Genomic DNA, 57,671 nt, shown 5'->3' on the forward strand with positions numbered 1-57,671 from the left:
GATCCCTGGCCGGCATGACGCCGAAACGCTACTGAGAAAACTGGACGCAAGAAAACCAATTAGCTATCGCATAGACGCTGGACTGCTAACGGGGGTCCAACCAGTGGAACTCAACGTCCCCCTCCGGCGGGTCCTTTCCGAGAGTACGGCTACCACGGCGTCGCCAGCGTTTACCTTCGCCGCGTCCCTGTATGAGGACATCCAGGACCTTCCCCCCGCTCGCTATAAGTTGTTCGCGGCCACGTTCCCCACACCAGTGGATGGCGGGTCCTGAGTACCGGAGAGTATTCCCCGTGACCGTGGAGTAGGCCGGGTGCCTTCCGAGCGGATGCAATGGCCCGGCCTGACGTGCCGCTAGCGGCGGTGCCCGATATCTCTGCGGTATTGCCCGTCACGGATGCGTTGTCGCATGTATCAACCTGCATGCCAACAGCAGCCTCGCAATTGGCTCTGTTGTCTGAGAGCACTTCGGCCGGAGTGCGGGAGGCTGATTTCTGATCCAGTTACCGATGTTCGCCTCGCGCCGCATGCTTTTCGCAAGGCGCATCAGTCATCTTCGATACGTACGGTGACCATTGCTGCTGAAGGGCCGGTGAGGCATGAAGCTTCTCAGAAAGACCGCCATCTTTATCAAACGCTTCCTTCAGAGGGTGAGGAACAACATCGAAATACTCGAAGGCCCCGACGAGTTCACCTACTGACCAGTTCATCGACGGTTTGCTAGCAGGAGTCGCTCTAGAACCGGCGGCCAGCGGCCGGGGAACGGCTCCGGGAGTACGAGCGGCAGCCCCTTGCTTCCGCAAGACCGGTACCATTAGGGGTCAGTCTTTTGAAAAACAGGGGAGCCTTTCGCTTGAGTACGTTGAATTACTACGACGACGACGATGCCCCTTCCCATCCTGTGCAGAAGAATCATGTCGTCCGAAATGTCCTGCTGATCCTGCTCGCGTTTGCAGTGATTGCGGCGGGAATCGTAGCGGTCTACACACTTAGTCTGGCGACTTCGTTCAACACCAAGACAGCCACAATCGAGTCCGCGTTCCCGGAAGAGGCCACTCGACCGACGCGAGCCCCTGCTGCTGAGGGCGCAATGAATATCCTGCTGATGGGCAGTGATGCTCGTGCGACGGATGCTGGCGTTGGTGGCGTGCCCACGAGCGCAGACGGTTCCCGATCCGACACGATGATGCTCATTCACATCCCCAACGACCGGGAAAGCATTTACGTCATGTCGATCATGCGTGACACGTGGACCGAGATCCCCGGTCAGGGCGAGCACAAGATCAACGCGGCGATGTCCCTAGGTGGAGTTCCCCTCGTTGTGCAGACGGTGGAAAGCCTGTTCAACGCGCCGATCGACCACGTCGTGATCGTGGATTTTGAGGGGTTCAAAGGCCTCACGGATGCCCTGGACGGGGTCACGGTCAACAACCCAATGGCCTTCCAGTCCCGCGGTTCACAGGGCGAGTTTTTTGAGCAGGGAAACATCACTCTGGACGGTGAATCTGCGCTGAAGTTCGTGCGGGAGCGGTACGCCTTCGATGACGGAGACTATCAGCGCGTCCGTAATCAGCAGCTTTTCATCAGGGCTGTGATGTCCGAGTTTTTGAGTACCGGCACGCTCACCGATCCTGGAAAAATCAGCCGCGTAGTCAACGAAATTTCACCGTATCTCAGTGTCGATGAAAAATTCGACGCGGGTACGGTCGCCGGGTTGGGGCTCAGTTTGCAAAACATCCGGCCTGACGACGTGGAGTTCTTCACTTTGCCGAACCTCGGGATCGGAACATCGGCCGATGGTCAATCCATCGTTGTCAAAGACGAGGCGGCGATAGCTGAGATAGCGAACGCTCTGGATGAAGGTTCGCTGGGGGAGTATCTCGAATCTGTAGACCTTGCTGAAGCCGGAGCCTAACGGAGGAGCGATGAGACACACCCTCGCGGCGGTAGCCGGCACACTTCTGCTCCTCGCGTCATTGTCCTCGCCGGCAATGGCACTCGAGGGCGAGCCGGTCCCCACTTTCCCGCTCGTGACTGTCCCTTCCCAACAGCCCACGCCTACGCCGACGACGACGCCGGCGTCACCGCCTGAGGAACCAGCACCAGCACCAGCACCGGCGCCCGCCCAGCAACAGCCCGCCCAGCAACAGCCCGCGCCGCAACAGCCCGTCCAGCAGCTTGGCCCTGCCGTCGATCCCGCGACCGGGTTTGTTATAGACCCTGCAACCGGGTACCTGGTGGAACCCCAGACCGCACTCTTGATAGAACCCGGAACCGGCAATCTGATCGACCCCGCCACCTACCTGTACACGAATTTCCGTTTGGACTTCGCGACCGGGGAAGTCGTCGAGATCGAACCAACGGCGGAGAAGCCCACGGCGGAGCCGTCCTCCGAAGAACCCCAGCCGTCACCAACCGTGACAACAACCAGCCCTAGCCCTAGCCCTTCCGAAACTCCACCTCCAACCGCCACCAGCGCATCACCTAGCCCCGCTGCAGTCGATGCGGAGGCGACGGCGGAGGCGGAAGAGGTCCCGATCGGAGAGCACCCTCTCACCCGAGCGCTCGTCATCGCGCTGCTTATTGGGTTGGGCGTGCTCTACTACGCCCAGCTCCGAAGTGGCAGTCGTACCTAATCGCGCCCTGCCACGATATAACGATTGGGTAGAAAATTCGGTTCGATGAGGCACTCATTTCCTCCGCCGAAGCTGCAATCGTTAGACTGTCAAGCACTTGAACGAAATTAGATGTATCAATCAGTCCAAATTAGGGGGTAGTTCTTGCGCGTTTTGCTGCTGACTCACTCCTACTCGCCCGAGCACAGCCCACCGCAGCGACGTTGGACGCAGTTCGTTCGAACCCTCCGATCCGCGGGGTGGGCTGTCGACGTCATCGCTCCAGTAGCGCATGCACCCCACGGACGTCGGACGCTCCCGAAGCGCGTCGCCGGACGCGCGTTCAGGACCGATCGGGGCGAGTACGGGGAGAGCGTTCGTCGTGTTCCCTACATCTGGCACCGCACCACTCGTCTTGGCCGGCTGACCAACCACCTTTTTTCAGCCGGGCTGAGTATTCCTGCAGCAGCGCTCGGCCCGAGACCCGACGTCGTCATCGTGACAGTTCCAAGCCTGCCTATTCTCGGCACAGGGTACATAGTGTCTCGTATGCTTAAGCGACCGCTGGTGGTCGATATGCGGGATGCATGGCCAGACATCGCCCGCGACGCCCGGCTTATCAAAGGCAGTGCGAAGAGCCTCGCCGAGCGGGCGATCATCGCGATCCAGGACCGAGCGGATCTGGTGGTAACTGTGACTTACGGCTTCGCTCGGACTCTTCGCGAGCGGGGACTGAAGAATGTGGCGACAGTCAGTAACGGTGTCGATATCGAGCACTTGGAGAAGTTGGAACCGGTTCCGCTCGAGAAGAACCGGCTCGACGTGCTGTACCTGGGCAATCACGGCGAGAGCCAGCGGCTCGAGGTTCCCATCCGCGCAGCAGCACTGGTGGGCGAGCACAAGATGACGCTCACAATGGTGGGCCACGGCGTAATGCGCAATGAACTCAAGGAGTTGGCCGCGACCATTGACGCTCCAGTGCAATTCCATGATCCCGCGTACGGCCGCGACGTCATGGAGTACTACCGCGGAGCAGACAGCTGCATCGTCGCTCTACGCGACGACTGGAAGTCCTTCGAGACGACGGTGCCTTCGAAGACGTACGAGGTTCTCTCCGTCGGACGCCACATCACCGGGATGGTTCGCGGCGAGGCAAAGAAAATTCTGGAAGATGCGGAAGCCGGCCATGTAGTGCCTGCGGATCCGGAGGCGTTGGCGGACCTGTGGAGGGTTCTCGCGGATGATCGTGCGCAACTGCGTGTTAACGGGGGCGGACGTTTGTGGGTTCAGCACAATGCCGATGTCTACACGCTGGGGCAGTCCTATTTGAGTTTATTGGCTGAAGTGGTGGGCGGCGGTCCGCACCGTTGAACATCCTGCGCAACGCCCAGCTTGCGGCTGCAACTGCTGCACAGCATCTAAGAGATGATCCCGTCCTGCTTACGCTTCAAATGGCACGGCTCATGCCCGCTCAGCTGATGCGTCGTGTTGGACATGCTTTGTGTCTGTTTTCGCGGCCGGTTCCCAAAGCGATTGGAGCCCATCTGCTAGGAATGTCTGACGTTCGAAACCATGTCATCGATATGGCTTTGGCGTCGAGGGTGTCGCAGGGGACAGCGGCTAGGCTGGCGGATGTTGCTCTGGCCGCCAACGACGCGGTCAGGGCGGATCGCCTACTAGAAAAAGCTGGATCAGCAGCGGCTACACGCGCGCGGCGCCGCTGGTACGACGGGGACATGACCGGCGCAATTGCGGAACTGACTGCCGCTGGCCTGCTCCGTCAGGCAAGGCGCCTACAGGGCGAGCTCCAAGTTTTCCAGGGTTGGACACCCACCTTGAATCCGGTTCCAGGATACAAGCCGCAGCACAGGACGGTTCTACATGTCCTCACCAACTCCCTGCCACACACAGGGAGCGGGTATGCGCAACGTTCACACTCAATTTTGGAGGCGCAGTCGCAGCTCGGCTGGACTGTACATGCCGTTACTCGCTTGGGATACCCTGTCCAGGTCGGCAAGCTTGTGAGCAAGAACGAGGACGAAGTCGGTGGAGTCACTTACCACCGCCTACTGCCAGCGAGGCTTCCAGCCGGCTTCGATGAACGTCTGCAAGCGCAAGCTGAGACAGTCCTCCAGCTTGCGCAAAAGCTTCGACCAGCGGTGCTGCACACTACAACGCCCTTCGTGAACGGCATCGTCACCCGGGCAGTAGCGGAGGCGCTCGGCATCCCGTGGGTCTACGAGGTGCGAGGGCAGCTCGTTGACACTTGGGCTTCCACGCGTAGCGAAACGGCTAAATCGAGCCAACGATATAAACTCTTCACTGAATGTGAGGCGGCTGTGACCCAGAGTACGGCCCTAGTGGTTACATTGGGCGAGGCCATGAAGCAGCAAATCCTTAAAACGGGCGGTGTTCGCCGTGATGTCCTCATTTGCCCAAACGCAGTTGGAGGGAACTTTCTCGAAGAACCGATGGATGCGTCGGCTGCTCGGGAGCTCCTTGGACTACGGCGAGATGGAGTCTGTGTAGGATCAGTCAGCAGTCTGGTGGCTTATGAAGGACTCGACGTTCTCATTCGCGCCGTTGCAGTGTTGGCGGTCGACCACCCTCACTTGCACTGCTTGATTGTCGGTGATGGAGTTGCAGCGCCGGCATTGCGCCAGCTTGCCCGCGAGCTGCGGGTCGACTCCCGCGTAATCTTCACTGGCCGGGTTCCGCGCGAGCAGGCTCACCTGTACCACCAGGCGTTGGATGTATTCGTGGTGCCAAGGAACAGTCTTGAGGTAACACGAACCGTAACACCACTTAAGCCTGTGGAGGCGATGGCCGCGGCCCGACCGGTTGTAGCCAGCAACCTTCCCGCGCTACACGAGATAGTTGAGGACTCAGTGACAGGAAAGCTGGTCGAAGCGGAAAACGTTGATGCACTGGCGGTAGCCCTCAGCGACTTAACCGAAGACAACGGCCGCCGGCTTACTTCCGCAGCGATCGCCATGGGTACAGCGGGGCGCAAGCGTGTGCTCATGGAGCGCACATGGGCTCGAAATGCTCGGGCCATAGTCGACGCGTATGGCAACCTGACCTTGGTTCACTGATGGCAAAAACAAACTCGCCCGCATCACTGCCTGAACCGATAGGTGTCCGCTCTTTGCCCATTGACACGCGGGGTTTGGTCCGGGTGGGAGCCAGGCCGGGATTCATCGATTATCTGGTCCAGCTGTGGGAACGCCGGGACTTCATCGGCTACGACGCCAAAGCGAAAGTCCAAGCTGGAAGCCGTAAAGATCGCCTGGGCAGCTTCTGGCTGATCCTGAATCCTGTACTCAATGGATTAACTTACTTCCTCATTTTCGGCTTGCTCCTCCAAACCAGTAGAGGCATAGAAAACTTCATTGGGTACTTGGTCATTGGCGTCTTCCTATATCAGATTTCGGCTCGTTCAATCTCCAATGGTGCCCGGTCACTGCAATCGAATCAGTCCATCATTCGGGCGTTCACTTTTCCACGCGCAGCCCTTCCCATCGCGGCCAACGCGCGGGAGGTCTTAGCTGCGGTCCCCGTGGTGATTACGATGCTGGTGGTCATACTCCTCCTACCGCCAACTGAGGAAATTACTTGGCTTTGGGCTCTCCTGCTGCCTGCGCTCGGACTTCAGTTCTTGATGAACCTTGGCTTGAGTCTCATCTTGGCCCGGATAGTGTCCCAAGTGAATGACGTCGCGCACCTGCTTTCCTTCGGCCTTAGACTCTGGATGTACGGCTCGGCCGTCTTCTTCTCGTATGACAGATTCATTGGCAACGATGTCCTGCTCGCTCTGGTCAAGCTCAACCCACTATTCAACGTGCTGGATATCGCGAGGAATTGCCTGCTCTATGCGCAATTGCCCGCATGGCAGTCTTGGGCGATTCTGGCCGCCTGGTCCCTGACGTTCCTGGCCATTGGTATCGCCTACTTCTGGCAAGGTGAGGAGTCCTATAGTGCAGAATGATCATTCCCTGAACCTTTTGAAGGCAAGGCCAACTGTGGTCATTGATCGGGTAAGTATGCAGTACCAGGTCGCTTCGACACATGCAGAAACAGCTACCACATCGAACCGGCTGTCGCGGCTGCGTCGGGGCGCCTCGACCATCACCGTGCATGCCCTCAACGAGATGTCGCTCGTTGTGAGTCATGGGGAATCAGTGGGAATCATCGGTCGAAATGGTTCCGGCAAGAGCACCCTCACTCGGCTCATTAGTGGTCGCACCCGACCTACCTCCGGCAGCATCTTCGCCTCTGATACGCCAATAATGTTAGGAGTCAATGCTGCCCTCTTGCCAGATTTAGCGGGTGATCAGAATGTCATTCTGGGATGTCTTGCGATGGGAATGGACCGTAGGACAATTGCGGAGAAGTTCGACGACATAGTGGAGGTCTCCGGATTGGGTGACTCCATATATCTTCCGATGAAGTCTTATTCCTCGGGCATGGCATCCCGTTTACGCTTTGCTATAGCAACTTCTGTTGATCCGGAGATACTCCTCATCGACGAGGCACTCAACACCGGCGACGCTCAATTTCGTGAGCGCAGCCGTTCGAGAATAAGTCAGTTACGGGATCACGCGGGCACGGTCTTCCTCGTCAGCCACAGTCTGGGCACCATCACTGAGATGTGCACCCGTGTGATTTGGCTCGATGGTGGTGACCTTCTGATGGACGGTGATGTTGAGACGGTGACCAGCACGTACTCGCGTTTCACCTCGTTCTTGTCGAACGGCGACCACGCGAGTGCTCAGGAACTACGCTACAAATCCCGCGAAAGTCTAATCGCCACCCAAGTACTGGAAAGAACGACAGGGAGGCGAAGCGCGTGAGATCGGGAGACCATATCCCAACGCGAGCGCAGCTCCGAGGGGGATCAAGTGAATGTGATTAACGAAGTCGTCGTTATAGGACTCGGATACATCGGGCTACCCACAGCGGCGATCCTGGCGACTAACGGACTGAATGTGACTGGTGTCGACATCCGCGAGGATATCGTCGCGGCGGTGAATCGCGGTGAGGTTCCGTTCGTCGAACCCGATCTAAGCGTCCACGTCGCTGGCGCAGTGAGCCAGGGACGTCTGTGCGCGTCCACAACAACGCCGAAAGCTCAGGCGTATATCGTCGCTGTCCCTACTCCCTTTCTTGAGGACAAGAATGCCGACCTACGCCACATTGAGGCGGCAGCACGCGCCATCGCGCCTCAGCTCTCAGGTGGCGAGCTGGTCATCCTAGAATCGACCTCACCACCTGGAGCTACCCAACACTTGGGGGACTTTTTGATCGAGCTCCGACCGGATCTCTCCCTCGACGGTGAAGGCGGCAGACCAGCCATACTGCTTGCACACTGTCCGGAGAGAGTATTGCCCGGACGCGTGATGATCGAGCTGGTGACGAATGATCGAATCGTGGGTGGCATCACGCAAGAAGCGGCCGTAGTCGCAAAACAGTTATACGAAGTGTTCTGCCATGGCACCATTCACCTGACCGATGCAAAAACGGCTGAGATGGCGAAACTGGTCGAAAATTCCTACAGAGATGTTAATATCGCCTTCGCGAATGAGCTGTCACTAATCTGCGACAAGTTGAGCATTGACGTGTGGGAATTAATTTCACTGGCTAATCACCACCCGCGCGTCAACATACTCAAGCCGGGTCCAGGAGTGGGTGGGCATTGCATTGCCGTCGACCCCTGGTTCATAGTATCCGCTGCTCCTGACGAATCGCGGCTCATTCGTACGGCTCGAGTGGTCAATGACCACAAACCTGAATATGTCTTGCAACAGACATGTGCAGCTGTCGCAGCGAGCGGCGCGACTTCCATTGCAGCGCTTGGGCTCACTTTCAAAGCGAATATCGATGATATTCGTGAATCACCGGCAGTTGCGATTGTTCGCGAGCTGGCAAGTCGGCTTCCCGATGTCACCATCGACGTCGTGGAACCTCATATCAAGCAGCTTCCGCCGATTCTTAGGACGGAGAATATCCACCTGACATCGCTGGAATCAGCGTTGAGTGGCTCGTCAGTCCTTGTCCTCTTGGTGGACCACGATGATTTCCTCGAGATCCCTGCCGAGTTGCTGACGGGTGTGCACGTCATCGATACGCGCGGATCCTTGCGTACAGTACTGTCGCGATCGCCGGCCTTCATCACCGGAGCATAAGGGCTGTGGCAGCGCTTCGAGGCTGACACTTACGGCGCAATGCGAAGTAGGAGAAGCATGAAAGATCCTCGCAAGGTCAGACTGGGAAGGGCGGCCAGGGCTCTCCTAGTGCTCTGCGCTATGTCGTTAGTTACGTCGCTGGGACTGCTTTTAGTTGGCGGTGCTTCCCGGCCAGTGGGCGGACTGCTTCTTGCAGTGGCCTGTGTGACTTTTTGCTTTAGCGGTTTTACTGAGCTCCGGTCGCGATTCGTGCGCTCCTCGGGAAGACGTTCACCCCACGGTTATCGCAGCTCAAGAGGGCAGCAGAGCACGGTCCGTTCCCTGATTATTAGGGAGAGAGACTGGGTTCAAGCAGCGTTGGGAAGAGTTGGTAGGCAAGGCCTGTTGCTCGAGCTCCGAGCTATTGTCGGCCGGCGGGGCGAAGAGGAACGGGCCGCCCTGCGTCGCGCAGTTCAACTTGCTTTAGAAGCCGGAAGCTGCAAGGGGATTTTCAGCAAGAATGAACTGCTACAGATTGTGCCGGAGCTCATTCAGGAGGACCCACTAACAGCATTCTGGTTGCTCGATGAAGCTGCCGCACTTGATATTCTACCGCTCACGCCGAGACGCAATTTGTCAGTCGAGCTCCGTGCCCGGGGTTACCTGCATAAAAGTTTGAAGGTGCTTCGGAGCGTCGCTGTGGTAACCGGAACAAATCGCGATCTCAGCGCGCTCAATAGTCGACAGAGTGAGCTCGATGTTTTTCGAGGGCAATATGTGACAAAGCTGCGTCCGAATGAGGGAAAATTAGACCCTCTTTCAGGGCGCGTCCTTCATATTGTCGGGAAGGCCTTCCCTAAAACGGAATCCGGGTACACTCTCCGGACTCACTACACCGCTCGTGCTCTGCAAGACGTGGGCTTCGAAGTGTCAGTGGTGAGTCAGGTGGGTGAAAATCCCGAGCGCGACCAATTGCGCTCAGAGACTCTAGAAAATGTGACTTACTATACGCTCGTGGGGTCGTCGCGCTCCAATCGCTCCTACCATGACTGGCTCGACGAGAATATTGAGCAGGTGCGCGAGGTGGTCGTGCGAGCCCGCCCGGCGCTTCTGCATGCTCACTCCGATTTCTTCAATGCAATCACAGCTCAGGCCGTTGGTAACCACTTCGGTATCCCCGTGATCTACGAAAGCCGTGGATTCTGGGAGGAATCATGGCTTTCACGCATCTCTGAGAGGTACGGAATTGAAGATTGGACCGAGATCGAACGCCAATGGGGACTGCCAGATGCCTATACATTGCGCCGTGCTCGCGAGATTGAGGCAAGAAGACGAAGCGCACACGTCATAACCCTGGCACATGTGATGAAGGGTCACATAGCTCAATTCGGATACCCCTCTTCCCACATCAGTATTGTGCCTAACGCCGTGAGTACCGAAAGTTTCCCTGTTTTGTCGGATGGCATCGAGGAGCTGCGTAGAGTATTCAAGATCCCAGGCCAATCGATAACTATTGGGTATATATCTTCAGTGGTCGAATATGAAGGAATTGACACATTAATAAGAGCGTTTTATGACCTTAAGGAAAGAACGTTTGAGGAGGTACGACTTGTTGTTGTCGGTGATGGTCCACACCTTCCTGTCATCAAGGCGCTTAATGCACAACTTGGAAACGGGGGAGTGGTTTTCACGGGCCGAGTACCTCATGAAGAGATACTTCGCTATTACGGCTTAATCGATATTTTTGTTGTGCCGAGACGGCCTTCTCCTGTTTGCGATCTCGTAACACCACTGAAACCATTCGAGGCGTTCTCCACAGGTCGCGCGGTTGTTATGTCTGATGTAGGGGCCTTGAAGGAGATAGCTCAGGACTCAGGAGCGGCAGCGTTGTTCACCGCAGGGGACAAAGATTCGTTATCGGATGTCCTGCTGGGCCTAATTGAGAACGAGGATCAGCGTGCGGTGCTCAGGCGTGCGGGTGCCGAATGGGTGCGCGCTGAAAGGACTTGGGCGTCTAATGCCAAGCGATACTCAGCGGTTTATTCGAGCTTCGGCGTGCTCCCGATAACGTCAATGTTGTAACTCTGGAAGCTGCAGGTGAGGGCGGCTGCAACGGGGACCCAGCGGTACACTAGTTGGTTGGACCTGGCTTCGAGTGAAGGTGCTCACAGGCCGGGAGTCGACTAATCCCTCCGCGGTCGCCCGGAGCCCTACACTGGCATGGTGCGTATCGGCCGTCAGGAAAAAGTTCATGAGCAATAAGCAGGCATTCCATCCCCACATCGAAGAGGTCGCAGGGGAGGCGCAGGCTGCACTGTGTGAGGGTAAAGCCCCGGTCGCGGCCGCTCGATGCTTGCACCTCGCCATTTCGAACCATCAGGGAATGTCCCCTGCGACGGAGCGCACTCGTTGGGATGAGTCCTTCGTCGCATCTCCTACTACTGAGTCGAGGCGCCAATGAGTTCGGTCGATCCAGTGCTGCGTGAGGTCGCAGTCGCACGGGTTCAGGCGCTCAACGCTCTGGACGGAGACTTCCCGGCCGCGGTCCGAATTGTAGCTGACGATATGGGGTTGAGTAGATCCTCGCTTCTCCGCTGGGCGCGACGGAGGCTGGACCAGGGCGCGGACGGTGTGCCGACACGGTTGCTAGGAGCGGACCCGATTCGAACCGCGACGCTCCATCTTCTTCGGCAGTATGAAGTTGCTGATGGCATGAGTGCTGACGAGTACTCGGAAGCTCCGCAGCTCCACCCCATGGCGGAGGGCAAGTACATGTCGTCACTCGCCGCGCTTCAACGCACCGGCGTCGTCAAAACGGACTATAGTAAGGGCCGTTTGCGGCAATCCGTTGTGCGTCTTGAACGCACCGCGGTCCCCCAGCGCAACGGTATCGCCTGGGGCCTGGGTTTTTCTTTCCGCGAGGCGTCCGCAAACGAGCCGTACGTGATTACGACCTGTATCATCGTCACCGGCCTGTTGGACGCCATGGAGATCGCGGATGGCGAAGACCGGGATCGGCTGGCCGCGCTGGCCAAGGGCGCATTGACCTGGCTCCTGGACGGCGCGCGGCGGGAGCCCTGGAACGGCATCGAGGTGCCCACGTTCAGTCAGTCGATTCCTGAAGTGGTGTTCAATGTAGTGGCGCAATGGTCCTACGTGCTTACGCGGGCGCAGGACATCGACGTGCTTCCGTTGAGCGAACGTAACCAGACCGCAGACCATCGGGGCGCCGCTACGGCTGTTCTCGAACAGTTCCGCCCGAACGTTGGTTGGACCTACGGCGAGCTCAGCACTCGTTTGGATCTACTGCACACGTGCTACATCGGGAACGCCCTTCTGCATACGCTCCCGAGACGGCGTGACCAGGTTGAGCGGGCGTTACTTGTGTCAACAACACAGTTCCTTTCTCCACACGGTTGGTTCGACCGATTCGACATGCTCGGTGCCGAGGACGCCATCGCACAACCACGGCGTTGGAACGCTCGCACGCACAGATTTCTAGATGGGGCCGCACTTTTCGGTTTCGATCGCCCCGCCCGCCCGTGGTCCGTGGGGGAGCTTCTGCTGCTCGCCGCAACGTCGGCTAGAAGCGGGGCCACGGCGCAGTTCTGGGTCAGGCAGCTCCAACCGGTCGCGACGCTTGCCATCGGCAAGTATTTGGAGACGAAGCAGTTCCGCCACAGCATGCATCTTGCTCACGGGCTTGCCGCCGTCTTGGAGGCTCTCCGTCAAGACCGGAAGCCGAATCAAAGCTGAGATGGAAGAAATGAAGGTGGCTGTTCGGAAGCGCGTAGTCGTCGTTGCAATGAAGCCGCAGATACGCGGACGCATACGGCGCAACATTATGACGTTTCTCGATATCGGTGCAGAGGTCATTGTCGTTAACTCGAGGCCGCGGGACGACTTTCTCGTTGGGCTGGAGCATCCGAATCTCCATGTGGTGTTCCTCGACCCGAAATCCTTGTCGGTGATATACACCGATTGGGTCACAGAGCAGAACCGGAAGCGACGCGCGCGATGGGACGCGGAAAAGGGAGCTCAAATTCGATACGATTCGCAACTAGTGAGTCCTTATTGGCGTTCAAAGCTGACCGCCCCAGCGTTCCGTCCGCTCCTGCGCTTAACCGAGTCACGCCGAACAGTACGCGCACATAGATTGTGGTTGCGGGGATGGAGACCCACACACAGGTGGTTCATCCGTCAGGGACGCGCCCTGCGGAAGCAACGCGATAAGAAGATTCGTGCCTTCCTGCATCGTTTTCATCGCATCAACAGGTTCCTCGAGTTCTGGCGTCTGTCCGCGCAGCAGGTGCAGTGTTTTTTACCGGACCTCGTCGTCAGCTCGGACCTGCCCGGACTCGTCGGAGCCAATATCGCAGCCCGGCGCTTGGGTCGCCCCCATCTGCACGATTGCCACGAGCTCTATCTGGAGAGTACGTCGTTCAAACGGTACGAAAAGCGTTTCTTGCGGCCTATTGAAGCACTCTTCATGCGTCGAGCTGACAGCGTCGTCGTTGTAAACCAGACCATTCGGGACGTTTACCGCAATCGCTATGGGGTCGAAGGAGTGGTACTTCGGAACTGTGGACCTGCAGTCCCTAAGGAGGTCCTGAATAATCCTGTGGACTTTCACGCTCTGCTAGACCTGCCGCTGGGCGCGCCGATCGTGCTGTATCAGGGCGGTTTAGCAGCAGGGCGCGGACTCGACGTCCTCGTCGCGGCAACGGCGGGGTTCCCCGAAGGCGTGCATACGGTACTGGTGGGAAGCGGCCGTCAGCGAGACGAGCTGGGCAGGCAGGCCGAAGAACTCGGTCTGGCTGATCGTGTGCATTTCATTCCCGCCGTACTGCCGCACGAGCTCCCGGCATACACAGCAGGAGCATCTGTCGGGGTTATTCCATACCAGCCGGTGTCCGACAACAATTTTATGGCCCTGCCGAACAAGGTCTTTGAATACACCGGGGTTGGATTGCCCTTCGCCGCGTCCGACTTGCCTGAGCTGCGGCGCATCGCCGAGGAAGCAGGTTGTGCAACGGTTTACGGTCCGTTCGATCCGCATGGACTCGCCACAGCGGTGACGAGGATCCTTGACCCTGCAGAGCACGAGACATACCGACGCTCGGCAGCGAACTTCGGTCAGCGCAACACCTGGGAGAACGAGAGACTGATCCTGGTTTCCGAGGCGAAGCGAATAGCAGGATGGGAGTGAGGAAAGCGAGCCTTACCTCACTGTCTGACACTGAGACTCCCATGGCGTTACTGGGCTAACTAACCTATATAGTGGCAGGTGGTGCCGTGAGTGTCCCGGCGAGGCCGGAGAGACCGCGTCAACATGAGGGGGAATGATCATTCGCATCGCTTCTGTGGTTCACAACGAGGTCAAGCGTGATGCACGCGTGCTCAAGCAGGCAGCCACTTTGAAGGCGGCGGGCCATGACGTGCGGCTCTTCGGGCTTAGTGCTGACTCGGACGCTGAATTCGATCTGCCCGGCGACATTCCTGTCCGGCTAGGCCACCGTGACCTTAGCGGAATCAAGGATCGCATCCAGGCCGAAGGGTTGGAGCGAAACCGCGAGAACTCCGTATGGACGTCGTTCAGGGAACAAGGTGACATAGTGTTCCGAAAGGTGCGCGACACGTTCGTGCCGGATGTGGTCCACATTCACGACCATGTCGCTCTAACCGCTGCGTCTCAATACAAGAAAGCCTTTGATTGCGGGATCGTATGGGATGCCCATGAAATCTACGAGGATCTTGCAGGACTTGAAGACGTTCGTCGGCAGGTCAATCCGCGGATCATCCGAGACAACGTCGACCACATCGACGGCTTCATCACTCTTAACTCGAGCATCGCAGGGTTCTATGCGGAGAATTACTCAGGCTTGCCGCCGGCTGTGCTGCTCCCGAACGCTGTCGAAAAGGTCGCCCAGACGCGGTATGACGGGAGGCTCCACAATGCGGCCGGGCTCGCGCTCGATCAGCGCATTCTTCTGTTTCAAGGTGGATTCTCACCCCACCGGGGGATCCACGCGCTGCTCGAGGCATCGCGTCTGCTCGATGAAAAGTGGTCACTGGTGTTCATGGGCTGGGGAAAGCTCGAAAAGGACATCCAGGAATTCATCAACGCCAACGAGAGGGAGGCGAGCCGGGCACGAGTGGCCGTCATTCCCGGTGCGCCTCACGACGAATTGTTATCTTGGACTGCAGGCGCGAGCCTCGGCGCGATTCCGTATGAAGACACCGGTCTGAATCATCGTTTTTGTTCGCCCAACAAGCTGTGGGAGTATCCAGCGGCGGGCGTGCCCATTCTTGCGACGGACATGCCGGAAATGAGCCGGACGATCACCGAATGGGAGATCGGTTTGACGATCGGTCGTGACCTCCGACCCAAGGACATCGCTGAAGCAGTAAACGCCCTCGGTGACGAGGATCTCGAGCTTCTCCGTACGCGTTGCGCGGCCTTCGCGGCTGGTGATGCCTGGCAGACCTACGAGCCGCGACTGATTGACCTATACGAAAAGGTCGCTCGACGCAACGGTTTCAATGGCCTCGAGAGGACGTGGCAGAAGATAGTTGATTTCACGTACAATTTGCTAGGCGCTCAACCGCGAGGCTAGCTTTTCCCGGCATGAGCTCATGCTTCAAGTCGCCGCCGGTGAGGTTGACATGTTGTTACCGCACGTGTGGACAGTGTTTCTGTCTTCGTTGTGTGACCGGCTAGCCATTCGAACTCCGCATTCTCATAGTCTCCGTCCTGTGATCATCAGGAATGGGCTTCGTGTGTCGATGCTTTCCTTCGGGCATAGCTGAAGGGGCCACCGCTGGAATAAGTCATATGTGAGACACGACGCAAACTCATCGCAACGATGGTTCTAAGGCCGATGGGGTTCAGAAAAGAGAGGGTAGTGGATGGTCGAGATATCCAGCGGGCTCGGGGACGGTACGAATGCAGCAAACACCTACATGACTAACGAACGTGAGGTCGGTTTGCCTCCGCTCCAGGCATCTCGCAAACAAGTTTGGGACTACTACCAGATCGAGTTTCTGCCCAACGGGTATCCGGGTCGGCGCACTAACGGTGAACTCTTTGCGCACCCCATTTACGGTCCCTACGTAATCTCGGACTACACGGCCCAGTACCACCGCACTAAAGACCAAGTGTTCCTTGATGCGGCGTGCAAGGTAGCCGACGCTGCCGTTGAACAGATGACGAGTCTCGGAGATAGCCTCGCTTTCGTATACAGTCAGGAAAAGACGAAGGTCGCCAACAAGAACGGCGTATTCTACAGCGGGCTCACACAGTCCCGATACATCGAAGTGTTTAGCAAACTTCTGTTGAGGCCAGGGACGGAGCGCTTCCGAGAGCCGCTGCATAGAGTCCTCACCAGTCTTACCATCCCGATCGAGGACAACGGCGTGGCTCGGTTCACCAAAAATGGCGGGCTCATTATCGAGGAGTATCCTTCCCGTTTACCCGACTGCACACTGAACGGGTGGACTACCGCGACGTGCATTCTCATGGATTTCGCGGCGAGAAACGATGACGAACAAGCCCGGGAAATCTTCAATCAGTCTGTGCGTGGTTTGGAAGATTTGATGCCGCTCTACGACGTGCCTGAACTGGCGAACTCCAGGTACAGGCTCACTGGGCCCGCCTCCTTGCGGCTGGCTGCAACGGATACTGATGTTGAGGTTCTGGACTGCCAAGTGGTTATCCCTGGAAGTGGCACGTTTGCAGCGAACTTGGCGGGCGATCCTGCGGGAGAGATTCAAAAAAAGGGCACGGTGAGGGTGCGAGATGGAGCTAGCCAGGCAGTCGGGGTCTCTCTTAGTCGACTGTCCTGGCCGGAACCGAACAAAATTTTGTTGCGAGTTGACGCCTCGAAGAACGGCCAGCTCAGCGTTGCTATCGGTGATGGCGAGTACGATCCGCTTGCAAGTTGGCCGCGGGCGGAGTCGTACCGCAAGGTCCAAGAGCTCCCGGTAAACAAAGGGAAAAACTGCATCGAGGTGGCAATTCCATGGGCTTGCGCGGAGCTCGTGGCGTACCCAACGAACTTCAGAAAGACCATCACCGGCAGACAGTTCAACCAGTATCACTGGATTCACGTCGATACACTCGCAAAAATCGTTGCAGAGACGGGAAGCCATGTCCTGCGCCATTATCACGACAAGTGGTCAGAGTACCCCTCGATGTGGCCCAAAATGAGTGCTTATAAGGACGATCGTCTCATGCTTGAGCGCTTCGATGCGAAGAAGCACAAATAGGACGTGAGAGGAATTTGGCGCCCGACGTCGACTCGTATGTAGAAGCAGAAAGTTATCAAGCGGATCCCGGATCTATCTGTTCGCGGCGGCAAACTCCTCAACCCGCGACCCAAGTCCCAACAACTGGGATAGTGCTGCAATGGTTCGCGCTGCAGCTTGACCATCACCATACGGGTTCACAGCGTTCGCCATTGCGTCGAATCGCGCCGAGTCATTCAGTAGGCGGTTGACTTCCATTACGATGCGGTTCTCGTCGGTGCCGAGGAGGGCTACTGCTCCTGCTTCTACGGCCTCGGGTCGTTCGGTGTTGTCACGCATGACTAGTACCGGCTTGCCCAGGCTAGGGGCCTCCTCCTGCACACCGCCTGAGTCCGTTAGCACGATGTAGGAAATTCCAAGCAAACGAGTGAATTCCCCGTACGCCAAGGGTTCGGTGACGACAACGTTCGGTTTTCCTTCAACGGCGGGTAGGACCGACTCGCGTACTGCCGGATTCTTGTGGGCCGGCCAGACGATGACTAGCTCGGGTTCTGCCTCCGCGATACGGGCAAGAGCGCGCCCGATACCGCGCATGATGTCGCCTTGATTTTCACGACGATGCATGGTTACCAGAAGTATTCGCCTGCCTGACTTAGCAAGCTCCTCAAGCCTCTTGTCGGAAAAGGGGACCCACTTCTCCGCAGTGGCAAGGAGCGCATCAATTACTGTGTTCCCGGTAACCACTATGTCTTCCTCCGCTACCATCTCGGCCAGAAGATTAGCCTTGCTGGTCTGAGTAGGTGCGAGGTGGAGACTTGCGATCTGCGAGGTGATCTTCCGATTGGCTTCCTCGGGGAAAGGGGAGCGTAGATCTCCCGAGCGAAGCCCTGCTTCCACATGGACCACCGGGATTCCTTGGTAGAAGGCCGAGATTGCAGCAGCGGTGGATGTGGTTGTGTCACCTTGAACAATCACAGCATCAGGTTTAGCGGTCTCGAATAACGTCGAAAGCCCGTCGATTGTCCTTGTCATGATCGAACTGAGGGTTTGCCCCGGCTGAATGATGTTCAAGTCGTGATCCGGATTAATCCCGAATAATTCGTTCACCTGATCGAGCATCGCTCGATGCTGACCGGTCACGGTAACCACACAATCAAAATGCTCTGAACGCTTGAGTGCTTCGATGATGGGAGCCATTTTTATGGCCTCTGGGCGGGTGCCATATATAGGCATGATGACAGGCACAGACGCCCCTAGCTTCTGGAAGATCGACCGTCCCACCTTATCCCAGCATGATCAACGCCAGAACTAAGGCTGGAACTGCGACAACAACCAGCACGGAGATGAATACAGCGACCGCCCGCTTCCGCCGATACGCTATGTCGACGGGGCTCTCGAAACCTCCGCTGGCTGGTGCCGCGTTTCGTCTTCCCTGAGCGCCCGGCTTCATGTGGCGTGCTGGAGGCACTTGTGGCTTGCGATCGGGCAAGCGCGCACCTCCAAATGACGACGGCGGACAAATTTCGGACCACTATAGTACGAAGCCAAACTTCACCGTTTCGTATAGCCCAACAATAGCGACTCGAGAGAAGCAAGGTCTCAGGCGGAATCAAGATGATAGACTTCCCGTCCGTCGGACGGGAAGATGGAGCACGAAGCTGGGCCCGAAGTCGCGGCGTGGCGCTCGGGCATGGCAAACTAGGTAGTCGCGTGCACTCTTCCGGTGATCGGGAATCACGCGGTCCGCCCTGGTGTAACGGCAGCACCCCAGCCTTTGGAGCTGTGGAGTATAGGTTCGAATCCTATGGGCGGAACGGCAGGCCAACAGGCGTCCGAAATAGGCAAGGAGCGGCCCCCTTCGTGAGCCACGAGAACCAGTCCAACCAGGCGGAGTCAACGCCTGCAGCAGTGATAGTTCTGGCAGCCGGAGCCGGGACCCGGATGAAGTCCCGGACACCTAAAATTCTTCACCGCATCGGTGGCACCTCGATGGTTGGTCACGCTCTCGCCGCGGCCCGTGGGCTTACTCCAAGGGAGCTCGCCGTAGTCGTCCGGCATGAGCGAGACCGCGTTGCCGCACATGTCGCAGAGCTGGATGCCGGAGCGCTCATCGTGGATCAGGACGATGTCCCTGGCACCGGGCGCGCCGTCCAGGTCGCACTCGACGCACTGGACGCGCGCTCCGCAATTGAGGGAACCGTCGTCGTGACCTACGGGGACGTGCCCCTGCTTGACAGCGCAACGCTGCAGGAATTGGTACGCACGCACCAACGGGACGCCAACGCTGTAACGATCCTTACGGCAGTCCTCGATGACGCCAGCGGATACGGACGTATTGTCCGCGCCGAAGACGGCACTGTGACCGGCATCGTGGAACACAAAGACGCCACGGATGACCAGCGCATGATCACCGAGATCAACTCAGGCATCTACGCTTTCGACGCCGCTGTACTCCGCGAAAGCCTCACAAGCGTGGATTCGGATAACGCGCAGGGCGAGATGTACCTGACCGACGTGCCATCAATCGCGCGGAAAGCTGGCGGCCGTGTAGCGGCGGTCGTTTCATCCGACCGCTGGCAGGTCGAGGGTGCGAATGACCGCGTACAGCTTGCAGCGCTCGGAGCCGAACTGAACCGGCGCACACTCGAACGGTGGATGCGTGCCGGCGTGACCATCGTCGATACCAACAACACCTGGATCGACATCGACGTCCAGCTTGACGAGGACGTCACAATCCTCCCTGGAACTCAACTCCATGGCGCAACGCAGGTCGCTCGGAACGCCGTTGTGGGCCCCGACTGCAGTCTTACCGACGTCGTCATCGAGGAGGGCGCCAAAGTGATCCGCACGCACGGCAGCGGTGCGCGTATCGGCGCCGGCGCATCGGTGGGCCCGTTTACCTATCTGCGTCCGGGCACGGTGCTGGGGGAGACAGGCAAGATCGGCGCCTTCTACGAGACAAAGAACGTCACTATCGGCCGCGGTTCCAAGCTCTCCCACCTCGGCTATGCCGGCGATGCGGAGATTGGCGAGAACACCAACATCGGCTGCGGAAACATCACTGCGAACTATGACGGCGTGAACAAGCACCGAACAGTCATCGGCAGCGAAGTTCGGACCGGCTCCAACACCGTATTTGTTGCCCCGGTGTCCATTGGTGACGGCTCCTACACAGGGGCGGGCGCCGTCGTGCGCAAGGATGTCCCCGCCGGCGCCCTGGCCATCGTCGCTGCGACCCAGCGGAATCTGGATGGTTGGGTCGAGCAGAACCGTGCGGGCACTGCTGCCGCCAAAGCTTCAGCATCAGCCACTGCATCAACAGACGAAAGCGATCCTTCATGAGCGAGATCACGGCACGCGGGGAAAAAAAGCTGGTTCTCGCCTCGGGCAGGGCCCATCCGGAACTGGCTGAAGAGATTGCACGTGTTCTGGATACGGAACTCCTGCCTATCTCGGCCTATGACTTCGCGAACGGCGAGATCTATGTGCGCTCCGGAGAAAGCGTTCGTGGCACGGACGTTTTCGTCATTCAGGCCCATCCTGCGCCGTTGAATAACTGGCTCATGGAGCAGTTGATCATGGTGGACTCGCTCAAACGCGCGTCTGCCAAGCGCATCACCGTCGTTTCCCCGTTCTACCCCTATGCGCGCCAGGACAAGAAGGGCCGTGGGCGTGAGCCCATCTCCGCCCGCCTGGTCGCGGACCTGTACCGCACAGCCGGCGCAGACCGGTTGATGTCGGTGGACCTGCACACCGCGCAGATTCAGGGCTTCTTCGACGGTCCGGTTGACCACCTGATGGCTATTCCGCTCCTGGCTGACTACATCAGAGGGCGTGTTGATGCCGACAACATCACCGTCGTGTCTCCGGATACCGGACGAGTGCGAGTAGCCGAGCAGTGGGCTGAACGGCTGGGAGGAGCACCTCTGGCCTTTGTGCATAAGAGCCGTGACCTCACCGTCCCCAACCAGGCCATCTCCAAAACAGTCGTCGGTCAGATCGAGGGCCGTACTTGTGTGCTCATCGACGACATGATCGACACCGGCGGAACTATCTCCGGCGCCGTTGCGGTACTGAAGAATGCCGGAGCGAAAGACGTCATCATTGCGGCGACGCACGCAGTCTTCTCGGATCCGGCGGCGCGGCGTCTGGCCGAGTCTGGTGCACGGGAAGTGGTCGTGACCAACACACTGCCGATCGGCCCGGAGAAGCGCTTCCCGCAGCTGACGGTTCTCTCGATCGCACCACTTATTGCGCGCGCCATCCGCGAGGTCTTCGATGATGGTTCTGTGACCAGCCTGTTTGACGGCAACACCTGAAATTCGATCTCAAGGAGGCGGCCGGTCAGCGTTGCTGCTGGTCGGCTTCATGGGAAGAGCTTGTAGCGGGGCGATCCCTTCCGACCGACTGCACATGCCCGTGTTACGGGCGCACAAGGGTTTCCAGAACGTTGAGCGCGACGGCTGTTCCGTCCTCCTTCCGCAGAAGTTCCCCCGTACGCGTCGCCTGATCTTTGTATCTCCCTGCCTGGGCCAGAGCATCCGTCAGCCGGTCCACCGTGACCTTGCGGTACGGGATCGGTTTCGGAACGAGCCCCCGCCGATGCAGGAGCTGTCCCCAGAACGGTTGATCGCCGATGAACGGCACCACCACTGACGGGATGCCCGCCCGCACCACAGCATGAGCGGAACCCGCCCCTCCATGGTGGATAGCAGCAGTTGCACGTGGCAGGACCAGACGGTGGTCCACAGATTCCCGCACCAGCAGGTTGTCGCCTTGAACTTCCGCCGGAATGTCGATGCCACCCCAGCCCCTGGCCACCAGGACCCGGAGGCCATTCCTGCGGGCCGCTTCCACGATCGCTTCGCCCCGTGCCCGTGGATCTCCGGCTTTCATCGAACCGAATCCGGCGTAGACAAAGTCACCGTCCTCGATGAAATCTGCCAGTTCTGTATCCGTCTCAACCGCGGGCGTCGGATGCCCGGTCCAGTGTCCGGTGAGATGGACGGTGGCCGGCCAGTCAGCAGGGCGTGGCAGCAGGATAGGACTGATGGGGATCAGCGTTGCGCTTCCAGGCGACCCCGTCCGAGGCGCGGCAGGAAGGGCCTCCACCGCCGCTGCTAACTCGCGCTTGAACATCAGCCTGGCCGCGCCAGCCAGGCGATAGCTGGGCCGGTTCAACGACCCCAAACTAGTCCTGGTGAGGACGGGAAGTGGAAACTCGCGGGTTGCGGTGAATGACGGAATGGTCTCCACCAGCACCGACGGGATGCCCAGTCTCTCGGCCGCGATGGGAGCGCTCAGGACCTTCGGGTGATAGACCACAACATTGGGTGCGAAAGTACGAATCTGATCCACGGCAGTCTGCAAGAGGCGTGCGAATGACGGCCGGATGACAGTGCGAAACTTCTTGGCCGCCATTCCTGGTGACACGCCCTGGTCGCTGATGAGCTGGGCGAAGTCCATGCCCAGACTGACAGTGTCCAGGCCTGTGCCGTCAGTGCCGGAGTTGTCCGGGATGGCGGTCCGGACGGAGTGCCCCCGGGCGCCCGCGGCGCGCGCCAGGGCAAGAAACGGTTCCACGTCGCCGCGTGTTCCGGCCGTCAGGAGCAGGATCTTCATCAGGGCGTACTCCGTCTCATCATGGGGTCGGTCATCACGCAGCGACGTCCCGCCGCCGAAGGGACAACGCTGCCAACACAGCCCCGGCAGCCGCCACGGCAAGCAGCCCCGCGGCACCGGCCTGGTTGAAGGATTCGACGGGCATGGCAGGGGAGTGCCGGAACGGGCTCGCGTCCTGCAGCCACACCGGCAGGCCGAACAGCTCCCCGAATTCGCCCAGCACCAGGCCCGCCGCGAGCACGCCCCAACTCACCATGATGCTGAGCCGCGGGATCAGCGCAAACGCCAGGGCGGCCACGGCCACAAACACCAGGGCGGCAGGCAGGTGCGCCAGCGCCGCCGGAATCAGGTGCCAGGCCGGCCCATCGGCGCTGCCGGACAAGCCCAAGCCGACTGCGGCAGCAACACCCGCCGCAACGGCCACCAGGGCTGCCGAAGCAGTAGCGGCAAGCAGGTTCGCGGCCAGCCATTGCAGCCGGGAAGCCGGAACGGACAGCAGAAGTTCGGCCCTGCCCTCCGCCTCTTCCGCCCGCAGGCGAAGGACGGCCTGAACGCCCGCAGCCGCAGCGAAGACACCGGCAATGCCCAGTAGCGCCGTAACGAAAACGTCAACGAGCCCCGACTGCCCCTCGGGCACGAGCCGGGCAAGAAGGTCCCGCATCGCCGGCACGCTCGCTACGGCGTCAGACACCAGAGGGCCAAGGGCGCCGGCCATGGCACCCAGGACGGCAGCGGCAATGCACCAGCCTGCGATGGCGGAGCGCTGCAGCCGCCAGGCCAGGCCAACGAGGGTGCCGCCTCCCATTCCGGCCCGCTCCCTGCCGTTGCCCTGGGACAGGAGGCTGGAACCCACGTCCCGCCGTCGTCGGCTGACTACTGCCAACGCTCCCAAGGCAACCGCGGCAGCGAGCGGGACCAACAGCGCGCTCAGGTCCGGACCTGTAAAGGGCTGCACCCGCTGCCCCCAGCCGATGGGCGACAGGAGCGACGGCCAGGCGCTGACCACGGAGAGCAAGTCTGCAGAAGCGGTCCCCAACGCGTCACCCACGCCGCGGATCAGATATGCGGCGCCTACCAGCCCGGCGGCCACTCCGTTTGCGCTCCTGCCCGTGGGCAGCACCTGGGCAGCGACCGCGGCAAGACCGACGAAAAAGAGCCCTACTACTCCGACAGCGGCTCCGGCTGCGACGGAACCACCAGCAGGGAGCCCTGCAGCGATGAAACCGGTCGCAACGCAGACGGCGAGGATCAGGTTGGCCGCGGTACCCAGCACCAGCGTCGCGGTGAGGGACGCCGCGCGCGGCAGCGGGACGGCACCGAGAAGTTCGGCCCGCCCAAGCTCTTCATCCGCACGCGTATGCCGCACCACCAGGAACGTGCTCATGAGGCCTGCCAGGACCGCCGTGAAGGCATACCCCTGAAAGAACACCACCGCGCCTACCCCGGTTCCAGCCGGCAGACCGCGAAGGAAGAGGAACGCCGGATTGGACGCCGCCAGCTGGACGATCGCCGCCCGCGATGCCTCATCCGCGAACTGCGTGGCCACGGCGGTGGACGTGGCAAAGCCGAGTAGAGCGATGCCCGCGATCCAGATCGGCAGCGTCACGCGATCACGCCGGGCCTGGAACAGGACCAGCCGCAGCACGCCGGACATCACACGGCCCCGCTGTCGGTGCTGTTTGTAGTAGCCGGGCTGTTGTTGGTGCTGTCTTCGCTGTTGGAGCTGTCGTTACTGTAGTGGCGCAGGAACAGGGTCTCCAGGGATGGCGGGGTCACTGAAAGGCTGCTGATTCCCGGTTCCGCGATGCCGGCCAGGACGGCAGCGATGTCCGCGGAGTCGGCGTCGAACTCTACTGCACTGGTGCCCACGCCGACATTGTGGACACCGGGCAACGCAGCCAGCCGGAGGGGGTCGGCCAGCCCTGTTACCCGGAAATGGGTGCGATGGAGATGCCGGAGTTCGCCCAGCGTGCCAGACTCCACGGCCGTTCCCGAGCGGATGATGGTCACGCGGTCACACAGCTGTTCCACCTCGCTCAGGATGTGGCTGGACAGCAGAACCGTGGCGCCGTCCCGGCTGACACGCTCAACCTGGCGGCGGAATACGGCATCCATGAGCGGATCCAGGCCGGCGCTCGGCTCATCCAGCAGGTATAGACGCGCAGGGCGGGCGAATGCCGCTATCAGCGCTACCTTCTGCCGGTTGCCTTTCGAGTAGGTCCGCGCCTTTTTCCGCGGGTCGAACTCGAACTCCTCGATAAGCTCGCGGCGTAGCTTCTCATCGGCACCGCCGCGGAGCCCAGTGAGCAGATCAAGAACTTCGCCGCCTGTCAGGTTTGGCCAGAGGCTTACATCACCGGGAACGTACGCGATGTCCAGGTGCGCTTTCACGGGGTCAGCCCACGGGTCGAGCCCGAAGACCCGGACGGCGCCGGCAGTGGGACGGATGAGCCCCAGCAGGATCCTCAGCGTGGTGGATTTGCCCGCTCCATTAGGCCCGAGAAACCCGTGCACCTCTCCGGGCGCCACCGTGAGATCGAGGCCATCCAGAGCCCGGGTGCGGCCGAAGTCCTTCACCAGGCTGCGGGCCTCAATAACTGGTTGTGCTGGTGCGTTCATAGGTTTCCCGGCTCTCCGAGCCCCAGCCTAGCGGTGCTGGTATCCCCGCGGAAGAGCGCGGACAGCGCCGGCATGCTGTAGGATTGGCCGTTGATGCCTAGGCGAGGGAACGCCTGCTCTGATTCCAGGGCACGTTCCGTTATCGACGGTGGCTGGCGGCTTTCCTGACAACGCGCATGTTCGCGTAAGGGGAGGGTGGCCGGGCTTCGTTGGATCGCTCGGTACAACCTCAAGAACCTAACCTCAGGAGACATCATGTCCGAGCAGAAGCTCGTCGCAGAACTGCGCACCGATTTCGGTAAGGGCGCTGCCCGCCAGGCACGCCGCGCCAACAAGATCCCCGCCGTCATCTATGGCCACGGCGCAGACCCCATCCACATCCTGCTGCCCGGCAAGGCAACCACCCTGGCAGTCCGCCACGCCAACGCCCTGCTGAGCGTGGACGTTGACGGCGAAGAGCACCTCGCCCTCGCCAAGGATGTGCAGCGCAACACCCTCAAGCGCATCGTGGAGCACCTTGACCTGCTGACCGTCCGCCGCGGCGAGAAGGTCACTGTTGAGGTCAACATCCACGTTGAGGGCGAGCCCAAGCCGGGCGTGGTCACCAACCTCGAGCAGACCACCGTCACCGTTGAGGCCGAGGCAACCCACCTGCCCGAGTCCCTCACCGTCAACCTCGACGGCCACGGCGTGGGCGACCACGTCTACGCCTCGGACATCCGCCTCCCCAAGGGCGTCACCCTGCTCACTGAAGCAGAGACCCTGATCATCAACGTATCCTCACCGGTTGTTGAAGACCTCGGCGAGACCGCCACCGAGACCGGCGTTGACTCCGACGGCGGCGACGCCTCCGCTGAGGAAGCCACCGGCGATGTGGTTCCGGCCACCGAAGAGTCCTAAGCACCCACCAGTGCCTGACAACACCTGGCTGATAGCCGGGCTCGGGAATCCCGGGCCCGGCTATTCCGGCAACCGGCACAATGTGGGCCAGATGGTCCTCGACGTGCTGGGTGCGCGGCTGGGTGGCAAGTTCGGCACTTCCAAGGCACGCGCCGTCGTACTCGAGGGCCGGCTGGGAATAGGCGGGCCGAAGCTGATCCTTGCCAAGCCGCTCACCTACATGAACCTCACCGGCGGGCCCGTTTCGCAGCTGGCGAAGTTCTACGGGATCGAGCCGGACCACGTGGTGGCGGTCCACGATGAGATCGACATCCCCTTCAACACGATCAAGCTCAAGATCGGCGGAGGAGAAGGCGGCCACAACGGACTGCGGGATATGAGCAAGGCGCTCGGCACCAAGGACTACCTGCGGATCCGCGTGGGCGTAGGCCGTCCGCCGGGCCGGCAGGAAGCCGCGGACTACGTGCTCCGCGACTTCAGCTCCACCGAAAAGAAGGACCTCCCGATCCTGTTGGAGGAGGCGGCTGACGCCGTCGAAAGCGTTGTACTGGACGGTTTGCTGACCACCCAGCAGAAGTTTCATTCTGCGGGAAAATAGCGGTAAACTGGATGAGCAGTTCCGAACAGGACTGCACGGCCTGATGGCCCCAAAAGCGGGGGCCGACGTTGGGCGGCCTCTGAGACTGGGCCACCCCCATCCCAACGTCGGTCCCTTTTTTGTGCCTGTGCGCGGTTGGTACACATAGTTGATAAATCAAGGAAACAATGGGTGCGGCATCGGATGATCGGGCGTAGTCTATTGGCCTAGCGCATGACGTGTTGGGGCGGACTGATGAATGAACTAGTGATGTCCGGTGCTGACGATGATTTGTCAGCACCGCCGGTCGATACTGTATGGCCACCAGGCGAAAGCTTCCAAAGCGCCGGGATCCCAGAATGTTGAACGTTCACGGCGAGTGGCCCCTCGTAGGCCGGGACACGGAACTGGACGACGTCCGGGACGCCCTGTTGGACAGCAGCAGCCGGGGAGTGATTGTCACCGGTCCATCCGGAGTGGGAAAGACCGCGCTGGCACAGCGCATGGCGCGCCAGCTCGATGACTCGTTTGAACTCGTGTACGTCCGCGGTTCGGCACTCGCATCAAAAATGCCCTATGGGGCCCTCAGCTTTGTCCTCAGCGATCTCGACGACGCGATTGTGGACAACCCCCTGATGCTGCTGCGCGGACTGCAGGAACTCTACGCACGGCGCGACGACGGCCGGCAGACCCTCATCCTCGCCGATAACCTCGAGGAACTCGACTCCTCCTCCGCCATGGCGCTGGCGCACCTGGTACGCGTGGAAGCGGTCAAGCTGATTGCTATCTGCCAGTCCATTGACGCCTCCCCGGAGGAGTTCTGCGACCTCTGGAAGGACGGCGCGCTGCGGCGGATCGACCTCGACCCGCTGGACCTGGCCTCCACCACCAGGCTGCTCTCCGCAGCCCTTGACGCACCGGTGTCCCGGGCCGCCGCGGCAAGCATGTGGCACATCACTGGCGGTAACCCGCTCTTCCTCCAGGCGCTCACCCGCGAACAGGTGGACTCCGGCGAAATGCTGGAGCGCGACGGCGTGTGGGTGGCCAAGCCGCTATCCGCACCGAAGACGCGGCGGTCAATGACGGACTGGATCATGGTCCGCCTGCGCCGGTTGCCCCCGGAGCAGCGCGAGGCGATCGAGCTGATCTCCGTAGTGGGAGCGATTCCACTGGACCTCCTGCTCCGCTTTGTCCCCTCCTCAGCCGTTGACGCCTTGCAGATCACACGGGCCATCCGCGTTGAGCGGACAGAGGTGCCGCTGGTGAGGATTGCAAATGGTCTTGTCAGCGAGGTGGTCCGCACCCAGGTTCCGCTGGGCCGCGGCCGTGAATTGATGCGCGCGCTCGCAGTGGAAGCGCAGGAGTGGGACATCCCCGCGCTTGCCCGCATGACCTTCGCCTCCTGGTGCATTGAATCCGGCGCTGACATCCCGGCCGAAAACCTGATCAACGCCGCCCGCCTCGCTAACCGGCACCGCCAGGGAGTGCTGGCGCTCCGCTTCATCCACGCCATCCCCAATTACTCCGCGCTATCCCAGGCGGTAATCGAGGAAGCCAGGGCGATGGGCGTCGAGGCCGACTTCGCCGGCGGCCTGACCGTCCTTGACCAGCTCCTCGAGACCCACGCCGAACCGCACTTTGAGGATTGGCTGGACATCAGGCTGCTGCAGTGCCGCCTGCTCATGAAAAATCCCAGCCGGTATGCCGAAGCCGAACCTCTCCTCCGGGAGGTCCGGCAACGGCTTGCAGCGGAGGCGGTCTCCGCGGACCTGAACGGCCTCATTCGGGATGTGGACGAACTCGAAGCCGAACTCGCCGGCTACAGCGGCCGCTACGCGGAGCTGCTGGAGAGCTTCGGCCACCTGCTGACCGACCACGCAGCTGAACAGCAGAACCCCGCACTCCTGGGGTGGCTGGCTGAGGCGCTGGCCATGACCGGTCGCCAGGACGACGGCGTCCGGTTGGCCTCAACCATCGTCGCCCGACTGTTGGACACCAGCACGGACTCCCTGCTGCAGGAAGCTGCGATGGCTCGGGTTTTCAAGTTGCTCGTGGTCTCCGGTCGCTGGAGCGAGTGCCTTGCCATGGCCGCCTCCCCGTCGAACCACGGCAAGGAGAGCGCCTATGACGGCTCGGCGTCGGAGTTCGCCGAAGGCTGCCTGCTCGCGTACGGGGGCCGCGGCTCCGAAGCGCTCGACAAGCTGCTCCCCGCGCTCAGTCAGATGCGGGTCCACGACCGGCAGCACGCCCTTCCCGTGGCCGAGGCGGCTTCCGCCTATGCCTACGCTCTGGTGGGGGAGGCCCGCGCCTCACTGGAACACCTGGAACGAGCCGACCACCGGCCGGAGCGGTTGTCCTGGCACTCTTCGCGCGGCGTTGAGTACTTCATGACACTGGCCACGACCGCCACGCATGCACCGGCCGAGGTGGCCGAGCGGATGCTGCAGCTCGCCGATGAAGACCGCGCCCTGGGCAATCACGGTCACGAGCTGTTGTTCCTGTGCCAGAGCGTCCAGCTGGGCCTCGGTTCAGTAGCGGACAGGCTGGTGTCTTCCGCACTCGCCTCGCAGGGACCGTTCGCTGAAGTCTGCGCCTTGTATGGGAAGGGGATCGCTTCGAAGGACACCCACCAGCTGATGCTCGCCGCGCAGAAGGCCGCGGAACTCGGGAACTGCCGGCTGGCCGCCGATGCAGCGAGGCTGGCGGCCGAGCTTGCCCAGGAAAGTGGCGACCAGGTCACTGTGGCCGCCGCCGGAAAGGTGCTGCGCGACGTCGGCGCTCCCGGGGTTGCCGGCAGGCGGGGCGCACTCGAATCGCTCACGGACCGCGAACGTAGCATTGCCGTGCTGGTAGCGCAGGGCCGAACCAACCGTGATATAGCTCAAGTTATGTGCGTTTCCGTACGGACCATTGAAGGCCACGTCTATCGGCTCTACTCGAAACTCGGGGTGTCATCGCGTAGCCAGCTGGCTCTGCTCCTGGAATAGGCGGCTTATGGGGGAACACACCGACGGCGGCCAGGATCTGATTGGCCGCGAAGACCTGGTCGAAGAAATCGCCTCTGTGCTGTCCGGATCCCAGTACCTCGGCGCCATCCTCGTTGGCGAGGCCGGCGTGGGGAAGACCGCGTTGGCGCGGACCGTGGCGAGGGAACTGGACGGCAGCGTTGCCGTGCTTCCCATCTCTGCGAGCCCCTCCCTGCGGAAGGTGCCCTTCGGAGCGCTCTCACCGTACCTGCACTCGCTGTCCATTAACGACGTCGGCTCCTCCGTAGCCGTGTACCGCAGCATCATGGCGCACCTGGAATCCAGCAGCAACGGCCAGAAGAAGAAAATGCCGCTGTTCCTCGTGGACGATTCCCACGAACTGGACGACAACACCAGCGTGCTGCTCTCCCAGCTCATCGCAGGCCGGCGGGCCCGCGTCCTGGCGCTGGCACGCACGGCGCCCAATCCGTCGTCGGAATTCGGGTCCCTGCACCAGGACGGGCTGCTGCGCCGGTACCACGTGAGGCCGCTCGGTGCGCCCGAGGTGCATGAGCTGTGCCGGCGTGAACTGGGCGGCGACGTGCTGTCAAGCGTCAGCGCCACCCTCGCCCAGACATCCGGCGGAAATCCCATGTTCCTGCTGGCCCTGCTGCGGCAGGGAAAACGCTCAGGCTATCTGGGTGTGCGCAACAAGGTGTGGCGCCTGGTCGGCCCGGCGCCGCCGCTGGACGTGAGCCTTGTGGACCTGATCAAGGTTCGCTTCCGGCGCCGGACGCCGGAAGAGCTGTCCGTGCTGGAGACGCTGGCGCTCGCCGAACCCATGCCGCTGGACGCGCTGGTTCACTGCACGGACCGGCCGGCCGTCACCGCGTTGCAGGAGGACGGCCTCATCGCCGTGGAAGGGGGCAGGGACCGACTGGTCACGCTCAGTCACCCGCTCTACGGTGAAGTGATCCGGCAGGACGTGCCCGCCGGCCGCAGCCTGGCCATCCGCCGCAAAGTGCTCGAGGTCCTGGACCATGATTCCAGCACGGCTGACGGCTTCCTGCGTTTTGTGGCCTGGGGGCTGGACTGCGGGCTGCCGCCGGATGACAAGACGCTGCTGCGGGCGGCGGTGGTAGCCAACCGCCTGCATGACGCCGAGTTTGCCCTGCGCGCTGCCCGGGCCGTGCATGAACCCAAGCTGCGCGGTAACGCGCTGGTGGAGATTGCACGCGCACAGACCACGCGGGGAAACCTCCCGTATGCGCGGCAGATTGTCGACGAAGTGCTTGATCAGTGCGAGAGCTTCACCCTGGCCAAGGAGGCCTCGTTGCTGTCCGTGGCGCTTCGGGTACGCGGTTCCAACGCGGCCGAGCGAATCCGGGAGGACGTTGCGCGCTGGAAACGCATCACTGACCGGATCGCGTCGGAGATGGAGCCTCCGGATGATCCGCAGGTGGCGATCGGCCTGGGTGTATCCGCCAACGGCCACCGGATCCTGGAGAGCTTCGCGTTGAATTACGAAGGCAGGTTTCAGGAGTCCGAGAAGATCCTCCGGGAGGTCCTCGCGGACCCGTACTGCAGCGACGAGGTTCGGCTCGCTGCTCTCAGTCTGCTCGGGGAGGCGCTCGGCTCCATGGGAAAGGCGGTCGAAGGCACTCAGGCAACCGGGGAAGCCCTGCAGATCATCGCAGCGCACGGACACAAGTTCGTGGGGCACTCGGAATTTGTGATCACGCGCCATTTCGTCTCAATGGCCCACGCCGGGCTCTGGGACGAGATCGAGGAGCTCCTGGACACACTGGTGCGGAGCAAAGCCAGCGGTCCCTCCTCCTTCACCGGCATCACGGAGCTATCCGAGGGGCTCATCGCGCTGCGCAAGGGTCTCATGGGAAGTGCCCGCACCGCGTTGATCCTCGGCGTGGAGGGCCTGCGGGAGTCCGATTCCAACCAACTCATGCCGATGGCCCTGGGGCTCGCGGCGTTTGCGTGCACCATGGTGGGGGACACCACGCGCGCCAAGGTGTACGCCACTGAGTTCGAGGCCGGCGCAAGTATCGGCACCCGCCAGGCGCAGCTCCTCGGCAAGGTGCACGTGGTCGCGGCCAACGCACTGTTTCAGGGCGCCGCCCGGAGCATCGAGGAACTGCACGTGCTGGCGAAGCAGGCGGCGACTGACGGGATGACCGTTCTGGCCGCCGTGGCCTATGAACTGGCAGGACGGCTGGGGGATGAGCGCTGCTTTGAACCGCTGGCCCGGCTCACTGAATCCTTCGAGGGGCCGGAAGGCGCTGTGATGACAGCGATGGCGAAGGCTGCGGTCCAGAAGGACCCGAACGCGCTGATCGACGCCGCCGAACTGGCGCAGTCCTCCGGCTACCTGCTGGTGGCCGCCGAGTGCCTGGGCAAGGCCGTGCGGTACCTCTCGCAGCGCGGGGAAGAGCACAAGTCACGGACGGTGCAGCAGAAGCTCAATACGATCATCGGGCAACTCGAAGGACTGCAGAGCCCGCAGTTCGAGGCGGTACGTTCCACATCGAAGCTCACCCAGCGCGAGCTGGACATCGCGCGGCTGGCCGGTCAAGGCTATTCCAACAGGGATATCGCTGAAGCCCAGGGCGTGTCCGTCCGCACCGTTGAAGGCCACCTCTACCGCATCTTCGCCAAGCTCGGAATCACCAGCCGCGATGAGCTGCCGGGGGCTGATCCAGCGAGTATCGGCTGAGTACCCTACCCGCTACGGGAAGGGGAAAATCGGGTACCTACTACTCGTGTTTGGAGTGGGTAGTTTTCCTAGAGTGATGAGTGGAGCCGGCGACGTCGAAGCCTTCCCCAGACTAAGGCTCGTCCCCAGCCGTCGTCGGCTCCTTTTACGCTCGCCAGCGAGTCCCGGACTGTTTTCCGGGCGGCGCGGGTTTCGGCGCAGGGCGGGGCGGTGGGTAGCATCTACAGGGCCAGGTTCCTCGCCGGGCTACCTCGTCAGAACCTCGCTTTCCAAGGAATGTTCCATGTCCCGCCGCCTGCACTCCCAAGCTTCGTGGTTCTCCCACTCACACGGGCTGCCGCGGTGGCGGCGGGCGTCGGGCTCGGCTGCCATCGCCGTCGTACTGCTGGTCCTCACCGGCTGTGCCGGGGCCAGCCCGTCAGAGAGTGCGCCTGCCGGTGCGTCTCACTATCCCACTGCCCACATCCACGGGATGAGCGTGGATCCGGCCACCAACCGGGTGCTCCTGGCTACCCATGACGGATTGTTTGATGTCTCGGCGTCCCCGGCAGTGCAGATCGGGCCCTCTATTGACCTGATGGGTTTCACCGCTGCGGCTCCAGATGAGTTCTATGCGTCCGGGCATCCCGGCCCGGGCTCCGACCTGCCGGATCCTGTGGGACTGATCCGATCCACTGACGGTGGCCGCACGTGGCAACCGCTGTCCCTGCAGGGCGAATCCGACTTCCATGCGCTCGCCGCTACCCACGGCGGAATCGTGGGGTTCGACGGCGAACTCAAGGTCACCGACGACGGCACTGAATGGCAGGCTGCGGATGGCCAGTTCCCCACCCATCACCTCGCCGGATCGCCGCGGGGCAGCATTGTCCTCGCCACCACGGAGAAGGGCCTCCAGCGTTCCGCAGACGGCGGCGCAACGTGGGCCACTGTTGGTCATGCCCCTCTGCTGGTGTTCACGGCACTGTCTGAGGAGAAGGCGGCCGGAATCGGACCCGACGGCCGCGTCTACACGAGCAGTGACGGCGGTGTGAGCTGGGTGGCGCAGGGGAGCGTTGAGGGCGAGGCGTCAGCCATTGCCACGCAGGTCATCGACGGCTCGACCCAGCGCATCTGGGTTGCAACCCATGACAGCGTGCAGGTATCCAACGACCACGGACAGACCTTCACCGCCCTCAGGTCGAGCCGGCGATGAACGGGTCCACACCAACCTGCCGGCAGTAGACTGAATAGCGCACATTCGCCGTCGAGGGAGTTCCATGCCCATCCTGTCAGCTCCATCCCATCCGCTCTCGGATGAGGAAGTGGGCCGCATCCGCAATGACTTCCCGCTACTGGCCAATGAGCTCAACGGCCGGCCGCTGGTCTACCTCGATTCCGGAGCCACCTCCCAGAACCCCATCAGCGTGATGGAGGCCGAGCAGGAGTATTACGAACAGCGCAACGCCGCCGTGCACCGCGGCGCCCACTCCCTCGCGGTGGAAGCGACCGACGCGTACGAGCACGCCCGCACCACCGTCGCATCCTTCATTGGTGCCTCACCCGATGAGATCGTCTTCACGTCCAACGCCACGGAGGCCCTGAATCTCGTTGCGTACAGCCTGTCGAACGCTTCGCTGGGCCTCGGCGGGGACGCCGCACGCCCGTATGCGCTCGGCCCGGGGGACTCCATTGTGGTCACCGAGATGGAACACCACGCCAACCTGATCCCGTGGCAGGAACTTGCCGCGCGTACCGGTGCTTCCCTGCGCTACATTCCAGTCGACGACGACGGCGCCCTCCGCCTTGAGGAAGCCGCCTCGGTGATCGACGGCAGCACCAAGCTGCTCGCGTTCACGCATGTATCCAACGTGCTGGGCATCATCAACCCGGTGGCTGAGCTGGTGTCCCTCGCCCGCGGCGTGGGAGCCCTGACCGTTCTGGATGCCTGCCAGTCGGTGCCGCACCTGCCGCTCGATGTTGCGGCGCTGGACGTGGACTTTGTTGCGTTCTCCGGGCACAAGATGCTCGGGCCCACGGGAATCGGCGCCTTGTACGGCAGGGCGAAGCACCTGCACGCGATGCCGCCGTTCCTCACGGGCGGCTCAATGATTACCACCGTCACCATGGAGCGTGCCGAGTACCTTCCGCCGCCGGCCAGGTTCGAGGCCGGCACCCAGCGGATCTCGCAGGCGGTTGCGCTGGGCTCGGCCGTGAACTACCTGGCCGAGACGGGCATGGACCGGATCGAGGAATGGGAACGCCTGTTGGGGGAGCGGCTGGTGGTTGGCCTCGAGGCGATCGACGGAATCCGGGTGCTGGGCCCGCGTTCGGGTCAGCCCCGAATCGGGCTGGCGGCGTTCGATGTTGACGGCGTCCACGCCCATGATGTGGGGCAGTACCTCGATTCCCGCGGCATCGCCGTGCGGGTGGGCCATCACTGCGCGCAGCCGCTGCACCGGAAGCTGGGGCTGACGGCGTCCACCCGGGCCAGCACCTACCTGTACAACACCACCGACGAGGTGGACGCGTTCCTCACCGCCGTTGCCGAAGTCCGTTCGTTCTTCGGAGCAGCGGCGTCCGGAGTATCGGCATGAGCAGCGAACTCGAGAACCTCTACCAGCAGATCATCCTTGACCACGCGAAACGGCGGGTGGGGCAGGGAAGCACGGATCCGGCGTCGGGCGCTGGTTCGGTGCCTGAGGAAGAGCCGGTTGCCGGCTCGCCGGCAACCGGCTCTCTGGCGACCGGCGCGTCGCACCAGCTCAATCCCATCTGCGGCGACGAGCTGACGTTGCGGGTGTGGATTGCTGACTCCCGCATCGAACGGGTGGCGTGGGAGGGAGCGGGCTGCGCAATCTCCATGGCGTCTGCCTCGGTCCTCACCGAACTGGTCAGCGGAGAAACCCGCGACGACATGATGGAGCAGCTCGATCGTTTCCGTGAGCTCATGCGCTCGCGCGGGACCATCGTGCCGGACGAAGAGGTACTGGGGGATGCGGCTGCGTTCGCCGGCGTCTCCCGCTTCCCGGCGCGTGTGAAGTGCGCCATGCTCGCGTGGGTGGCCCTGGAGGAAGCGGTCCTCGCCGCGAACTCCTGACCGTTGTGTGTTCCTCGGGAGGGGCGCAGCGACGCTAGCGCGCGTTTTCGGCGTTAGCGTCGCGGAGGGTTGTCTTCGAAGAGATCGGGGATGCCGTCGTCGTCCGCGTCTACCTTTTCCGCCTCTTCGATCCTGCGGTAGCGCTTGTTGCGGGAGCGCAGGAGAGCGGTAGCGAGCAGCGCGGCGAGCAACGATGCGGTCAGGATGGCGACCTTGGCGTTGTCGTTCGGCTCCGACCCCTGAGCGAAGCTGAGGTCATTGACCAGCAGGGAGACGGTGAATCCGACTCCCGCGAGGATGCCGACGCCGAGGAGATCCACCCACCTCAAATCGGGGTCAAGGGTCGCCTTGGTGGTCTTGGTGATTGTCCACGTGGTCAGGAGGATGCCGATGGGCTTGCCCAGGACCAGGCCCAGGATGATTCCCAGGGTGACCGGATCTCCGAGCGCGTTGACGAACCCGTCGACGCCGCCAATTGCCACACCGGCCGAGAAGAACGCAAAAATCGGCACGGCAATGCCTGCGGAGAGCGGGCGGAAGCGGTGCTCAAAGGTCTCCGCGAGACCAGGCTTGTTTGGCCGGGGCAACACGGACTTGCCGCCCTTGCCGATGCGCAGTACCGGAACCATGAAGCCGAGCAGCACGCCGGCCACTGTGGCATGGACGCCTGATGCGTGCATCAGCGCCCAGGTGACAAAACCGATCGGCAGGAGGATGAACCAGGCCGCCGATGTGTTCTTCCCGAAGAACTTGGGGTTTTTCTGCGCGAGGAACGCGAACAGCGCCAGCGGGATCAGCGTCAGCAGCAGGAACGTGAACTCCACCTCTTCCGTGTAGAAGAACGCGATGATGGCGATGGCAATCAGGTCATCCACCACTGCCAATGTCAGCAGGAAGATGCGCAGGGCGCTCGGCAGGTGGGAACTGATGACCGCGAGAACGGCCACCGCAAACGCGATGTCCGTAGCGGTGGGGATGGCCCAGCCGCGAATGGTTTCCGGCGATCCGAGGTTGACGAGGACGTAGATCAGAGCGGGAACGATGACGCCGCCGGCAGCTGCTGCCACCGGAACAATGGCGCGTGCGGGGTTCCGCAGGTCGCCGGCCACGAACTCGCGTTTGAGCTCAAGGCCCACGAGGAAGAAGAAGATGGCCAGCAGGCCGTCAGCGGCCCAGTGTCCTACCGAAAGCTTCAGGTGCCATGGCTCGTAGCCGAACTCGAAGTCCCGGAGAGCGAAGTAGCTGTCCGCGAAGGGCGAGTTGGCCCAGACAAGCGCCAGTGCGGCCGCAATGATCAGCAGGATACCGCCGACGGTTTCTTTCCGGAGGATCTCCCCGATCCGCAGATGTTCTGGATAACTGGACCGTCCGAGGACGTTCCGGGGCTGAGAACTCGACACGAGCGGCTCCTTCAGGGCAGGAAGAAATTATTGCCGACCAGACTTCCCGGCGCACCTGCTTAAGACCCTAGCAGGGGAGTCCGTACGGACGTGACGCACGTTACGTTGGGATTCAGGCTGCCAGCGTGCGGATTCCGATCACCAGGGTTGCTGCTCCCAGGATCATCGAGGTGGTCACCAGCATGAAGTGAACCTTGAGGAACCGGGTGGGTGCGCCGTTCTCATCCTTGGACCGCGGGTCCTTGAACACCCGACGGAGGAACGGCGGCCAGACAATAAGCGTCCAGAGCCCGGCGATCACCAGGACTATCGACAGCGCGAGGGGCAGTTGCATCAGCGGTTCTCCAGCCAGCTCTTCGCCTGGGCAGCCTGAACGTTCAGGGCCTTGCCGATGAACGGTTCAGCGGCGTCGGCAATCTTGGCGCCCATGAACGGAATGGACGAGGTCACGTTGCCTTCGAGGTCCACACGGGTGGAGGTGCCCTCGGCAACCAGGCGCTGGACGGCGTCGACCGTCACGGGCGCACCGGAGACCTTCATGGTGACCTTTGCTTCGCGGGAGCCGTCAGGCAGCGGTGCGGCCCAGTTCTCCGTCTGCGTCACGGTGATGGTCTCGCCGACAAACTTGCGGGCGAAATCCGGCAGTCGCGTGGTGGGCAGCGTTCGCACAGCGGTGAGGGTGAAAGCGGCGGAGGTGTCGCCGTCGACCGTCAGTGACTTCAGCTCCCCTCCGACGTGCTCACTGGTGTGCTTGAGGAACGCTTCATCGGTGAACACGTCCGTGACCGTCTGGACGCTGTAGGGCAGGGTGGTTGAGGCGCTGAGTGCCACTAATCCTCCGGGGTAGGTCTATTGGGTTTCCGGTACATCCTATGTGAGCGCCGGCTTCGAGCTTGCGTTGAGTTTGCAGCCTCGTCCACAGGCGCCCTGCCCACGCGCCGAATACGAGTAGGCTTGAACTACTCCCCGGGATTCTTAGGAATTTCGGGCTTTCGTGTTGTCTTTTCCGTGCTCAGCTTCATTTCAAGTTACCCCTGAAGGAACGCCATGGCCCCCTCCGGACCCACCCTCAACGGTCTCCGATCTGCCCTGCAGGAGGACGCCTCCTTCGCACGGGTGCGCACCAACGCATCCCGCCGGGTTGCCGACCGCAGTACCGATCTCGAGATCGGCGCACCCACCGGGCTGCGTGCGGCGCTGCTGGCGGAGATGGTGGACGGGCTGGCATCGGCCTCAAACGACGACGACGGCGGCAATCCCGTTGTTGTAGCAGTCACCGCCACGGGGCGGGAGGCAGAAGACCTGGCAGCTGCGCTGCGAAGCTACCTGCCGGCGTCGGGCATTGAAGAATTTCCGAGCTGGGAGACGCTGCCGCACGAGCGGCTTTCCCCGCGCTCCGACACGGTGGGCCGGCGGCTGTCCGTCCTGCGGCGGCTTGCCCACCCGGGCGCTGACCCGATCCGCGTGATCACGGCGCCGATCCGCGCCGTCGTGCAGCCGCTGGTTGCCGGGCTGGGCGAGCTCGAGCCGGTCACACTGAAGGTGGGTCAGGAGCGCGGGTTCGACGAGGTGGTCCGCGCGCTCGCCGACGCCGCGTACGCCCGCGTGGACATGGTCACCCACCGCGGCGAATTCGCGGTGCGCGGCGGGATCATCGACGTCTTTCCGCCCACCGAGGACCACCCCATCCGCGTGGAGTTCTTCGGCGACGAGGTGGACCAGATGCGCTGGTTCGCCGTGGCCGATCAGCGTTCGCTGCCCACCGACGGTGATCGCGGGGCACCCGCGGAGCTGTATGCGCCGCCGTGCCGCGAGCTGCTCATCACGCCGTCGGTCATGTCCCGTGCCGCGCATCTAAAGGATCAGCTGCCGGCTGCGGCGGGGATGCTGGAGAAGATTGCCGGCGGAATCGCCGTCGAGGGCATGGAGTCGCTGGCGCCGGTGCTGGTTGACGCGATGGTCCCGTTTGTCGGCGAGTTGCCGGCAGGGTCGATTGCCGTCGTCGTCGAGCCGGAGAAGGTGCGCGCGCGTGCCCATGACCTCGAGGCGACCAACGAGGAATTCCTCCAGGCAGCGTGGGCAACAGCGTCCGACGGCGGTGCGGCGCCGGTCGATCTGAGCGGTCAGTTGGGTGCCGATCTCGAAGCGGCGAGCTTCCGCTCGCTGGTTGATACGCGGTCCTCCGCGCTGGCGAATGACGTTGCGTGGTGGTCGGTGACGTCCTTCGGGTCCGACGAGCTGCTGACCGAGGTCGACAGTTTCACCGTTGCGGCGCGTGAGCCGCGCGGGTACCAGGGGGACGTTGCGGAGATGATGGAGTTCCTCGGCGGGCGCGTGCGGGACCAGTGGCGGGTGGTGGTCGCAACCGAGGGCCCCGGGCCGGCCCAGCGCCTGGCTGAGCTGTTCCACGATGCTGACATTCCGGCGTCGCGCGTTGACTCGCTTGACCGCTCGCCGCAGCCGGGAATCATCGAGATCACCACGTCCTCTGCGGGCCGCGGGTTCGTGCTCGACGGGCTGAAACTGGGGCTGCTGACCGAGGCTGACCTGCTGGGTCGCACTTCTGCTTCGGGGACCCGCGACATGCGGAAGATGCCCTCGAAGCGGCGCAACGCCGTCGACCCTTTGCAGCTGCGTGAAGGTGACTTTGTGGTGCACGAGCAGCATGGTGTGGCGCGGTTCATCGAGCTGATCCAGCGGTCCACGGGCGCCGGTCCCACCAAGACCATCCGCGAATACCTGGTGCTGGAGTACGCGCCGTCCAAGCGCGGGGCGCCGGGTGACCGGCTGTTTGTGCCGACGGATCAGCTGGACCAGGTCACCCGCTATGTCGGTGGAGATACGCCGGCGCTGTCGAAGATGGGCGGGTCCGACTGGTCGAAGACCAAGAACCAGGCGCGCAAGGCCGTCAAGGAGATTGCCGGTGAGCTGATCCGGCTTTACTCGGCGCGGATGGCCTCGCGCGGGCACGCGTTCGCGCCGGACACGCCGTGGCAGCGGGAGCTTGAGGAGGCTTTTCCGTACATCGAGACGCCGGACCAGCTGACGACTATCAATGAGGTCAAGGCGGACATGGAGCGGGAAGTCCCCATGGACCGTCTGGTCTCCGGCGATGTGGGTTACGGCAAGACGGAGATCGCCGTCCGGGCTGCGTTCAAGGCTGTGCAGGACGGGAAGCAGGTGGCCGTGCTGGTGCCCACCACCCTCCTGGTGCAGCAGCACTTCGAGACGTTCTCCGAGCGGTTCTCCGGGTTTCCGGTGCGGATCCGGGCGCTGTCCCGGTTCCAGACCACCAAGGAGTCCAAGGAAACGGTGGAGGGGCTGAAGAACGGTTCGGTCGACGTCGTCATCGGCACGCACCGGTTGCTGTCCACCGAGGTGCATTTCAAGGATCTTGGGCTCGTGATTGTGGACGAGGAGCAGCGGTTCGGCGTTGAGCACAAGGAAGCGCTGAAGAAGATGCGCACCAACGTGGACGTACTGGCCATGAGCGCCACGCCGATTCCGCGAACGCTGGAGATGTCGCTGACTGGGATCCGTGAGACGTCCACGCTGGCAACACCGCCGGAGGAGCGGCACCCGGTGCTCACCTATGTTGGCCCGTACACGGACAAGCAGACCTCCGCGGCGATCCGGCGTGAACTGATGCGCGAGGGGCAGGTGTTCTTCGTGCACAACCGGGTGTCCTCGATTGACCGGACGGCCTCCCACCTGCAGCAGCTGATTCCGGAGGCGAGAGTCGCCGTCGCGCATGGACAGATGAGCGAGTCCCGGCTGGAGCAGATCATTGTGGACTTCTGGGAGAAGAAGTTCGATGTCCTGGTGTGTACAACGATCATCGAGACCGGGTTGGACATCTCGAACGCGAACACGCTGATCGTTGACCGGGCGGACAACTACGGGCTCTCGCAGCTGCACCAGTTGCGAGGCCGCGTAGGGCGTGGGCGTGAGCGGGCGTACGCGTACTTCCTGTACCCGTCGGAGAAGCCGCTGGGCGAGGTGGCGCTGGAGCGGCTGAAGGCCGTGGCGTCCCACAACGAGCTCGGCGCCGGTATGCAGCTGGCGCTGAAGGACCTCGAGATCCGTGGCGCGGGAAACATGCTGGGCGGGGAGCAGTCCGGACACATTGCCGGGGTGGGCTTTGACCTGTATATCCGGTTGGTCGGTGAGGCCGTTGCGAACTTCCGTGGAGAGGCCGAGGAGAAGGCCGCCGAGATGAAGATCGAGCTGCCTGTGAACGCGCACCTGCCGCATGACTACGTGCCGGGGGAGCGGTTGCGGCTTGAGGCGTACCGGAAGCTTGCCTCGTGCCTGACCGATGCCGCGATTGACGAGGTGGTTGAGGAGCTTCGCGATAGGTACGGTGATCTGCCGGCGCCGGTGGTCAACCTGGTGGCCGTGGCGCGGTTCCGGGTGCGGGCGCGGTCGGTCGGCCTGACGGACGTGGCGCTGCAGGGCAACTTCATCAAGTTCGCGCCGGCGAACCTGCCCGAGTCCAAGGAGATGCGCCTGAAGCGGATGTACCCGGGGGCGTCGGTGAAGCCGGCGATGAATGCGGCGTTGATTCCGAAGCCGAAGACTGCTGCATTTGGGGGCCGCGATCTGGCGGATGCCGCGATCCTCGAGTGGGCGCAGAACGTGATCGATGCGGTGTTCGCGGCCTAACCCCCGCGAACTTTTGCGCACCTCCGGTGACTTCCGACCCCTCGGAAGTCACCGGAGGTGCACAAATCTTCCGGGTTTGGGCGGTGGTAAAGTCATAGCGTCCATGCGGGTCCGATCACCTGTCCCGACGCTATCGATACCCCCGGCCCAACAAGGCCAAACGGGTACGCCGGGAACCGTTCCGCGCATGGCAGCGAGTAGAAGTATGGAGAACCTGTGACCATGGAAACCACGCGCGCCGGAACCACCGTTGCACCGGCGTCGAGGGCCCTGGACGTGATCGGTGGCGATCTCACCGAACGCAGCCTGCGCCGCTACCTCGAAGGCATTCCCGGCGTCGACGCCGTGGGCCTCGAAGCCCGCGCCGCCGCCCTGGGCACCCGCTCGATCAAGACCACCTCCAAGGCCTGGGCGCTGGACACCATCATCCGGCTCACCGACCTCACCACTCTTGAAGGTGCGGACACGCCGGGCAAGGTCCGCTCGCTGGTGGCCAAGGCTATGGTGCCGGATCCCGACGACATGTCCACCCCGCGCGTCGCCGCGGTCTGCGTGTACGGAGACATGGTGCCGCACGCTGTGGAAGCGCTGGGTTCAGCGCACGACGACGGCGCCCCCGGCCGTATCAACGTCGCCGCCGTGGCCACCGCCTTCCCCAGCGGCCGTGCGTCCCGCTCCGTCAAGCTCTCCGACACCTCCGACGCCGTTGCCGCGGGAGCCGATGAGATAGACATGGTCATTGACCGCGGCGCATTCCTCTCCGGCCGGTACGGGCAGGTGTTCGACGAGATTGTCGCCGTCAAGGAAGCGTGCAAGCGCCCCGACGGTACGTACGCGCACCTGAAGGTCATCCTCGAAACCGGCGAGCTGAACACCTATGACAACGTGCGCCGCGCCTCCTGGCTGGGCATCCTCGCCGGCGGTGACTTCATCAAGACCTCCACCGGCAAGGTCACCCCGGCGGCAACGCTGCCCGTGACGCTGTCCATGCTCGAGGTTGTCCGCGACTGGCACCGCCTCACCGGCGAGAAGATCGGCGTGAAGCCCGCAGGCGGAATCCGCGCCTCCAAGGACGCCATCAAGTACCTGGTCACGGTCGCGGAAACTGTGGGGGAGGAGTGGCTGCAGCCGGACCTGTTCCGCTTCGGTGCCTCCAGCCTCCTCAACGACGTGCTCCTGCAACGCCAGAAGCTCACCAGCGGCCGCTACTCCGGCCCGGCCTACGTCACGATCGACTAAAGGACCTGCCATGAATTTCCTCGATTACGCTCCCGCGCCCGAGTCGGCAGCGATCCTGAACCTCCGCGATGAATACGGCCTGTTCATCAACGGCGAGTTCGTCGCCGGCAACGGGGAGTCCTTCACCACCATCTCCCCGGCCACGGAGAAGCACATTGCCACAGTGTCCTGCGCCAACGAGCAGGACGTGGACACCGCCGTCGTCGCCGCCCGCCGTGCGTATGAGAAGACGTGGTCGCGCATGTCCGGTGCTGACCGCGGGAAGTACCTCTTCCGCATCGCGCGGCTGGTCCAGGAACGCGCCCGCGAACTGGCCGTCGCCGAGAGCCTCGACAACGGCAAGCCCATCAAGGAAAGCCGCGACGTCGACATCCCGCTGGTTGCCGCCTGGTTCTTCTACTACGCGGGTTGGGCGGACAAGCTGGACTACGCCGGAATGGGCCCGAACCCGCGCTCGCTCGGCGTCGCCGCACAGGTAATCCCGTGGAACTTCCCGCTGCTGATGCTGGCGTGGAAGATCGCCCCCGCGCTCGCCGCCGGCAACACCGTGGTGCTCAAGCCCGCCGAAACCACTCCGCTGACGGCACTGCTCTTCGCCGAGATCCTGCAGCAGGCTGACCTTCCCGCAGGCGTCGTCAACATTGTCACCGGCGCGGGGTCTACCGGCTCAGCACTGGTCAACCACGCGGACGTCAACAAAGTTGCCTTCACGGGCTCGACGGCGGTGGGCCGGCAGATTGCCCGCTCAACCGCCGGCACGGCCAAGAAGCTCACGCTCGAACTGGGCGGCAAGGGCGCCAACATTGTGTTCGATGACGCCCCTATTGACCAGGCCATCGAGGGCATCGTCAACGGAATCTTCTTCAACCAGGGCCAGGTCTGCTGCGCGGGCTCCCGGTTGCTGGTGCAGGAGTCCATTCACGACGACGTCGTTGAGCGGCTCAAGGCGCGGCTGTCCACCCTGCGCGTGGGGGATCCGCTGGACAAGAACACCGACATCGGAGCCATCAACTCCGCGTCCCAGCTGGGCCGGATGCGCGAGCTGTCCGACATCGGAGAGCAGGAGGGCGCGGAGCGTTGGAGCCCGGCGTGCAACCTGCCATCGGATGGTTTCTGGTTCCCGCCGACGATCTTCACGAATGTGTCCACCAGCTCCCGGATTGCTCGGGACGAGATCTTCGGCCCCGTGCTGTCGGTGCTGACGTTTCGTACCCCGGCTGAGGCCATCGCCAAAGCGAACAACACCCCGTACGGTCTGTCCGCAGGCATCTGGACCGACAAGGGCAGCCGCATCCTGGCGGTGGCGGACAAGCTGCGTGCCGGCGTCGTCTGGGCCAACACGTTCAACAAGTTCGATCCTGCCTCGCCGTTCGGCGGGTACAAGGAATCCGGTTACGGGCGTGAAGGCGGCAAGCAGGGGCTGCACGCGTACCTCGCGCCGACTGTTCCCAACCGCTCGGCACTGAATGGAGCCAACCGATGAGCCGCCTGGCTGTTCCGAAGACCTACAAGCTGTATGTCGGCGGTAAGTTCATCCGGAGTGAATCCGGACGCGTGTATGAGGTTGCAACCACGAAGGGGAGCTTTTCGGTGAGTTCAGTCAACGCCGCGAAGGCTTCCCGGAAGGACGCCCGCGACGCCGTTGTGGCCGCCCGCGGAGCCGTCAGCGGCTGGTCCGGGACCACCGGCTACAACCGCGGGCAGGTGCTGTACCGGATCGCGGAGATTCTGGACGGACGGCGTGCGCAGTTCGCCGAGGAGATCGCCGCGTTCGAGGGTGTCTCCCTTTCGACTGCTACTGCACAGGTGGACGAGGCGATTGACCTGTGGGTTTGGTACGCCGGCTGGGCGGACAAGTACGTGCAGGTTGCCGGCAACGGTAACGCCGTGTCCGGTCCGTTCTTCAACCTGTCCGTGCCTGAGCCCACGGGCGTCGTGGCGGTGATCGCGCCGCAGGGGGCGGGGGTTCCGGGCTCGTTGCTCGGCTTCGTCCGCGCGGTGGCGCCGGTCCTCGTGAGCGGGAACACCGTCGTCGTTATTCCGAGTGAGCGGGCACCGCTTGCAGCGCTCAGCCTCGGCGAGGTCTTCGCGACCAGTGACGTTCCGGCCGGCGTCGTCAATATCCTGAGCGGATCACCGGCGGAGATTGCTCCGTGGCTTGCCGCGCACGCCGACGTCAACGCGCTGGACCTGCTCGGTGCCGGCGAGCTGGAGTGGGTGGACCTGCAGATCGCTGCCGCGGATACCCTGAAGCGGGTGCTTCCGCCGGAGCAAGGCCCCGACGCCGGTGCCCCCTCGCTGGATCGCATCACGTTCTTCACGGAGACCAAGACCGTGTGGCACACGAAGGGTCTGCTCTAACGGTTGGGCCTTGGCTCCTTCTGGGTCTTGGCGGGGTTACTCCGTCCCACCGGATCCTGGGTTTCAGTGGGAATGTCTAGACATTCCCACCGAATGAGCGGATCCAGTGGGATTGTCCGGACTATCCTGCTGAACGCGCGAGCTTGGCGGGATATGTCGACGCCGTCAGCCGGCGCCGGTGGATGAAGTACTCCGCGACCGCCAGGCTGAGTACCCAGGACGCTCCGATCAGGATCGCCCGGCTCAGCTCGGTGACCGGGCCGATCAGAAGGATCCAGGGGATCGTCACCACCACGATGGTCCCCTGGGAGATGCCGATCGCGTAGGCGCGGGTCATCCACTCGCTGTGCCTGACGTAATTGTGGCGGCGCACCGCAAGCAGGCCGAGGATGATGCTCACCACCATGGCAGTTCCGAAGACCAACCGGAGCACGAGGAGAAGCACGCCGTCGAGCGGCGGTAGGTCGTAGAAGATCGCCATCCACAGTCCCGACAAGGCAGCGAGCAGGCCGGTCGGCACCAGGATCCGCCCGGAGATGCGATGCCAACTCGGTCTGCCGCGTTTGCCGCTGCGTAGCGAGGGGATGAATTGGAAGGCTCCGAGCAGCAGGTACAGGGTGACGGTTGGGATGTGAATCAGCACAGGCAGCGGGGCATCGAAGAAGCGTGCGTTCTCGGGTGTCACTTCGCCGCCGGCCAGTTCACCCAGGCGAACTGTTCCCGCGAGCACCGGGACCAGGCTGAGGATAATCAGGGCAACCGGCACGAGCCAGCGTGCCCAGTGCATTCTGGCGGGTTTGGAATCAGGTGGGCGCGTCGCTTCGGCGCTTAACGCGGGTGGTGCGGTCTTTCGGGAGGCTTTCACGGTGATCCTTCGCTTGGCGGCGGAAAAGATTGGCTGCCCAGCCAGACCAAGGTACCGCACCCTGTTCGAAAAAGAACCGCCTTGGTTACTTCTTATGGATTGCCCGGTTGCGGCAGTGTGGAAAGATTCTTTTCGCCAGGTGTCCTTTTAGCGATGTCTTGTACGTCGTGCTGGTGTATCAACCGAAAGAAGGAGCCATCGTGGAGTACATGCTATTCATTTGTGCGGATCCTTCAGCGCCAAAATATGTGGCCGCTGAGGACAACATCGAACAGTGGGGGGCCGAAATGGATGCGCGCGGTGTCACCCGTCACGGTGACCGCTTGCGTCCCGTGGAGGACGCGACCACCGTTACGGTTCGTGGAGGCGAAGTAGTGGTTTCCGACGGACCGTTCGCCGAAACCAAGGAATGGATTGCGGGCTACGACATCATCGCCTGCACCGATCTCGACGAGGCCATCGAGGTGGCATCGAAACATCCCATGGCGCGCTTCGGCAAGATCGAAATCAGGCCGGTGTGGCCGCTCGGGGAGTAGGCGTTCGGCCCATCTCGAATACTGAAGTGGTGACCGGGCAGGTGGAGGTGCAGACCGCTATCGAGATGGCCTCCGCCGCCGAAACCGCGCGAATCACCGCAGCCCTCATCCGCATCACGGGCGACTGGAGCCTTGCCGAGGATTGTCTTCAGGATGCGTTCGCGCGAGCGCTTGTCGATTGGCCGGTGCGTGGCATTCCCACAAACCGCGGGGCCTGGCTAACCACCGTCGCCAAGAATCGCGCGATCGATCGTTTGCGCAGTGCTGCCAGTGAAAAAAGGGTGATGCGCGAACTCGCGATCCTCACTGAACTCGAAGAGTTGCCGGAGGAGCCCGGCACAGACTCTGCTGCCGACGACGACCGGTTGCGTCTGATTTACACCTGTTGCCACCCGGCACTGCCGCTCGATGCCAGGGTCGCGCTGACCCTGCGTACGGTCGCCGGTCTCACCACAGGTGAGATTGCGCGCGCGTTCCTCGTCTCGGAAGCGACCATGTCGAAGCGACTCGTCCGGGCCCGCGCCAAGATCCGGAACTCGGGAATTCCGTATCGTGTGCCGCCACCGGAACTGATCTCCGAACGCACTGCCGGCATCCTGGCCGTGCTCTACCTCATGTTCAACGAAGGCTATTCGGCCACTGGAGACAGTACGTTGATCCGCGAGCCTCTTGTCCGGGAAGCGATACGCCTGACGCGGCTCCTGATTTCCTTACTCAACGGTTCCCCTCAAGAGCCGGAGGCGTTGGGCCTCCTGGCGCTGATGCTGTTCCATCATGCCCGGAGAGGGACGCGAACAGACGCAGCGGGTGACTTGGTGACGCTGGAGGAGCAGGATCGCAGTTCGTGGGACAGGGCTGCGATTGCGGAGGCTATGGCGCTGCTGGCGGATGCCGAGCAATTGGGTATCTCACGCCGTTCCCAGCCCGGGACCTACAGTCTCCAAGCCGCCATCGCTGCCTGCCACATGACCGCCCCCGACGCCGGCAGCACGGACTTCGGACGGGTGGCCGCGTTGTATGACCACCTGGGCCAGATTGCACCGTCGCCGGTCATCGAGCTCAACCGTGCCGTCGCCGTCGCCATGTCCCAAGGGCCGGAGGCCGGTCTGGCGCTCATTGCGCCGCTGGAGCGGGCACGAGCTCTTGACGGGTACTACCTCCTGCCCGCAGCGAAAGCTGACCTTCTGCGGCGTCTCGGCAGAAGGACGGAGGCCCACAGCGAATATCAGCGGGCACAGGAACTAGCGCCATCGGAGGTCGAGCGCCGCTACCTCGGCAAGCGCCTCGCGGAAACAGCCCCGGGCCCCTCATCCGCAGTCAACCAGAACAAGTGCCCGAAACCGGGCGAAGGAGAAGAATGAAACACCTGCTGCTGATTCCGAACAACCCTGACACCTGGAAGACAATCGACCCGGCCGAGATCGATGCGATCATGCAGGCCCACACCTCGTTGCAACAGGAGCTGCTGGCCTCCGGAGAGTTCGTGGAGGCCAATGAGCTGAGCGAGGAGGCGAAGTTCGTCACATCGAACGGCGGCAAGTACACCGTGACGGACGGTCCGTTCATTGAAACCAAGGAATTCATGGCCGGGTACTACATCGTCGATTGTGTAGACATGGAACGCGCCGTCGAAATCGCCGGACAGCTCGGAGAGGCAAAACGATGGCCGATCGAGATACGCCGAATCAACTCATAGCTCAGCGGTTCGTTGTGGAGCGTCTCGTTCCCGTCATCGCTTTCTGCGGCCTTTCCGCTGTTGTGCTCCTCGCGCTGAGCTGGGGTGGCCTGATATTTGTGATCGGTGATGTTGTTGTCCCCGCATGGGTAATCAGCGCCGTCTTCTGCGTCATGTCACTTGTGTTTGCGCTCTTCGATCGGCGAAGCCGCGTCAAGCTCCAGAGGAAGCAGGAAGGCAGTGGCAGCTTGCGCAAGAGCCGGCCGCGAGTCTTCACTGCCCACGTACTTACAACCCTGGGCGTCGCAGGTTGTGTACTCGCCATTGTGTGGGACGTAGCGTATAGCGTTACGTACACGGTGTTGACGCCGGCGGGGTCGGACGGATGTCAGGCAGTTGTTCGAGAGGCATCATTTCTCATGGCAGGTGGTGGGGAAATTTACGCAGTGCACAGTGCAGGCATTGGATGGCGCAGCGGTTCCTGGACAGCTGACGACGGCGTTCGTCCGATCGAGGCCGGGCAGTACGAGTTGTCCTGGGGCACAACTGGAACGCTCGTCGTCCGGGGCGATGGGAATGATCCTGTCTGGCCCGCTGTGCACGATGTCCGGTGCTTCGAAATCTGAATGCATTTCTTCACACGTTAGGAGTGCTGACTATGGCTGAACCACTCTTCGGTTGCGAGCCTCAGGCATGAGTGACGAGCTACTGCTTACGCAACTGGCCAGCGAACGCGATCATGTGCTGAACGCCGTGAAAGGGCTGACCGAGGCCGAGATGAGTAGAACGCTCGTCCCGTCAGGATGGACCGTCACGCGATTGCTGAACCATCTCGCTTTCGACGACGAGATGTTTTGGATCTCGGCCGTTCTTGGCGGGGACCCCGAGGCGATTTCAGCCCTCCACAACGGATGGGCATCCCGGCCCATGACCGGCGCCGAAGCGGTCAGAATTTACAAGCACGAGATCCGGCGAAGCAACAGAATCCTGGCGAGAGTCGACCTGAATGAACCGCCACGCTGGTGGCCCCCGGCCAGCGAGTTCGCCGCCCCACCCATGCTCGAGGGGCGCGAAGTCGCCTTTCGGGTGCTGTCAGAGACATCCACGCACGCAGGTCACCTCGACGTCGTGCGTGAGCTAATCGACGGGCATCAAAATCTCGTCGTAAATTAATCCACCGCCACGAAAGGACCACCACAGTGCCGCAGTTCGCAATCCTCATCTACGCAGACGAGTCCCTCCATGCTGTCGACGCAGCGGAGGCCGAACTCGAAGAGAATGACCGGCATGCGGAGGACCTTTCAGCGTCCGGCACCATGTCGCTCGCTTATGCCCTGACCCCTCGAGCTAGTGCGGTGTCCATCCGGCGGGACGGCACAAGCCCTGGACCGTTTGTTCAAGCCGACCAGTTCGTGGCCGGGTTCTACGTCATCGAAGCTCCGGATCTCGACGCCGCTATGGCAATTGCCCGCGTGAACCCGGCGGTCCGCACTGCCACCGGGGGCGTCGAAGTCCGCCCTGTACACAGCGGGGGCATCACCGCCGATAGCTAGGCGGATTCTCGTAGGGGTTCGAGGGCGGCCAGGATGAGGTCGAGGCCGAAAATGAACTCCTCCGCCGGGTCGTAGCCGGCAGCGACGAGCGCCGCGGCGGACTCGTTGAGGTAGGGGAACTCGTCGGGAGGAAGCTGGGGCAGGTACACCTCTTCGCCCATATCCGCGAATTCCTCAGCGGTGTCGAACGGCAGGCTGGCTTCCTGCAAAGCGAAACCGTAGACATAACTGTCGAGCAGCCAGTTGGCATGGGTCGCCATCAGGACCGGGAAGCCGGCCCTCCGCAGACAGGCGGTGACCGCTTCGTGGTGGCGTAGGTTCGCGGGCCCCGGCGATGTCCGTGACTCCAGCAGGCCGATAGCCCACGGGTGCCGTGCGAGAACCTGTCGGGTGGATACGGCCCGCTGTCGCATCGCGGACTGCCAGTCGGTCTCCACGGGCGCGAGCTCGATCTCCCCGAATACGACGTCGATCATGGCATCCAGCAACTCCTCCTTGCTTGCCACGTAGTGATAGAGCGACATCGCGCCCGCGCCGAGCGCGCCAGCCAGCCGGCGCATGCTCAGTCCGTCGACCCCCTCGCGGTCGGCAAGCCGCATCGCCTCGGCTACCACCCGTTGCTTGCTCAGCCCCGCGCCTGACGTGACCTCACTTTGCTTTTTCGCAGACATCGATCTCCTTGCTCTCTCAAAGGTCTTGACAATAGTACACAGTACGATCACTCTATACGTACAGCGTACGTCGTACGGTGTACGGGCCGCGAGGGTCGCCGCTCGGACGTGAGGAGGCTTGTGTGGGAATCGAACAGCAATCCAAGGGTGGACCAAGCCCGGTGCCGGGGGTAGACCCGGGCGGAGCAGCGACAATGCGGGCCGCCGTCCAGCACCGCTACGGGCCGCCGTCAGTCCTCGAAGTATCCGAGGTCGGGGTGCCGCTGCCCGGTCGAGGCGATGTGTTCGTCCACGTGGGTGCAGCGTCGATACATCCTGGCGACTACTTCGCCATGACCGGGAAACCGTACCTGGTGCGCCTGGCGTTCGGGCTACGCCGGCCGCGCCACGGCACCCCTGGTATGGACCTAGCCGGCGTGGTGGAAGCGGTCGGGAAGGAGGTCACCACTCTCCGCCCCGGCGACAAGGTGTTCGGCTGGAGCGCGGCTGGAGCGCTCGCTGAGTACGCCTGCGTTCCGGCGAAGAACCTTGTTCCCATGCCTGCCAACCTGTCGGTTGTGGAGGCGGCAGCGGTGCCCACCTCGGCCATGACGGCGTTGCAGGCATTGCGCGACATCGCGCACGTCCAGCCGGGCCATACGGTGCTGGTCACGGGCGCGTCGGGCGGCGTGGGCTCCTTCGCCGTACAGATCGCCAAGGCGTTGGGCGCCGAGGTGACGGGTGTGTGCAGCACCCGCAACGTTGAACTGGTGCGGTCGCTCGGCGTCGACCACGTCGTTGACTACACGAGCACCGACTTCACGAGCACCGATTCAACCCGCACGGGGAAGCGCTACGACGTCATCTTCGACAACGTGGAAGCCCACCCCCTGGCCGCTGTCCGTGAAGCGCTGACACCTACCGGCACCCTTATCCCCAACAGCGGACGCGGCGGCCGCTGGCTCGGCCCCATCGCTCGGATTGTCAAAGCGCGCGTGCTGTCCGGCTTCACCCGTCAGCACTTGAGGCCTTTTACATCGCTCGGGAAGCGCCAGGACCTGCTCACCCTGGCTGATCTGCTCGCGGCCGGGCAGGTCACGCCCGTCATCGACCGTACCTACCCCCTCGACGAAGCTGCCGACGCCCTCCGCTACGTCGGGGCCGGCCACACCCAAGGGAAGGTCGTGATCACCGTCTGAGAACCGGACCGACTCAGCCCGTATGTATCACTCCCAGGCCTGCCGCCACTTTGGCGGACCGACCACCCCTCACGAAAGAAACCGATGACCATCCGAACGAACACCCCGAAACTGTCCGATAACCCTCCAGTCCCCGTCCAGGCCAAGCTCGCGGCCGCCTGGACCAGCTTGATGTTCTTCGTCATCTACATCGACTACTTCCACCTCTATAAGCCCGGCGCCATCGACCAGATCCGGGGTGGCGAAATCTATGAGTTCGACATCAGCGGGTTCTTGTTGACCATTTTCGTTGTGGTCATAGGGATCCCGGCCCTGATGATCCTGCTCTCCATGACCCTGTCAGCCCGGATGAACCGCGCCACGAACCTCATCGTGGCATCCCTCTACATCCCCGTGATGGTGTTCAACGCGGCCTCGACGGACTGGGAATGGGCCTCCTTCTACGCCTTGTCCATCGGAATCGAGGTGCTGATCCTGGCCTTCATCCTGCGCTCCGCCTGGACCTGGACCCGCATCCCCGCCGTCCCAGCCGGTCCCGCAACGGACTCCGAAATGACTCAGCGGTCTCGAGATACGAGGACCAACACAGTATGAGTACGCCGAAGGACGTCCCCTAGAACGGGTGCAGCAGCCGATGCACGAACCGCCGGGTCCGTTCCTCCCGGGGATCGCGCAACACCGTCTCAGGCGGGCCGTGCTCAACCACCACGCCGCCGTCCATGAAAACCACTTCGGTGGCCACCTCGCGAGCAAAGGCAAGCTCATGCGTGACAAGCACCATGGTCCAGCCCTCGTCAGCCAGCTCCTTGATGACGGAGAGGACCTCGCCCACCAGTTCGGGGTCCAGGGCCGAGGTGGGCTCGTCGAACAGCAGCAGCGTGGGCCTCAGCGCGAGCGCGCGGACAATGCCCACGCGCTGCTGCTGACCGCCGGACAGCTCGTGCGGGTACTGGTCCTTCTTCTCCGCGAGGCCTACGCGGCCCAACAGTTCCTCTGCCTCTCGAATAGCCTCCGCCTTGGGCCGGCGCTGCACCTGCACCGGGCCTTCGATGACGTTTTCGAGCACCGTCTTGTGCGGGAAGAGGTTGTAGTGCTGGAACACCATGGCGCTGCGGTCCCGCAGCGCTGCGAGCTCCCGCTTCGATGCGCCTGATCCGAAGTTGACCACGGGGCCGCCGTCGAAAGTGATGCGGCCGGCGTCGGGAATTTCCAGTCCGTTAAGGGAACGCAGAACCGTGGTCTTGCCGGATCCGGAGGGCCCGACCAACGCCACCACGCCGCCCTGGGCAACCGACAGGTCAATGGAGCGCAGCACCTCGTTGTCCCCAAAGGATTTCCGGAGTCCCTCGACTTTCAATACCGGCTCAGGATTAGTGGGCGACATAACGGTCCAGCCTCTTCTCGATTCGTGATTGTCCAGCCGAAAGGACCAGACAGAAGACCCAGTACACGGCCGCGGCCTCAACATAAATCAGCATGAACTGCTGGCTGAACGCGGCGATTTCCTGGGCCTGGCGGAACAGCTCGGTCACCAGGATTACTGATGCCAGTGAGCTGTCCTTCACCAGCGAAATGAACGTATTGGACAGCGGCGGCACGGATACCCGGGCTGCCTGCGGCAGGATGATGCGCCGCAGGGCCAGCGTGCGGGACATGCCGATGGTGTGCCCGGCTTCCCACTGGCCGCGCGGCACGGAGAGGATGGCTGCACGGATGATCTCGGCAGCGTAACCGCCCACGTTGAGGGAGAACGCGATGATGGCGCTTGGCCAGGGCGGAATGGTGAGGCCGATCGACGGCAAGCCGTAGAAGATCACGAACAACTGCACCAGCAGGGGAGTGCCGCGGATCACGGAAACGTAAGCTCTGCCGATCCCGGAGGCGATCCGGTTGTTGCTGAGCCGCATGAGCGCCACCAGCAACGCCAGGATGAGTCCCAGGGCCATCGACGCCAGCGACAGGGGAATGGTGCCCTTCAGGCCGCCTTCGATGAGTGGCCAGAGCGAGGTCAGGGCCAGATCCCAGTCGATGTCCATAAGCTCCTACGCTATCCCAGTGGCTGATCGTGATTTCTGCATGAAAACGCACATACAAACGGCGGGCACCGCGGAGGCTGCGTGCCTCGCGACCGGTGCCCGCCGTCGTCGTACTGGTTACTCTGCGCTGATTACTCGGCGCTGACGTCCTCACCGAAGTACTTCTCGGAGAGCTCGGCCAGCGTGCCCTCTTCGCGGAGCTCGGCGAGGGCCTCATTCACGGCCTCAACCAGCTCGTCGCTGCCCTGGCGGAAAGCCAGCGCGCTGCGGGACTGCTCGTCGGTCTCCGCGACCACCTTGATGTTCTCGTTGGGGGTGGACTTCTGGTAGTCGAGGAAGGTGAGCTCGTCATTGATGGTGGCGTCAACGCGGCCCTGCTCCAGCAGGGTCACCGACTGCGCCCAACCCTCAACAGCCTCAACCTGCGCGCCGCTTTCCTCCGCCAGCTCGTACCAGTTGCTGGTGAGTGACTGCGCCGTGGTCTTGCCTGCGAGGTCCTTGAAGGAGCTGATTTCGCTGTTGTCAGCCGAGGTCACAATGACGCCGTTGCTGTAGGTGTAGGGCTCGGAGAAGGCGTAGGCTTCCTCGCGCTCCGGGGTGATGGAGACCTGGTTTGCGATGACGTCGAAGCGGCCCGCCTCGAGTCCGGCGAAGATGGCGTCCCACTGGGTCTCTTCGAACTCTGCTTCAACGCCGAGCTTCTCGGCGACGGCGGTGATGACCTCGACGTCGTAGCCGGTCAGCTCGCCGGCGCCGCCCTCGTGGTAGGTGAAGGGCTTGTAGGTGCCCTCGGTCCCAACGGTCAGCACGCCGGACTCCTGGATCTCAGCGAGCGTGGTGCCGCCGGCGGACTCGGTGGCCGCGCCCGTGGCGGTGTCGGAGGAAGCAGATGAACCGCAACCGGCAACCGCAAAGAGGATGGCGGTAGCGGCGCCGAGCAGCGGAAGACGGCGAGAAATCATGGAGGTATCCTTTGACGCTTGAACGGAAAGCTTGGACTGCCCGGGTACGGGAGCTATCCATTCCAGCAGTCGACGGGGCGTCCTTATTCCCCCGCGTAACAGTGCGTAACATAGCGCTGAGGCGGTCAGGGCAAGCAAAAAGGGGCCCGCCTCTGCGGACCCCTCCTCACCAAATACGCGGCGTTAGGCCTTACGGTCGCCCTTTGCCATCCGGTAGCCGGAATCTGAACGGCCCATGATGGTCTGCGGAATCCAGAACGCAAGGAAGAAAAGTGTGAGGCACACCGCAAACGGCCACACATTGGTGCGCTCGAAAAATGACAGCACATAGATGGACGCGGCGAAGAGAATAAACATCACCACGAAAGCAACAGCGGCGGTCAGGCCGTGGCCCTCGCCGGAGTGCTCGGGGCGCTTGTTGTTCTTGTCGCGGGTTGTGCCTACCGGGTGTGCCATGAGTCTCCTCGATCTGATGCGTGGCCTGTCTGCCTCAACTCTAGCGCCCGAGGCAAGTTTCCGCGGGCCGGTGCGGACGTGGCTGAGCGCCGGCCTCAGCCCACGATCAGCTTGACCGCAAGCGCCAACATCACCACGCCGATGACCACGTCCACCACCCGCCAGGTTCGCGGACTCTTCAACACACCCGAGAGCCCCCGGGCACCGAAACCGAGGGCGCAGAACCAGATAATGCTCCCGACGACGGCGCCGGCCGCGAACACCCACCGGGTCCCCTCTCCCTGCTGGTTGGCCAGGCTTCCAAGCAGGACGACGGTGTCCAGGTAGACATGCGGATTGAGATAGGTCAGCGCGAGAGTGGTGGCAACCACCGACCCGCGGCTCCGCGGCGCTTCCGCTGTCAGGGCCGCCGGCTTCAGCGCCGAGCGGAAGGAGCGGACGGCGAACCAGGTCAGGTATACAGCGCCGCCCCACCTGAGGATGTCGAGGATGGCAGGGAACTGCGAGACCAGCGCGCCGATCCCCGCAGTGCCTCCGAGGATGAGCGCCGCATCGCTGACAATGCACAGCGCCACCACCACTCCCACGTGTTCCCGCCGGATGCCCTGCCGCAGTACGAATGCGTTCTGCGCGCCGATGGCGATGATCAGGGCAAGGCCCGTCAGCAGGCCGGTGCCCCAGATGCTCAACATGGGATCAACGCTATTCAGCGGGAGCAGTGTAGACAAACGATAGATTCTGCGCATGCATTAGGTTTGCTTCATGCAGTTCGAACAGTTGCGGGCTCTTGCGGCCATCATCGACGAGGAGTCCTTCGAGGCCGCCGCAGACACTCTTCGCATCACGCCCTCCGCGGTCAGCCAGCGCATCAAGGCACTGGAAGCCTCGGTAGGCCAGATTGTGGTGCGCAGGGGCATACCCTGCACTCCGACTGATGCGGGTTCGGTGCTGCTCCGCATGGCTCGACAGGTGCAGATCATCGAGGCTGAGACCCGTTCTGCCCTTGGCCACGGTGAAGCAACCCGAACTGTCACCCGGGTTGCAGTCAACGCGGATTCGCTGGCCACCTGGTTTGTCCCCGTCCTGGGCGAGGCTGCCGGCTGGACGGACACCACGCTGGACCTGCGCGTGGAAGACCAGGACCACAGCAGCAGGCTCCTCCGGCAGGGCGACGTCATCGGCGCCATCACCTCGGATCCCGCCCCGGTGAACGGGTGCCGGGCTGAGTTGCTTGGGTACATGCGGTACCTGCCCGTGGCCACGACTGCGCTGCGGAGCCGCTTCATGAACGACGACGGCATCGACTTCACCCGCATGCCGGTCCTGCAGTTCAATGCGAAGGATGACCTGCAGCAGCGCTTTTTGCTGTCCCACGGCGTCACTCAGCCTCCGCCCCGACACCTCATCCCGTCGTCGGAAGCGTTCCTCGCGGCACTCCGGGCGGGCCTGGGCTGGGGAATGATTCCCGAGCTGCAACTCGAATCGGACCTCGATCTCGGGGCCCTGGTGCTACTGGAGAAGGACGCGCACGTTGATGTGCCGCTCCATTGGCAAACGTGGACGCTGAATTCGGAGCGGCTGAACCGCATGACGGAGGCCGTCCGCGAGGCGAGTCACCGACTGCGTTCTGGAACTTTCGCGCAGATCCGGTGAGCTGACGGCGTCCGGATCCCGCCGTACCTGCGCAAAAGTTCCGGTTCGCGACCCGGTGGCCAGAGGTCTCATGGGTGTAGTCAGAGCTGCAGGCGGTACCCGCGCTTGATGACCGTCGCCACCAGAGACGCCTCGGGCAGCGTCTTCCGGAGCCGGCTGATGGTCATGTCCAGCGCGTGTTCCCCGGCACCGTCTCCGAGCACCCCGGCCAACTGCTCCCGCGACAGCACCGCACCATTGGCCTCGACCAGCGCTCGGAAGAGGCTCATCGGCGCAGGTGCCAACTCGACAGGATTCCCGTCAATCCGCAGGTTCTTCCCACGCAGCTCGATCAGCCCGTAACGGCTCGGGTACTGCAGCACGCGATGCTGGCCCAGGTACTCACCCACGAGGCGGATCAGCGCCCCCATCCGGAACCGTTCCGGAATCAGCGGCGACACTCCCGCCTCCACCAGCGGCTGCGCAGTCACCGGCCCGACGACGGCGGCCGCCACCGGCCCACGAAGCGCCGCCAGGAACGCGTCCCGGCAGCCCATTTCGGACGCTGTGCTCAGCACGGCGTCGACGGCCGGAGCGCTGGTGAACGTCACAACATCCAGCCCGCCGTTGCAGACGGCCTCAATGAGCCGGGGCAACTGATTCGCGCCGGCGGGCTTTACCCAGCGGTACGGGGTTGCGGTCAGAACGTCGGCGCCTGCCCGCCGCAGCCGGTCGAGCTGCCGATAATCGGTGTAGCCGTGGAGTTGGACGGCGACGGTCTTTCCTCGCAGCTCCAGTCCGAGCATCATGTTCACCAGCGACGCCGTGGTCTCATCAGCGCTGATGCCGGCGTCCGTCAGCCCGGCCGCCCGCACGGCACCGCGTGCTTTGGGCCCACGGACGTAAATCTTTGACTCACCGAGCACGG

Annotated in this window: 50 protein-coding genes and 1 tRNA gene (1 of these 51 running past the window's edge); 35 read left to right on the top strand and 16 right to left on the bottom strand. The window is 62.6% G+C overall.

The annotated features are described in order from the left end of the window. Positions 1-503: 503 nt before the first annotated feature. On the bottom strand, positions 504-710 hold the full coding sequence (locus ABFX19_RS14735) for a hypothetical protein (RefSeq protein WP_346028766.1): 207 nt from the start codon (positions 708-710) through the stop codon (positions 504-506). A 152-nt stretch (positions 711-862) separates the two neighbouring features. Here ABFX19_RS14735 and ABFX19_RS14740 point away from each other — a divergent pair, with 152 nt between their 5' ends. The 12 genes from ABFX19_RS14740 (at position 863) to ABFX19_RS14795 (ending at position 17,047) form a co-directional block, all read left to right on the top strand. Beyond that, positions 863-1,915 carry an LCP family protein gene (locus tag ABFX19_RS14740; RefSeq protein WP_346028767.1) on the top strand — a complete coding sequence of 351 codons (1,053 nt, stop codon included), beginning with the start codon at positions 863-865 and terminating at the stop codon, positions 1,913-1,915. Positions 1,916-1,925: 10 nt separating this feature from the next. Continuing rightward, positions 1,926-2,636, top strand: a complete 711-nt coding sequence (locus ABFX19_RS14745; RefSeq protein WP_346028768.1) for a hypothetical protein — start codon at positions 1,926-1,928, stop codon at positions 2,634-2,636. A 153-nt stretch (positions 2,637-2,789) separates the two neighbouring features. Next, positions 2,790-3,986 (top strand): glycosyltransferase family 4 protein, encoded by a 1,197-nt coding sequence (locus tag ABFX19_RS14750; protein WP_346028914.1) that lies wholly within the window; start codon positions 2,790-2,792, stop codon positions 3,984-3,986. A gap of 365 nt (positions 3,987-4,351) precedes the next feature. Then, the gene (locus ABFX19_RS14755) at positions 4,352-5,710 is read left to right on the top strand and encodes a glycosyltransferase family 4 protein (RefSeq protein WP_346028915.1); all 1,359 of its coding nucleotides are present in this window, start codon (positions 4,352-4,354) and stop codon (positions 5,708-5,710) included. Beyond that, positions 5,710-6,603: an ABC transporter permease gene (locus ABFX19_RS14760; protein ID WP_346028769.1), complete on the top strand. Its 894-nt coding sequence runs from the start codon at positions 5,710-5,712 to the stop codon at positions 6,601-6,603. Before ABFX19_RS14755 ends, ABFX19_RS14760 begins: the two co-directional genes overlap by 1 nt. Beyond that, positions 6,593-7,468 carry an ABC transporter ATP-binding protein gene (locus tag ABFX19_RS14765; RefSeq protein ID WP_346028770.1) on the top strand — a complete coding sequence of 292 codons (876 nt, stop codon included), beginning with the start codon at positions 6,593-6,595 and terminating at the stop codon, positions 7,466-7,468. The genes ABFX19_RS14760 and ABFX19_RS14765 overlap by 11 nt, the downstream gene beginning before the upstream one ends. Positions 7,469-7,516: 48 nt before the next feature. Beyond that, a complete protein-coding gene (gene wecC / locus ABFX19_RS14770) occupies positions 7,517-8,800 on the top strand; it encodes a UDP-N-acetyl-D-mannosamine dehydrogenase (protein WP_428831055.1) in 1,284 nt (427 codons plus the stop codon). Positions 8,801-9,184: 384 nt separating this feature from the next. After that, positions 9,185-10,861, top strand: a complete 1,677-nt coding sequence (locus tag ABFX19_RS14775; RefSeq protein WP_346028771.1) for a glycosyltransferase — start codon at positions 9,185-9,187, stop codon at positions 10,859-10,861. Positions 10,862-11,491: 630 nt separating this feature from the next. Further along, complete coding sequence (locus ABFX19_RS14780) at positions 11,492-12,535, top strand: hypothetical protein (protein WP_346028772.1); 1,044 nt, start codon at positions 11,492-11,494, stop codon at positions 12,533-12,535. A 1-nt stretch (position 12,536) separates the two neighbouring features. Then, complete coding sequence (locus ABFX19_RS14785) at positions 12,537-13,988, top strand: glycosyltransferase (protein WP_346028773.1); 1,452 nt, start codon at positions 12,537-12,539, stop codon at positions 13,986-13,988. Between the two features lie 133 nt (positions 13,989-14,121). Next, positions 14,122-15,396 (top strand): glycosyltransferase family 4 protein, encoded by a 1,275-nt coding sequence (locus tag ABFX19_RS14790; protein ID WP_346028774.1) that lies wholly within the window; start codon positions 14,122-14,124, stop codon positions 15,394-15,396. Positions 15,397-15,688: 292 nt separating this feature from the next. Then, entirely contained in the window at positions 15,689-17,047 is a 1,359-nt protein-coding gene (locus ABFX19_RS14795) for a D-glucuronyl C5-epimerase family protein (protein WP_346028775.1), read from the top strand. A 72-nt stretch (positions 17,048-17,119) separates the two neighbouring features. Here ABFX19_RS14795 and wecB read toward each other — a convergent pair whose 3' ends face one another. Next, the gene (wecB, locus tag ABFX19_RS14800) at positions 17,120-18,271 is read right to left on the bottom strand and encodes a non-hydrolyzing UDP-N-acetylglucosamine 2-epimerase (protein ID WP_346028776.1); all 1,152 of its coding nucleotides are present in this window, start codon (positions 18,269-18,271) and stop codon (positions 17,120-17,122) included. Between the two features lie 497 nt (positions 18,272-18,768). On the opposite strand from wecB, the gene ABFX19_RS14805 reads away from it, so the two are divergent. From ABFX19_RS14805 to ABFX19_RS14815, 3 genes are all read left to right on the top strand, one after another. Beyond that, positions 18,769-18,840, top strand: a tRNA-Gln gene (locus tag ABFX19_RS14805). A 46-nt stretch (positions 18,841-18,886) separates the two neighbouring features. Continuing rightward, positions 18,887-20,368: a bifunctional UDP-N-acetylglucosamine diphosphorylase/glucosamine-1-phosphate N-acetyltransferase GlmU gene (gene glmU / locus ABFX19_RS14810; RefSeq protein ID WP_346028777.1), complete on the top strand. Its 1,482-nt coding sequence runs from the start codon at positions 18,887-18,889 to the stop codon at positions 20,366-20,368. After that, a complete protein-coding gene (locus tag ABFX19_RS14815) occupies positions 20,365-21,345 on the top strand; it encodes a ribose-phosphate diphosphokinase (protein WP_346028778.1) in 981 nt (326 codons plus the stop codon). Before glmU ends, ABFX19_RS14815 begins: the two co-directional genes overlap by 4 nt. Positions 21,346-21,448: 103 nt before the next feature. Here ABFX19_RS14815 and ABFX19_RS14820 read toward each other — a convergent pair whose 3' ends face one another. The 3 genes from ABFX19_RS14820 to ABFX19_RS14830 are packed head-to-tail and all read right to left on the bottom strand — an operon-like array spanning position 21,449 to position 25,267. Next, positions 21,449-22,648 (bottom strand): glycosyltransferase, encoded by a 1,200-nt coding sequence (locus ABFX19_RS14820; RefSeq protein ID WP_346028779.1) that lies wholly within the window; start codon positions 22,646-22,648, stop codon positions 21,449-21,451. A 34-nt stretch (positions 22,649-22,682) separates the two neighbouring features. Then, positions 22,683-24,302, bottom strand: a complete 1,620-nt coding sequence (locus tag ABFX19_RS14825; protein WP_346028780.1) for an ABC transporter permease — start codon at positions 24,300-24,302, stop codon at positions 22,683-22,685. Next, positions 24,302-25,267, bottom strand: a complete 966-nt coding sequence (locus ABFX19_RS14830) for an ABC transporter ATP-binding protein (RefSeq protein WP_346028781.1) — start codon at positions 25,265-25,267, stop codon at positions 24,302-24,304. The genes ABFX19_RS14825 and ABFX19_RS14830 overlap by 1 nt, the downstream gene beginning before the upstream one ends. Before the next feature lie 255 nt (positions 25,268-25,522). Between ABFX19_RS14830 and ABFX19_RS14835 the strand changes: the two genes are divergently transcribed. The 7 genes from ABFX19_RS14835 (at position 25,523) to sufU (ending at position 35,514) form a co-directional block, all read left to right on the top strand. Next, complete coding sequence (locus ABFX19_RS14835; RefSeq protein WP_277359317.1) at positions 25,523-26,167, top strand: 50S ribosomal protein L25/general stress protein Ctc; 645 nt, start codon at positions 25,523-25,525, stop codon at positions 26,165-26,167. 10 nt (positions 26,168-26,177) lie between these two features. After that, the gene (gene pth, locus ABFX19_RS14840; RefSeq protein ID WP_428831056.1) at positions 26,178-26,765 is read left to right on the top strand and encodes an aminoacyl-tRNA hydrolase; all 588 of its coding nucleotides are present in this window, start codon (positions 26,178-26,180) and stop codon (positions 26,763-26,765) included. Positions 26,766-27,103: 338 nt separating this feature from the next. After that, the gene (locus tag ABFX19_RS14845) at positions 27,104-29,731 is read left to right on the top strand and encodes a helix-turn-helix transcriptional regulator (RefSeq protein ID WP_346028783.1); all 2,628 of its coding nucleotides are present in this window, start codon (positions 27,104-27,106) and stop codon (positions 29,729-29,731) included. Positions 29,732-29,738: 7 nt separating this feature from the next. Beyond that, on the top strand, positions 29,739-32,438 hold the full coding sequence (locus ABFX19_RS14850; protein ID WP_346028784.1) for a LuxR C-terminal-related transcriptional regulator: 2,700 nt from the start codon (positions 29,739-29,741) through the stop codon (positions 32,436-32,438). A 283-nt stretch (positions 32,439-32,721) separates the two neighbouring features. Beyond that, complete coding sequence (locus tag ABFX19_RS14855) at positions 32,722-33,630, top strand: F510_1955 family glycosylhydrolase (RefSeq protein ID WP_346028785.1); 909 nt, start codon at positions 32,722-32,724, stop codon at positions 33,628-33,630. Positions 33,631-33,694: 64 nt separating this feature from the next. Then, complete coding sequence (locus ABFX19_RS14860; protein ID WP_346028786.1) at positions 33,695-35,011, top strand: aminotransferase class V-fold PLP-dependent enzyme; 1,317 nt, start codon at positions 33,695-33,697, stop codon at positions 35,009-35,011. Further along, positions 35,008-35,514, top strand: a complete 507-nt coding sequence (sufU, locus tag ABFX19_RS14865) for a Fe-S cluster assembly sulfur transfer protein SufU (protein WP_346028787.1) — start codon at positions 35,008-35,010, stop codon at positions 35,512-35,514. Before ABFX19_RS14860 ends, sufU begins: the two co-directional genes overlap by 4 nt. A 53-nt stretch (positions 35,515-35,567) precedes the next feature. On the opposite strand, the gene nhaA is transcribed toward sufU, so the two are convergent. The 3 genes from nhaA to ABFX19_RS14880 form a co-directional block, all read right to left on the bottom strand. Next, positions 35,568-36,914, bottom strand: coding sequence for a Na+/H+ antiporter NhaA (gene nhaA / locus ABFX19_RS14870; RefSeq protein ID WP_346028788.1), 1,347 nt, complete (start codon positions 36,912-36,914; stop codon positions 35,568-35,570). 112 nt (positions 36,915-37,026) lie between these two features. Beyond that, positions 37,027-37,248 carry an SCO4848 family membrane protein gene (locus ABFX19_RS14875; RefSeq protein WP_056548728.1) on the bottom strand — a complete coding sequence of 74 codons (222 nt, stop codon included), beginning with the start codon at positions 37,246-37,248 and terminating at the stop codon, positions 37,027-37,029. Next, positions 37,248-37,745 carry a DUF2505 domain-containing protein gene (locus ABFX19_RS14880; RefSeq protein ID WP_346028789.1) on the bottom strand — a complete coding sequence of 166 codons (498 nt, stop codon included), beginning with the start codon at positions 37,743-37,745 and terminating at the stop codon, positions 37,248-37,250. The genes ABFX19_RS14875 and ABFX19_RS14880 overlap by 1 nt, the downstream gene beginning before the upstream one ends. A gap of 216 nt (positions 37,746-37,961) precedes the next feature. Here ABFX19_RS14880 and mfd point away from each other — a divergent pair, with 216 nt between their 5' ends. The 4 genes from mfd to ABFX19_RS14900 all read left to right on the top strand — a co-directional run bounded on the left by mfd (position 37,962) and on the right by ABFX19_RS14900 (position 45,179). Continuing rightward, positions 37,962-41,579: a transcription-repair coupling factor gene (gene mfd / locus ABFX19_RS14885; RefSeq protein WP_346028790.1), complete on the top strand. Its 3,618-nt coding sequence runs from the start codon at positions 37,962-37,964 to the stop codon at positions 41,577-41,579. A gap of 222 nt (positions 41,580-41,801) precedes the next feature. Continuing rightward, positions 41,802-42,818 (top strand): deoxyribose-phosphate aldolase, encoded by a 1,017-nt coding sequence (gene deoC, locus ABFX19_RS14890; RefSeq protein WP_056549246.1) that lies wholly within the window; start codon positions 41,802-41,804, stop codon positions 42,816-42,818. Positions 42,819-42,828: 10 nt separating this feature from the next. After that, a complete protein-coding gene (locus tag ABFX19_RS14895) occupies positions 42,829-44,301 on the top strand; it encodes an aldehyde dehydrogenase family protein (RefSeq protein WP_346028791.1) in 1,473 nt (490 codons plus the stop codon). Next, a complete protein-coding gene (locus tag ABFX19_RS14900) occupies positions 44,298-45,179 on the top strand; it encodes an aldehyde dehydrogenase family protein (RefSeq protein ID WP_277359805.1) in 882 nt (293 codons plus the stop codon). The genes ABFX19_RS14895 and ABFX19_RS14900 overlap by 4 nt, the downstream gene beginning before the upstream one ends. 121 nt (positions 45,180-45,300) lie before the next feature. Here ABFX19_RS14900 and ABFX19_RS14905 read toward each other — a convergent pair whose 3' ends face one another. Next, positions 45,301-46,044 (bottom strand): DUF2306 domain-containing protein, encoded by a 744-nt coding sequence (locus ABFX19_RS14905; protein ID WP_346028792.1) that lies wholly within the window; start codon positions 46,042-46,044, stop codon positions 45,301-45,303. 209 nt (positions 46,045-46,253) lie between these two features. Between ABFX19_RS14905 and ABFX19_RS14910 the strand changes: the two genes are divergently transcribed. From ABFX19_RS14910 to ABFX19_RS14935, 6 genes are all read left to right on the top strand, one after another. Continuing rightward, the gene (locus ABFX19_RS14910) at positions 46,254-46,580 is read left to right on the top strand and encodes a YciI family protein (RefSeq protein WP_346028917.1); all 327 of its coding nucleotides are present in this window, start codon (positions 46,254-46,256) and stop codon (positions 46,578-46,580) included. Between the two features lie 29 nt (positions 46,581-46,609). Continuing rightward, entirely contained in the window at positions 46,610-47,941 is a 1,332-nt protein-coding gene (locus ABFX19_RS14915; RefSeq protein WP_346028793.1) for an RNA polymerase sigma factor, read from the top strand. Then, the gene (locus tag ABFX19_RS14920; RefSeq protein ID WP_346028794.1) at positions 47,938-48,276 is read left to right on the top strand and encodes a YciI family protein; all 339 of its coding nucleotides are present in this window, start codon (positions 47,938-47,940) and stop codon (positions 48,274-48,276) included. Before ABFX19_RS14915 ends, ABFX19_RS14920 begins: the two co-directional genes overlap by 4 nt. Next, positions 48,243-48,881: a hypothetical protein gene (locus ABFX19_RS14925; protein WP_346028795.1), complete on the top strand. Its 639-nt coding sequence runs from the start codon at positions 48,243-48,245 to the stop codon at positions 48,879-48,881. Before ABFX19_RS14920 ends, ABFX19_RS14925 begins: the two co-directional genes overlap by 34 nt. A gap of 67 nt (positions 48,882-48,948) precedes the next feature. Next, positions 48,949-49,428 carry a mycothiol transferase gene (locus tag ABFX19_RS14930; RefSeq protein ID WP_346028796.1) on the top strand — a complete coding sequence of 160 codons (480 nt, stop codon included), beginning with the start codon at positions 48,949-48,951 and terminating at the stop codon, positions 49,426-49,428. 26 nt (positions 49,429-49,454) lie between these two features. Beyond that, positions 49,455-49,808 carry a YciI family protein gene (locus ABFX19_RS14935; RefSeq protein WP_346028797.1) on the top strand — a complete coding sequence of 118 codons (354 nt, stop codon included), beginning with the start codon at positions 49,455-49,457 and terminating at the stop codon, positions 49,806-49,808. Here the strand turns inward: ABFX19_RS14935 and ABFX19_RS14940 are convergent. After that, positions 49,805-50,479, bottom strand: coding sequence for a TetR/AcrR family transcriptional regulator (locus ABFX19_RS14940; protein WP_346028798.1), 675 nt, complete (start codon positions 50,477-50,479; stop codon positions 49,805-49,807). The two genes, ABFX19_RS14935 and ABFX19_RS14940, sit on opposite strands and share 4 nt — an antisense overlap. Before the next feature lie 122 nt (positions 50,480-50,601). Between ABFX19_RS14940 and ABFX19_RS14945 the strand changes: the two genes are divergently transcribed. Further along, entirely contained in the window at positions 50,602-51,657 is a 1,056-nt protein-coding gene (locus ABFX19_RS14945) for an NAD(P)-dependent alcohol dehydrogenase (RefSeq protein WP_346028799.1), read from the top strand. Between the two features lie 84 nt (positions 51,658-51,741). Further along, entirely contained in the window at positions 51,742-52,251 is a 510-nt protein-coding gene (locus ABFX19_RS14950) for a DUF6326 family protein (RefSeq protein ID WP_346028800.1), read from the top strand. A gap of 19 nt (positions 52,252-52,270) precedes the next feature. Here ABFX19_RS14950 and ABFX19_RS14955 read toward each other — a convergent pair whose 3' ends face one another. The 5 genes from ABFX19_RS14955 to ABFX19_RS14975 form a co-directional block, all read right to left on the bottom strand. Continuing rightward, positions 52,271-53,041, bottom strand: a complete 771-nt coding sequence (locus ABFX19_RS14955) for an amino acid ABC transporter ATP-binding protein (RefSeq protein WP_346028801.1) — start codon at positions 53,039-53,041, stop codon at positions 52,271-52,273. Beyond that, on the bottom strand, positions 53,028-53,693 hold the full coding sequence (locus tag ABFX19_RS14960) for an amino acid ABC transporter permease (RefSeq protein WP_428831057.1): 666 nt from the start codon (positions 53,691-53,693) through the stop codon (positions 53,028-53,030). The genes ABFX19_RS14955 and ABFX19_RS14960 overlap by 14 nt, the downstream gene beginning before the upstream one ends. A 131-nt stretch (positions 53,694-53,824) precedes the next feature. Continuing rightward, positions 53,825-54,655: an amino acid ABC transporter substrate-binding protein gene (locus ABFX19_RS14965; protein WP_346028802.1), complete on the bottom strand. Its 831-nt coding sequence runs from the start codon at positions 54,653-54,655 to the stop codon at positions 53,825-53,827. 183 nt (positions 54,656-54,838) lie between these two features. Beyond that, positions 54,839-55,111 (bottom strand): hypothetical protein, encoded by a 273-nt coding sequence (locus tag ABFX19_RS14970; RefSeq protein WP_277359852.1) that lies wholly within the window; start codon positions 55,109-55,111, stop codon positions 54,839-54,841. A gap of 95 nt (positions 55,112-55,206) precedes the next feature. Then, on the bottom strand, positions 55,207-55,803 hold the full coding sequence (locus tag ABFX19_RS14975; protein WP_346028803.1) for a LysE/ArgO family amino acid transporter: 597 nt from the start codon (positions 55,801-55,803) through the stop codon (positions 55,207-55,209). Positions 55,804-55,873: 70 nt separating this feature from the next. Between ABFX19_RS14975 and ABFX19_RS14980 the strand changes: the two genes are divergently transcribed. Beyond that, positions 55,874-56,764: a LysR family transcriptional regulator ArgP gene (locus tag ABFX19_RS14980; protein WP_346028804.1), complete on the top strand. Its 891-nt coding sequence runs from the start codon at positions 55,874-55,876 to the stop codon at positions 56,762-56,764. 80 nt (positions 56,765-56,844) lie between these two features. Here ABFX19_RS14980 and ABFX19_RS14985 read toward each other — a convergent pair whose 3' ends face one another. Beyond that, on the bottom strand, positions 56,845-57,671 hold the 3' portion of the coding sequence (locus ABFX19_RS14985) for a uroporphyrinogen-III synthase (RefSeq protein ID WP_428831058.1). 322 nt of this gene lie beyond the right edge of the window; the window shows 827 of its 1,149 coding nt (coding positions 323-1,149); the start codon falls outside the window, past its right edge; it ends in the stop codon at positions 56,845-56,847.

This window comes from Arthrobacter parietis, from assembly GCF_039530425.1.
GTDB classification, from domain to species: domain Bacteria; phylum Actinomycetota; class Actinomycetes; order Actinomycetales; family Micrococcaceae; genus Arthrobacter_D; species Arthrobacter_D parietis.

What these genes read in the sequence shown, in the direction of transcription:
- ABFX19_RS14785 (WP_346028773.1), top strand. Translation starts at nt 12,537, where the DNA reads ATGGAAGAAATGAAGGTGGCTGTTCGGAAGCGCGTAGTCGTCGTTGCA.
- ABFX19_RS14860 (WP_346028786.1), top strand. Translation starts at nt 33,695, where the DNA reads ATGCCCATCCTGTCAGCTCCATCCCATCCGCTCTCGGATGAGGAAGTG.
- ABFX19_RS14745 (WP_346028768.1), top strand. Translation starts at nt 1,926, where the DNA reads ATGAGACACACCCTCGCGGCGGTAGCCGGCACACTTCTGCTCCTCGCG.
- ABFX19_RS14965 (WP_346028802.1), bottom strand. Translation starts at nt 54,655, where the DNA reads ATGATTTCTCGCCGTCTTCCGCTGCTCGGCGCCGCTACCGCCATCCTC.
- ABFX19_RS14875 (WP_056548728.1), bottom strand. Translation starts at nt 37,248, where the DNA reads ATGCAACTGCCCCTCGCGCTGTCGATAGTCCTGGTGATCGCCGGGCTC.
- ABFX19_RS14980 (WP_346028804.1), top strand. Translation starts at nt 55,874, where the DNA reads ATGCAGTTCGAACAGTTGCGGGCTCTTGCGGCCATCATCGACGAGGAG.
- ABFX19_RS14830 (WP_346028781.1), bottom strand. Translation starts at nt 25,267, where the DNA reads ATGAACGCACCAGCACAACCAGTTATTGAGGCCCGCAGCCTGGTGAAG.
- deoC (WP_056549246.1), top strand. Translation starts at nt 41,802, where the DNA reads ATGGAAACCACGCGCGCCGGAACCACCGTTGCACCGGCGTCGAGGGCC.
- ABFX19_RS14790 (WP_346028774.1), top strand. Translation starts at nt 14,122, where the DNA reads ATGATCATTCGCATCGCTTCTGTGGTTCACAACGAGGTCAAGCGTGAT.
- sufU (WP_346028787.1), top strand. Translation starts at nt 35,008, where the DNA reads ATGAGCAGCGAACTCGAGAACCTCTACCAGCAGATCATCCTTGACCAC.
- ABFX19_RS14940 (WP_346028798.1), bottom strand. Translation starts at nt 50,479, where the DNA reads ATGTCTGCGAAAAAGCAAAGTGAGGTCACGTCAGGCGCGGGGCTGAGC.
- ABFX19_RS14975 (WP_346028803.1), bottom strand. Translation starts at nt 55,803, where the DNA reads ATGTTGAGCATCTGGGGCACCGGCCTGCTGACGGGCCTTGCCCTGATC.
- ABFX19_RS14795 (WP_346028775.1), top strand. Translation starts at nt 15,689, where the DNA reads ATGGTCGAGATATCCAGCGGGCTCGGGGACGGTACGAATGCAGCAAAC.
- ABFX19_RS14835 (WP_277359317.1), top strand. Translation starts at nt 25,523, where the DNA reads ATGTCCGAGCAGAAGCTCGTCGCAGAACTGCGCACCGATTTCGGTAAG.
- ABFX19_RS14855 (WP_346028785.1), top strand. Translation starts at nt 32,722, where the DNA reads ATGTCCCGCCGCCTGCACTCCCAAGCTTCGTGGTTCTCCCACTCACAC.
- ABFX19_RS14900 (WP_277359805.1), top strand. Translation starts at nt 44,298, where the DNA reads ATGAGCCGCCTGGCTGTTCCGAAGACCTACAAGCTGTATGTCGGCGGT.
- ABFX19_RS14925 (WP_346028795.1), top strand. Translation starts at nt 48,243, where the DNA reads ATGGCCGATCGAGATACGCCGAATCAACTCATAGCTCAGCGGTTCGTT.
- ABFX19_RS14920 (WP_346028794.1), top strand. Translation starts at nt 47,938, where the DNA reads ATGAAACACCTGCTGCTGATTCCGAACAACCCTGACACCTGGAAGACA.
- ABFX19_RS14735 (WP_346028766.1), bottom strand. Translation starts at nt 710, where the DNA reads ATGAACTGGTCAGTAGGTGAACTCGTCGGGGCCTTCGAGTATTTCGAT.
- ABFX19_RS14955 (WP_346028801.1), bottom strand. Translation starts at nt 53,041, where the DNA reads ATGTCGCCCACTAATCCTGAGCCGGTATTGAAAGTCGAGGGACTCCGG.
- ABFX19_RS14930 (WP_346028796.1), top strand. Translation starts at nt 48,949, where the DNA reads ATGAGTGACGAGCTACTGCTTACGCAACTGGCCAGCGAACGCGATCAT.
- ABFX19_RS14850 (WP_346028784.1), top strand. Translation starts at nt 29,739, where the DNA reads ATGGGGGAACACACCGACGGCGGCCAGGATCTGATTGGCCGCGAAGAC.
- ABFX19_RS14910 (WP_346028917.1), top strand. Translation starts at nt 46,254, where the DNA reads ATGCTATTCATTTGTGCGGATCCTTCAGCGCCAAAATATGTGGCCGCT.
- ABFX19_RS14895 (WP_346028791.1), top strand. Translation starts at nt 42,829, where the DNA reads ATGAATTTCCTCGATTACGCTCCCGCGCCCGAGTCGGCAGCGATCCTG.
- ABFX19_RS14825 (WP_346028780.1), bottom strand. Translation starts at nt 24,302, where the DNA reads ATGTCCGGCGTGCTGCGGCTGGTCCTGTTCCAGGCCCGGCGTGATCGC.
- ABFX19_RS14755 (WP_346028915.1), top strand. Translation starts at nt 4,352, where the DNA reads ATGACCGGCGCAATTGCGGAACTGACTGCCGCTGGCCTGCTCCGTCAG.
- ABFX19_RS14950 (WP_346028800.1), top strand. Translation starts at nt 51,742, where the DNA reads ATGACCATCCGAACGAACACCCCGAAACTGTCCGATAACCCTCCAGTC.
- ABFX19_RS14815 (WP_346028778.1), top strand. Translation starts at nt 20,365, where the DNA reads ATGAGCGAGATCACGGCACGCGGGGAAAAAAAGCTGGTTCTCGCCTCG.
- ABFX19_RS14780 (WP_346028772.1), top strand. Translation starts at nt 11,492, where the DNA reads ATGAGTGCTGACGAGTACTCGGAAGCTCCGCAGCTCCACCCCATGGCG.
- mfd (WP_346028790.1), top strand. Translation starts at nt 37,962, where the DNA reads ATGGCCCCCTCCGGACCCACCCTCAACGGTCTCCGATCTGCCCTGCAG.
- ABFX19_RS14820 (WP_346028779.1), bottom strand. Translation starts at nt 22,648, where the DNA reads ATGAAGATCCTGCTCCTGACGGCCGGAACACGCGGCGACGTGGAACCG.
- ABFX19_RS14970 (WP_277359852.1), bottom strand. Translation starts at nt 55,111, where the DNA reads ATGGCACACCCGGTAGGCACAACCCGCGACAAGAACAACAAGCGCCCC.
- ABFX19_RS14760 (WP_346028769.1), top strand. Translation starts at nt 5,710, where the DNA reads ATGGCAAAAACAAACTCGCCCGCATCACTGCCTGAACCGATAGGTGTC.
- ABFX19_RS14960 (WP_428831057.1), bottom strand. Translation starts at nt 53,693, where the DNA reads ATGGACATCGACTGGGATCTGGCCCTGACCTCGCTCTGGCCACTCATC.
- ABFX19_RS14845 (WP_346028783.1), top strand. Translation starts at nt 27,104, where the DNA reads ATGTTGAACGTTCACGGCGAGTGGCCCCTCGTAGGCCGGGACACGGAA.